Consider the following 57671-nt stretch of genomic DNA (forward strand, 5'->3'; position numbering starts at 1 on the left):
CCAGGATCGTCAGCCGACGCCTCGAAGTAACCGAAGAGTAGCGAAACCCCCGGCGGACTGTAGAAAGCATTAGCCCCGCGCAGCGCGTGCGGTTGTATTTCAAGCTGGCGCACAAATTTTGTCCGGTTGTCCGTTTGCCTTGCACGCCAGAGCACACGCCGGCCTAATGCCCGTTCAAAGTGCTCGATGGTTTTCATCGCTACGGCGTAAACCATCTGCTGATGGAATTGCGGATTGCCTTCTGCCGGCGGCCAACCATCCTGCGCCAGGAGTTTTGGTTCATTCAGGTCGACAGGATCATACGTCGTGCCGGATGCATCCGTATCGACGACCTTGACGTATTCTCCAGTCAGTCCGGGAGTCTTCGGGTCTTCCGATGAGTCAATGAACTCTTTGCTGTTTAGTTCTTCCCACCTGACTTTGAGCACCACTTCGTTAATCCCGGCAGTCTCAAGCTGAGTCGAGAAGCTTGGATCGACTGCATAACAACGCAATCGGCGGAACGTTGGGTTGACGAGCTTGACCCCTTTCTCGCTGACGGGCCGCGGCGGCGGCACGATTTCGACTGGAAAGCGTGGTGCTGGACCGCCAGGTGCTGAGCCGCCAACCACCGACGTATAGCGAGCGGCTAAATGCTTTCGCAGAGTGAGCGAAGCCTTCGGATTGGCGATGACGGCATCCATGAATTCCTTGAGCGCCTTATCGCCTGGCGGCGTTGCCGGATCATCAATAATTTCTTGCAACCTAACGCCCTGGACGTCATCGTTCGCCAAATAGAGCTGAGTCAACTCGAGGTTGAACATCTCTTCGCGCGGAGGCGCCTCGGAGATGCCCAATCCGGTCAACACACGCAAGAAGGCAAACGAATCCCTGTCAGGCGGCGTCTGCGGCCGATTGAGGTCCGGCTGTACATTGAGTGCAAAATGGGCTTGCAGGATGCCGTTGCCGAAGTGTTCCGGGTCAACGTTCTTATCTTTTGCCGAGCTGAACAAGGCATGACGAACCGCCTCCACGCGGCGCCAGTCGCGTGGCAGACGATCTTTGTACTTCTCGTACCAAATTGCCGCGGCGGCCGCGACCTGCGGAGTAGCCGAGGACGTGCCTTCGCCATTCTCGCGAATCTCAGGACTTTGCTTGAAGACCGGCCATGGAATATTGGGTGTGTACGCGGCGATCGCGGCCGTCATTGAACTGGCCGGCCCCCAACTACCCTGAAGTTGGCGCCCCGTAATTCCATCGTAAGGTTTTCCGTTGGCCATCACGCCGCACACGGCGATGGTGCGGTGATATCTTGCCGGATACACGACGTGACGCGATGGGAGCCCCATGACGTTGTTGCCCGCCGCCGCGCAAATGCAGATACCCACCTCGTAAGCTTTGTTGACCAGTTCGCCCCACGCCCTGGACGGCAGGCCGCCCATGCTCATCGTTACGACGTCGCAGCGATTATCGATCGCAAATTGCAAGGCCTGCGCCAACGCGCTGGTCCTGAACAGAATGACGGAATCCGCTATGCGAAGCGTGACTACGTCCGCCCCGGGCGCGCCGCCCAGAAAATCGCCGCCCAGGAAGTCGACACCCGCGCCGGCCAGAATTCCAATCGTGCCGGTGCCGTGATCGAGATTCTCCGGGAACAGGCCCAGCGCGGCCCGCGATTCTGCCTTATTCGGATCCGGATCGCCTTCGACAAAGCTACGCTCGAGCACGATGCGAGCGGGTTTAGCAACGTGACTTCGGTCGAATCCCGTGTCGATGTGAGCGATGCGCGTGCGCGGATCGCGGAAGTCGACGGCGGAACGTGCCCATTGGAGTTGTGTGTACTCGGGCCCGAGGTGCCAGCCAAATGAAGGCGGCCCACCGAACGGTCCGGTAACCTTGTTATTCTTGTCGTCCTGCGGCGTGTGGCCGCCGGCAGCCGGAGCCGCCGCCATCGCCGCGCCGCCGGGAACCAATTCACTGCCGTCGTCGAATGTTTGGTCCAAGTCGGGTTCAGCGAAGAGTACCGCCGAAGCGTCGACACCAAGCTGCTCGGCGACCTGAGCATGCGCCAAATCCCATGGATTTGGGCCGACGGTGTCCGGCAAGTCGGCGAGATACCATTCGGGAGTATCGCTCAGGCCGAACACGTTCAACTGCCGCGGCCGATCATGAAGTGGCCTCAGATTGACTTTTGAAGCAGCTGCGGCGAGCCCGAAGTTTGGTTTGAGCTTTACCAGCACGCGATTTGAACTGGACATCGTCCCCTCCTCAGTAGAGCAACTTGGATCTGCTGGACGCGAGACTAATGCACTTTGCGCTCGTGCACCCGCGTCGCCGTCGATGGATTATTCCGATCGGATCGCCAGGTCGGATGATTAAAATGGATCACAAAATCACCGTTGTAAGAAATTACCGCGTCGTCAAAAGTAATCCTGCCAATCCGACGCCAGTTGTTGAAACTGAACTTTTGCGCCACGCCCGGTCCCCGACGCGAACCCTCGTCCGTCGTTTCAATGTTGAAGACTAATTTACGTCTGGGCGCCGGATCCCCTCGGTCAAAGATCTGCGCCATGATTTCATCACGAAAATCCAGGTCGCGATCTTCGATTCTCGGCTGCTCAGGGGAAACCGTGAGTCGCATAAAGTTTGGACATCGCGTTTGCTCGCTGTCGGACTTATCCAGCTCGGCCAGTTGGTACAGTTGCCGTTGCGCCGGCTCGCGGTCAACGATCTGAAACACGAGCCCGGTAATAATCAGAATTGGTGTTCCCCAACCGCGCCGCCAGGCATGCACGTCAGGCGCGCTGCGCAATTCAGCATCATTTATGTAGTCGGTGTTTTCCCCCGCGATGTCCTGCTGCGTAAAAAAACTCGCGGTCCGCAGCGGTTGTTGATGTTCGGGGTCAGTAGTCGGAAACAATTTTCCCACCATTGCCAACGAACGAGTGTGTCCGCGCCGCGTTTCAGTGCAACAGGTTGAATAGCGCGCGATCAGGAGGCCGCGACTGTCTTTGCGAAAGTAACCTGAGTATTCGGTCGCCTCAGTTATCTCCCAAAGTCCCGTAAGGCAAACGCCGTTCGGATGCAATAGGCGACGAAAGCCCTTGCCATTCTCGCCCCAGCGCAAGTCCGCATGCGAATCAACCGTGCGCTCAATGGCTTTGCGGAAAACATATGACTTTCCGAAAGGGAGCACGCCTCGCAGGACACTCGCGAGGGTGACTTTATAGGTGGGCAAGGGCGGCGCCGCGGAGCTGCCCCAAACTTTTTGATATGGATTCTTGAAGACGGCCTCTCGTACTTCGGCAAAGCGCGATCCGTTGTAACTACGGTCCGCCTCGGTAATTTCGATCCCGGAATAGTCTGTCTTCATGAGGCCTCAATAGGGTTGGTTTCGATGCCTGGTCGTCTAGGTCGCCTTCGCGCGGCGCAGTCCCCAAAGCACGAGGACGCAGAAACTCACCATCGCGACTGACGATAAAACCAGGCCGCCGGTAACAATATTTTCTTTCCAGGCGGCAGCCAGCCGGCCCGAACCCGCCAAAGGCGTCAGCCGGTTCGTGCTGAAAGCCGCGGCCAAAAAACTCGTACAAAGATTCAAATATGAGCTGAACACCGCGAGCCTAGCGGCCGCCGTGCTCCACTTTCCCGGCAAGTTTTGCAGCGGCCAAATGGCGCCGATGGCCATCAAGAACAGGCCGCCGAGAAGCCCGACCAAATGTGCGCTCAATCCCATGCGCATGTTGGCGAGCCACGGCATGATCATCCCGGTCACCAACGCCAGGATAAAAAGCAAGACTCCGGCGCTCACTAGAAACCGGCGTTGATCCTCCATATTCAGCCTATTCGATTAGCCTCGCACCAGGCGCGGGCGGCGCTCACGCCTTCTTCCACTGCCTCGGGAAAGCGCCGCGGCTTGAAGTTGAAGAGATAGTGTAAGCCGACCTCCGCCTTCAATTCGTAGACTTTGATCGGTCGTCCAAACTCACCTGGTAATCCACGTTCGATCGCCGCGTTGTTCGCGTCAATCCGCGTCAGTACCCGCCGGTAACTGTAATTCGCCGTGGCTTCAAAAATTCCAAAGAAGTTACCGAGAAAGCCTTTGCCCCACTTGCCGCGCTCACTCGTGTTCCAGATTATCCAGACCTCATCAGCACCGCGACGAATGGCTTCTTCAAGATTAGTAGCCGTGTTAAGGACCGCATCGATGTACGTATCACCTTCGATCTTCACCGGCGGAAAGAACATCGGCAACGACGCGGTTGCGATCAGAAAGTCTTCTGTGAGCTCCGGGGTCGTGACGGGACGCAGCTGGTGTTTCGAGAAGTTGTAGACATTAAATGTGCCATCGCGCGGACTGGCGCGAATCTTGTTTAGATCAATTCCCCACCTGGGAAAGATCTTTTTTCGGAAGGCGTCCAACTCGAAAAACGATTCGGCGAAGAAGAGTAGCGGCAACTGCGACCAGTTGACGTTAACCGCGGTGAAGGGTTTGAAGTTACGCCAATTGTCGGCGATCTGTGTGCCACTCATCCCCTGCACCCACATCGCCAGGTTGAAACACGCCGCACTCACGCCGTCACCGTGATCGAATTCGATGCCCGCTTCGTCGAGCCACACTTGAAGCACACCTGCCTGAAACGGGATCTTGAGTCCGGCTCCGGCGAGCATCAGCGATCGCTTTGGCATTTCCCCTCGATTCGGATCTCATTCCCCATCGTCGAGAATGGCGTTGGCCGCCTTTTCCGCAATCATGTAGATGGGCATCACTACAAAGAATCCCGGGATGCGAGGAAATACCGAGGCATCCACGACGCGCAGTCCTTTGACTCCACGCACGCGAAACTTTGAATCAAGAACTGCATCCGGATCGTCGTCGGCGCCGATCTTGCACGTGCACGATGCGTGATGGCCCCAGGAGCGATCCTGTACGAACTTGTCGATTCCTTCCTGCGAGCTCAGATCCACTCCCTTCATACACTCGGGATCGACGGGCAATCGGTTCTTGGTTCCTTTCAAAAGGCTCTTGACGATGGCGACGCCCTCACGCATCGCCTGCAGATCCTTCTCAGAGTCGGGCGTTAGTTTGCCGCTTTCGTCGCGCTCAAAGTAATTGAAATTAACGTGAGGCGGATCGAGTGGATCGCTGGAGTTAAGGGTCACTTTGCCGCGAAAGCGCGCGTGTCCTTTCAGCAACAGCCATGTCCATTTGTTGTGCGGCGGTGTGGTGGATTCCTTGGCCCAGCCGGTGTAATAGCCGACAAAAGCTCCGGGCACGCCGAAGATAAATAAATCGGGTTCGTTGTTCTCAGCGACGCTGGACTTAGCCAGAAATCCGACTACCGCGCCGTTCGTGGCGTACAAGCCGGTGTATTTGTCCTTCCATTGGGTGAAGAACTCGTCTCCCTCCTCACCTTCGGCCGGCCCGGCAAACGTCGCCTTAGCAAGCAAGCTAAAGGGTTCCTTTGATTCCGCCACGATCCCCACTTCGTATCGATCCTGCAGGTTCTTGCCGACGCCGGGGAGATCGACACGCACCGGAATGTTTATCTCTGGCCGCTCCAACTCTTCGCGCGGACCGATGCCGGAGAGCATCAACAACTGCGGCGTAATGTATGCCCCGGCAGCCAGGATGACTTCATGTTTCGCGCGCACTTCCTGTGGGGGACCGTTTGGTTTTCCAAATCGTTCCGGGTTGCGGTCGGCGCGATAGAGTCCTTCGCCCTGGAGGTACCGCACGCCGACTACCTGCTTATCATCGGCGTCATCAAAGATGAGCTCCGTCACGTGACAGTTCGTCCGCACTTCCAGGTTGCCGGTTTTTGCGGCGGTCTTGATTCGTTCGCGCGTGCCCGCGCGACGGCCCTGGCTGTCGATGGCCATCGGCACCAGGATCACGCCTTCGCCGTGGCGCAAGCGCAGATCGTTCGGATCGACTCGCGCTCGCCAGCGCACGCTGAGCGGAAACCACGGCCGGTTCCAAAACCGAAACGGAAGAAGTTTTCGGTGTGACCAGAACGAGTGCTTGACGATCTCACCAATCGACGGGTCATGATGCATGATGGCCGCGCGGGCCAACGAGATGGTGTCGGCGTTACGTGTCGGCAACCAACCTTCCTTGCCATGGCCGGAAGAGCTTGCGCAACGATGACGCCAGCTCTCAACCTGCGCGAAATACTGGTCCATTTTCCGCGGCGCCCAACTGTTGTCGCCGGTGGCATCGACGATGGTCTGCCAATCACTATCGTGTGGGCGAATAATGATCATCGCGTAGTGCGCAGTGCAGCCACCCACGGTGCGCGCGCGCGGGTAATAGACGCCGTTTCGCCCGGCCTTCAGCTCCACCTGGTATTTCGGATCCTGTTTCTGCCGCTCTTCTTCTTCGTAGTGCCGCACGTAATGATCCAAACGCATGTCGGGATCTTCGGTGGCATTGCCGTGAAAGACGGGCACTTGATAGTTGTACGGCTGGTGATCGCCGCCGGCTTCGAGTAACAGGACTGACTTCCCTTTTTCGGCCAGGCGCGCCGCCAGCGGACCGCCACCGGCGCCTGATCCAACCACGATGTAATCAAACTGTGGTGCACTCATTTTATTTTTCTCTTAATCTGCGACAGGCGTCCTAAAAGGTTTTGAGAAATTCGATGAGATCGCGTTTGTCCTGCTCGCTCAAACGTGAGTCGTCGCCGAATTGGCCGGTGCCGAAGTAGTGTCCACGATTCACTACGTAGTCGGGACACTTACTCAACGCGATCAAACTGTTAGCGAGGGGCTCGAAGACGCGTTTTGCCTCTTCATCAGTTGCGTTCGGCGGCAACTCTTTGAGTTTCTGTTTGATTTCTTTAACCAGCCCGAGCAACTTCCAGTCATATTGAGCTCGCCCCCAAAAACCCAGACCCTCAGGACGAAGATCCAAACTCGCCAGCAGTCCCACCGGCGTATCAGGTGGAATTGGACCAAGTTGGATACCACCGTCTTCGGAGAAAAGGCTCGGGAAAAACAAGTCGCCAAAACCCTCGACGAGGTTCGGCACGTATCCCGGCGCCACCGTAATGAAACAGCGTTGCGTGGTGCGATCGATGAGGCCGGCCTTGACGCCCCGCGCCGCCAGCACCGGATCTGTCGCGCGCTCTTTTATCAACAACATCTGCTCGATTGAATCGTCGAACGACTTCATCCGATCATCGACGGATCCGCTCCAATAAAAAGTGCCGACGGCGTTGTTGAGCAGGAACGGCGCGGTGGACCAGAGACTGACGAGCGACGCCGGTCGTGTGTAACCACGACCACCACCCGGCATTTGGTATGCGCGCTCCTCACCCGTGATCGGATGAATCACTTTGATCGGCCCGACCGGGGGCAGATCTTTGTACGTGTCGGAAGAGAAGTTGTCCCAGATGTTGTCGCGAATCGCATTCGTGCCCAGCGGGCTGCATGCATTGGTTTGCAGTAGGGTGACCGGAACACGATGCTCCGCTGAAAGGTAATTGTTGTCGAGGAAGTCGGGCGCCATGACGATCGCCAGCATCTTCGTCTTGAACTCATCCGTCTTTGACCACGCCCAGTACTCTTCCCAACACTGCAAATAGTTCGGTCCCGCACAACCCTGCGTTTCCATGATCTTTTTGGGACTGTCTGGCGCCGGCAGTTTGCTTGAATGACAACGGGCGCAGTTTTCCGCAAAGACCTTCTTGCCGTTTTCGACCCTCTTCACGTACGCCGGTTCAGTCGGCTTGCCCTTATTGAAATACTGCGCACCACCCGGAGCCGCGCTTAGCTTGTGTGGCAATGCAGCCTTGAGGAAGAAGCGCGCCATGTTGACCGTTTGCGCTTCAGTTGCTTCCCAGTAGCTGGAGTTCTTGCGCGCAACTGCGATTTCAATCGGCGTAACAGTCTTGCCGCCGACGAGTGCGTTGAAGTGGAGCAACCATTCTTCACTGAAGAGACCGATGTTTAGATAGACCCGATTCAGCGCGCCGAGGGCGCCCACCGAGTCGGAACCATCTTTCAAAACACGCGGCGAGTAAACCGTGTTCGGCGGCGTAAAAAACTTCGTCAATGGATCGCCCGCCGGCACGTAATCGTTCAACTGCTTATTGTTGTCGCTGCCCGGACCAAGGGTCTCTTTTCCAAAGCGAGTTGCCTGATCAATCCGTGGCCCAAGGTTGTAGATCGCATTCATCGTCCGCGGGTTGTTGATGTTGTCAGTCGAGACCAACGACGTGTCGAGTGAGCCTGGCCGCGAAGTATGGAACATTTGATAGATGTAAGTTGACGGGTCTGACTTCCAGTCAAAGATGCGATCGATCCAGAAGTACTGCGCGCCGACGCTGTTATTCAGGTTTTCCCACTTGGGACGTTCGGGATCTGCCGGCGGCTTGGTGGGATCGGGACCGACGTGACAAAAGGCGCACGACATGCCGACGCGATACGGGCGAACAATATCTTTTGAGTAGTAGTACGTCGGATCGCTGTAGTAACGCTCCGGATCCCATTTCTCCGCCGCGGCGGCGTCAAAGGCCGGGTTCGGAAACAAACGTAGCCCGACGATTCCGGTCGCATAACCGTAGAAAGAACCTACCGGCATCTTTCGGTCTTTTGGCAGATACTGATTCTCCCGGCCCGCCGGCAGAGGCTTACCACGCGAACCAACTACAACGCCCGGATACTTCGCTTCATTTTCAAACGGATCGGGAGGACACTCAGGCGATACGATTCGTTTGTCGAGCCAGAGTCCGAACCGTTCCGGATCGGGGCCCGTCGCTTTCTCGAAGCACGGCTCGTTGACGAGTCCAAGGTAGTACCAGCGATTGTCGCGGCTAAACTTCAGTTTGTCATTCGGATCTTTGGAGATTGGATTCGGATACGAGGCAAGCGTTTTCAGCAGATCTAAAGCGCCGAAACTCCGCGCGCTTATCGTGTCCCAAAAACGATCGTTGCCGCCGGTCCAGACAACCCAAGTGTTGCGACCTTTTACTTCATCGGGCGTGAGCGGAATCGCGCCATCCATGTCGCGGAAGTAGTCTTCATCAGCGGCCGGAAAAGAACTGGCCGCCCGGTTTGCCTGTCGGGCTTCATCGAGGACCGTTCCGGGTTTGGGTCCTTTGTGAGAAACAAGCCGGTACACGATGAACCCGACCGGGATCAACAGCACGGCTATGATGATGCCCAGAATTTTGACTTTTCTTCCTGGCATGGATTTTCGCTCCTTTTATAGATATGTCGAAACTGGCAGCATCGTTTCGAGATTACCGGTGCACATGGAAGTTATTGAGATTAGGGTTGAGTTCGGCGGCCATCTGCAGGTAGCGGGCGCCCTTACCATTTGGACTGGCGGCCTGGTAGATCTTTCCGGCCGTTTTGAACAGTCGCGCGTCTTTTGCGCCTGAGGCGAGCGCCTCATCCATCAATTCTTTCGCTTCTGAAAACTGTCCCGCGCGATACAAAGCCCACGCAAGCGCCGCCAACGTTGAGAAGTTTCTGCGGAGGTCGAGATCCTTCCGCGCCCACTTAACCGCCTCCGGGCCGTCTTCGTCTACGTCTGCATAAAAGTCTGCGAGGTGGTGATAGTAGTGGACCTCGCCTAGGGCCGCCGACTCCAGAAAACCAGTCCGCGCTCTGTCTAACCACTTGGTAGCCTCAGGACTATTTCCCATCGAGATGTAGAGTTCGCCGAGTGCCTGTTGAAAATCCGGACGTGGCACTCGCTCAACCACGCTCCGATAAAATGCTTCCGCCTCCTCGTACTTTCCCTGCGCGCCTAATAGCTCCGCCATGTGTTCGTCAACCAGCCAATGGCCCGAGTACGCGCGTTCAGAGCGTTCATAATGCCGGCGCGCTTTGTCGTAGTCGCCCTGGCTCAGATCGACCACGCCCCTTTGCAGCTCGAGCCAAGAGTAATGTCGCATCTCTTTTGCGGTCAGCTCGTCGGCGGCTTCGTCATACAGACGATCGGCTTTTTCGAGATCGCCCATCTTGAAGTGGAGATGAGCGAGACGCGCGAGCGCGTCCCAGGTGCGTTCTTCCGCAATCAGTGCTTCGTATTCTTCTTGCGCGGCCTGGTAACGACCTTTCTGAAAATCGAAGTCCGCTTTCAAGGCCCGGCCGGGAGTGCTCAGCAATAGATCGCGACCGAGCTGGAGATCCTGTTCGACGTCGTTGAGGCGGTGAAGTTTGAAGTGAATATTCGCCTTGAGGAAATAAAAGTCGCCACTTGGACCAAGATGGCGGATCGCGTGATCGAGGGTGGCGTCGGCGTCGTTAAGCGCGTCCAGGTCGCCGGTGAGCGACGCGCGTTGATATTGCAGGTACGCCAGCCGCGATACTTTCGCGCTGTCGACCGGGAGGGCCAATGCGTTGCCGTTGATCTCGGCAAGTCCCTGATGGATTCGCTCGAGTTCGTTTTCGAAGTCAGTTCTTTTGGTAATCATCGGATCTCTGCGAACGCGCGACGGCGGAGTGAAGCCGCGAACCAGTCAGCGGATTACCAGGGCTCTGCTAAATAGGGAAAGTCGCTGAGAAACTCTTTGTCGTTCTTCATCGGATTCGGCACCGTCTTCGGCTCGATCGGCGCGCTGTTCCACAACGCGGGATCGTTGAGCAACTCGATGTGATACTTCTTCCCGTTCAATTCGGCTTCCATATCAAGAAACATCGAGAGAAAACGAGTCGCAACCTGATCTTCCAGCCGGCGTCCATAAGGCCAGGTGCCCGTGGTATCCATATCGATCGCGCAAACATTGGGCACGAAGATTTCCACGGGTCGGCGGAAGGGAATGTTCAGCCCTTTGGGATTCCAACTGTCGTCGGGCATGTTCAGGCTCTGAAACAGAGTTTTCTTCGCGCGCGGAAATGCCAGCGTCGCGAGGGAGTACGTTTTATGGACCGACACCGGTGAGTTGTCGTGATCGAAAGACGTCTGTAATCCCAGCGCGCTAATCGATGGTCCAAATCCCCAACCGAGATGGGCCAGCCGCTTGACGAAAGCCGGCCCGAGCCAGAAGTTGTTGGCTCCGAGTTGACGATTATCTTCCCGCTCGCTCAGCGCAGCGTCGGCAAAGGGCTGTCCGTCAGTATCGACCAGCTTGTACTTCTTCAACTCATCGTCGAGTTTGAGTTGACCGATGAGCGATATGGGATTCTCGAGCCAGAACGGATGATCGGGAATCGTCTCGATCTTGTCTGCAGCTTTTAACACCCAACTTTCGCCCCACGTGTTAACGATCCGGTTGTGATCGGGCGCACTCGTGATGAAGGCAAGCGGGATTTCGAGAATGATCGCATTGATGTTGATGCCTGCCTGGCAGTCTCGGCCACTGTAGACGAAGCGGAAGTTGCCGTTGGCATCTTTGAAAAACTTGTCGCCGTTCCAGGTGTGTGGGCCGGGCGGAAGTTCGCGTTTGTTATCGCCGTAGCCCCACTCGGGATCGTTTGGATCAAAGTTGAATAGATGATTGCCTTCGAGTTCGATCAGCGTCTTGGGAATCTTCAGTTCGCGCGAGCCGGCCATCGTGTGAGGGACGCGATAGAACTGGGGTGCGTAATTGATCGAGCGGAAGAAGCCGGTCAGATCGTTGAAGAAAGCATCGTCGCGGCCGCCGATGTACGCTTTAATCGCGTGACCGTTCGGCGTGTCGATAGTCGTAACCTTGTTGGTATCGATTACCGTCGAGAAACTGGCGCCGGGAAAGTCTATGAATTTGATTGAGGCGCGTTGACTCTGATCAACTGTGACGCGAATCTCGGAAGCCTTTGACGGTCCCAGAAATTTCTCTTTGATAGCGTCGAAATATTTAAGCAACCCTTTCAATGTGTGTTCATCTGAACCTGGACCAACCACTCTCGGATCCGGGGACACCAGGATTCGATAAAGCATGTCGGTGTCGAAAACACCGGCCGCCGGTATCGAGGCAAAGGTGAGCGCGATGACTACTTTTTCGCCGCCGTCGGTATCCGCGCTGGGAAAGCCGAACAAGTCATAGAGGTCAGCAGCGCTGATGTCGATATCAGAGAAGATCGAATTGACTGCGTTTGGATCGTTGTGGTCAGCCATGAGGGTGGCCCATCCTTCCGAGTATTAGAACGTGTCAGGCTAGTTGTAAGGGAAGCGGACTTTAGCGATCTCGGGATGAATCTACAGCGAGGAAGCTAAGCTAAAAAGCATTGATCGTTATGCCCGATTCCAAATCGCGGCGGAGTCTATCACGAGCGTTATAGGGCGTCAATAAAATGGTAAGCGGTGGTAGTAGTCAGTTTTGCGAGAAAAATTTTCGAGTGACAAAACCCAAGAACCAAAATTTTTCCGGGCAGTTCGTCGAATTCCGGTCTTCCCGTTCGTCGTTATACTGAAGGCTCGGCAACTAGCCTGGCTGAAAATCCGCGCGAACAGGAACTGCTGACGGAAAAGTCGAAGCAGAGTAAGAAGGCGCAATAGAAAAGCGGCCAAAGTGCGCTGGCCGCCGTAAAGTAACGGAGCGTTGGTAGCGGGGGGCGGGATCGAACCGCCGACCTTGGGGTTATGAATCCCACGCTCTAACCATCTGAGCTACCCCGCCAAAAACTCACAGCCAGTTTAAAGTTTCAGGTTTCAAGTCTCAAGTTCGCCCCCAAACTTGAAACCTGAAACCTGAAACTTGAAACTAGACATTCGGCCGGCCCAGCTCCATGGCTTTCAGAAGCTGATCGACTAATTCAATCTCTTCGTCGCCGGGCTCAAGCTCTTTGTATTTGTGCAGGGCATGGCGCGCGCCGACGACGTTCGCCAGACGGTGATAGACCAGCGCAAGGTTGTAGTAAACCAACGAAAAGTTCGGCTCGATTTGCGTCGCCGCTTCGTAGTGCAGGCGCGCGAGCGGAAAGTCGCCGGCGTCGTAATAGAGGTTCGCCAGGTTGTAGTGAGCTTCCACGTGACGCGGATCATGCTTCAGTGACTGCGTGAAGTTGTCGAGCGCGCCGACCATGTTGCCGCGATCGAGATCGATGATGCCGAGGTTGCAATAGGCCTCAGCGATGTTGTCCCCCGCCGCGATCGCTTCCCGGTAGAACTCAACAGCCTGCGTGTCGCCCTGTTCATGAAGCAGCAGCGCTTCTTCGAACGGCGTCAACAGACGCGAGACCTGCACGTTCCCGACTTCAGCACGAAACAAACTGAGTTGTCCCTGCAGCTCGGCCTCGATCTGCTTGATCGTCAAACCGTGCGTGCGCATGTCGCGGACGCGACGGAAGAGCGTCAGCGCCTGAAAGTCGTAGGTGACTTCTTCGACGTTTGCCGACGCCGCAGCCTGGATAATTCCGGTTTCGGTCCAACGACGAATCGTGCGCTCGCTCAAGCCAAACATCTGCTTGATTTCACGAATCGAGTAATTTGATTTGACGCGCTGGTAATCCGCCTTGGCGGGGACTGGTTGCGGAAATGAGAGGACCTTGCGACTCTTGTCGGCCATTCAGGGCCTAAGCGTACACGAAAATCCGCGAGTTTGGGTAAAGTTTTTCAATAAAACAACCGGCAGCAGTGGTCAGTTGTTCGTGGTCAGTTGTCGATTCCGTTATTCATGCGCCTTTTCGAAATTTGCAGGTCGACGGGCAAACAGACCGCGACTGACTACTGACAACGGACTACTGACCAGCCATCAACAGTTCACGTATCCCAGCAGCCAGAAAACGACGATGAAGATAAGAATCATTGAGAACAAACCGCCGCCAAATTTCCAGGCGGCCGCGCCAGCCAGACATCCTCGTAGTGGTCCTTCCATAGTTAAGCCGCCTTTGCTTTAGTTGAGTTGCGGTCGTTGAACTTTGAGAAACAGTTTCTCACCGCTTGAACAAGAGCAACCAACGTGCCCTCATTCGAAATTCCCGCTTACTAATAATGAATCGTGCAAAACCACCGCGAACGAGGTTCGTCACTTAGCTTTCAGCCAACGAACGTGTATGCGTCCGGTACATCGCGACTGTGATTCTGTTTAGTTTTCGCAACTGACATTCAGATGGCCTGGCGGATATGGTCGTCTCTTTTGCACGGCGAGCAATGTGCAAAGAAGGTGCAGTGGTTGCATGTCGTATCGACAAAAGGAGGGTGAGCTTATGCCCAGAGGAGACAAAAGCGCATACACCGACAAGCAGAAACGCAAAGCTGAACACATCGAAGAGAGTTATGAGGAGCGGGGCGTCTCGTCAAAGGAGGCCGCGAAGCGCGCTTGGGCAACCGTGAACAAAGAGTCGGGCGGAGGCAAGAAGAGCGGCTCAGGCCGGGGCAAGAAAGAAAACCGCTCGGCCTCGAAGAAAGGCGGCAAGAAGGGCGGTAAGAAAGCTGCCAAGAAGGCGGGAACAAAGAAAAGCGCAAAGAAAAAGGGCGGAAGGAAGAAGAGTTCGTAGTATCGAATCCGACAATAATCATGGCACGACAAACAAAGAGACGAACATCAGCGCGCCCGACCGCGCGTAAGGCATCAACAAAGAAATCCGAGAAGCGCCTTCCGCGTTCTGCATCTACGCCGACGCGACGCAGCGCGGAAATTCATCAACGGCCCGAACCGAAATCTCCAATGCCCAGGCAACATCAGGAGAAGCCGGGACTCGAATCAAAAGTTACTCCACGTCCGCGTTATGAAGCGCCGAATTACAAGGGGTCTGACAAGCTCGCCGGCAAAGTAGCCCTGATAACCGGCGGCGATTCCGGCATTGGCCGCGCGGTGGCGGTGCTCTTCGCGCGCGAAGGCGCCGATGTCGCGTTCACTTATCTCAAAGAAGAGGAAAGCGATGCGCGCGAAACGAAAGAAGCAATCGAACGCGAAGGCCGCCGCGGGTTGATGATGACGATGGAAGCCCGCGATTCGGATTCGTGCCGGAAGGCCGTCGAAAAGACGATCAATAACTTCGGCAAGCTCAGCATTCTCGTCAACAACGCGGCCTACCAGGAGAGTCAGGATTCGATTGATGAACTGACTGAAGAGCAATGGGACCGCACGTTCAAGACAAACATCTACGGCTACTTCTATCTGGTGAAAGCCGCGCTACCGCACATGAAAAAAGGCTCGGCAATTATCAACACCGGTTCCATCACCGGTCTCGAAGGCAGCAAGCATTTGCTGGATTACGCATCGACCAAAGGTGCGATTCACGCATTCACCAAATCGCTGGCGCAGAATCTGGTCGAGAAAGGGATCCGCGTGAACTGCGTTTCGCCGGGGCCCGTCTGGACGCCGCTAAATCCTTCCGACAAGCCAGCGGAAAAGGTCGCACAGTTTGGCGCCGACACTCCGATGAAACGTCCCGCGCAGCCGGAAGAGATCGCGCCGGCTTATGTTTACTTCGCGTCGGACGTTGATTCGAGTTATGTGACCGGCGAAGTTCTGACGCTGTTAGGCGGCGAGACCACAGCGGCTTAAGTCGGCTTGCGACCCGCTGAAGCGGCTTCCCTCTCCTGGCTCTTTGCCCTCGGTTCCTGGTTCTTCGCCGGCCCCTGCGCTGTTGTTCTACTTCCGTTGAGAATGCGTCATGAAGCTCCGGACTAGATTGGTGCTACTGGTTCTTATTTCCCTCCTTCTCTCGTCCGGGTTGTCGTGCAGACGTCGCCCACCCGCACTCGACGCCATCGATCAAATCGATCGCCGCTCGAATCTGCCTTTGGGCGATCCTATCAGTCGTGACCTGGCACAGATTCGCGAGCGCGGCGCGCTGGTGGTTCTTGCTCCTTACAACTCGACGACCTATTTCATCTATCAAGGCGAGCCACTCGGTTACGAATACGAACTGCTACGTGCTTTTGCGAAAGACCTCGGTGTTCCACTCAAGATGGTTGTGGTCACTGATCCGAAAAGCATTTTCCCTTTGCTTAACAGTGGCGACGGCGACATCGCAGCGGGGCGGCTTATTCCTCCCAAACAGCCGGATGTTCAATCGCACGTCGCCTTCACGCACGCGCTCTATCGTACCGAACCTGCGCTGGTGCAACAGGAGCAGGCTCCGTCGGAGGCCGGCGAAGGGACAGAGAAGGCGCTGGCTCCCGGGCCTTCACAGACGCTGCCGGAAGTAGACATCCAGGCGCGGCTGGTCACGAACCCGGCGCAACTGGCCGGGCGCACGGTGACGCTGCCTCAAGAGTCAGGCTATCGCCGCACGCTGATCGAATTGTCCGATGAGATCTCCGGCGACATTCACATCGTTGAGATGGGCGAAAAGATCCAGGACGAAACGCTGGCACAGAAGGTCGCCCGCGGCGAAATTCAATTCACGGTGATGCAAAGAAATCTTGCTGAGCTTAAAGAAGTTGAATTCAAGAACCTGAAAATACGTCCGGTTCTGGGGGCATCACACAGCGTGGCGTGGGCGATGAGAAAGAATTCGCCTGAGTTGACAAACGAGCTGAATCGCTGGATTGACGAGAAGCAAAATGGGCCGCTCTTCGATCAGCTTTATCAAAAGTATTTCATCGATCGCCGTCGCTATCTGGAACGCGTCACCAGTGAATATCTCACTTCGAAGACCGGCAAGCTCAGCGAATTTGATGCTTTGATCAAGCAATACGCGGGCGAGCTGAATTGGGACTGGCGACTATTGGCCTCGCAGGCATACCAGGAATCACGATTCCGCCCGGCGGCGCGTTCGTGGGCGGGCGCGACCGGACTTTTGCAACTGATGCCCAAAACGGCAAAGGAGTTTGGGGTTACCAACGCGCTCGATCCGGCTGACAACGTTTCCGGGGCGGTGAAGTTTTTGAAATGGCTCCAGCGTTACTGGGAGCGGCGTATTCCGGACGAGAACGAGCGGCTCAAGTTTGTGCTGGCTTCGTACAACACGGGCGCCGGTCACGTAGAAGACGCACAACGGCTGACGGAAAAGTATGGAGGGGACCCGAAGAAATGGGACGACGTGTCCTATTGGCTGTTGCAGAAGTCCACGCAGCAGTACTCAGCGGATGCAGTAGTAAAGTTCGGTTTTTGTCGCGGTCTTGAACCGGTTAATTACGTCAACAATATTCTCGAGCGCTTCGATCACTATAAACAGTTTGTAGTTACTTAAGTCAGCGAGGCTTCAGCCGGCGGTGAATCGGCCCTTCGCCGCGCTCAGACGTATCCTTAGTAAGAATAGGTGGGCTAGCTTTTGAGGCAGGAGGACGTGGCTCGCGCCTCCTGCCTCGGGTGCAAGCGTCAAACTTCGAGTTCGCCTGCAGGACAGCAGCGATGCTGTTGATCTTTATCCATAAGCTCAATCTGTCGCTTTAGTTTCTCGTTCTCGAGCCGCTTCCGTTCGAGATCCAACTCAATCTCTTTCTTCCGGGCATCTTCGCAAATGTCGCATTCGTCCAAACACCCTCGCACCAGAACGCCGGCGGTCGGCAAATGAAAGGTACGCTCGAAGGATATCTCGGTGACCTTAGACTTGCTGACTTCGCCACCCACCTTGTCCAGCAAGCCCGCCTTAACTAGATCCTGATCGGCGGCTTTCAAGGCTTCGGCCCGCACTTCGGGCGGGAACGGTTTGACGTCGCTGACAAACGGCGCGAAAGCCGGCGCGGCGTTGAATGTCGCAGTTCGGAGGCCGGCCTGCCGATCGACAAGCACGCTCTGGCGCGCAACGTTCTGGATCTCAATTCTTTTTGGATCAGTGGCCAGAACGGCGGCGGGAATGACGCTGACTTGTCCCCGTGAGAGCGGCGGATTGTTCACGACGCGAGTGTTGGCCGCCGGATCGATCACGCGTCGATTGATAGCCACCAGCTTAAATCTCACGGTCTGGGTCTTGTTGATGCGATAGAAGAAGAAGGTTATCGCGTGGCATTTGTTTGGATTTGTAAACTCGCGCGAACTTGATTCGAAGTGATCCTGAGACTCACCCTCGCTGTGCGCGCGCGTCTCCACTTCGCCTATCGAGACTGAGCTCGCCGTGCGCGTGCCTTCTTCCGACCGGTGATCGGAAGCTTCCGCGTGTTGACGCAATTCGCGCAGAAATTCGCTGGTTGACGAAGAGTTGTGATTGCCGCTCATGTTGACCGAGGGCCCGTTGAATAGGTTCTCCAGAAAATTTCCGGTGCCCGCGTGGCCGTCACTGTGACTTTGACTGCTGCTGGTCGATGAGCGCCGGTCACTACTCTCCAGGTCGGACATGAAATCGTGCATGCTCGACATGTAGAACTGTTCTTCGTGGGTCTGCTCAGTCCGATAACTGAGCTTCGTTGAACTGTCGAAGGTAAACCGCGAGCGGCGATCGGTGGTGAACAGGCGCACCTTCTCGCCTGGGAAAAGGGTCGTGCTATAGACCAGGTCCCCCAGCGTTAAGGGACCGGTGCAGCGTTCGAGGCGGGCATGGATTGTCACTTCCACCGACACCGGTTTGTCTCTCACGATCACGGGATAGACCTGCCGATAGTGAAAATCGAGCACGTCGCAGTTATCGCTTGGTTTGAGATCGGGACAACAAGGCGGAAATACTTTGTGATCTCCGTTAGACATAGCTTTTTCCTTTCTGTTGGCGGTTTGGAGTTGATCCCAAAACGGTGCGCGCAAGACGCGCGGGGGGATGGTGGTTCGCGGGCTGAGCGGTGGGATCGACTGGTCTGCCGGCGAAAGTGCGGCCACGTATGCACGTGACGGGGCTAGATCAATAGGGCTGAATTAAATCGTGGGTGGGCTGACGTGCCGTTAGCCGCGCGCGGCGCCCAATCTCGGGGCACCGCGAATTGTTCGTGCCAGCGTTACTAACCCGCCGGCGTTGTCGATACGGAGTTGCTCGCAAAGTTCGGCACCCACACTCTCATGCCGTCAAACGCGACTGCGAACGGGCCTCGACCGGTTGAATAAGTCGCGAGCACGGTACCGCTTGCGCTTACTTTCATGAGTGTGTTGTCGCCATTATTCACGACCCACAGATTGGCGCCATCGAAGATAATGCCCGCTGCGCCATCTCCGACGGTCACTGTTCCCATCTGAAATCCGTCAACAGCCCTCAGCCGTGTCAAAGACTTTCCGAAATAGTTGGTCACCCAAATATTCTGTCCGTCAAAGGCGATGCCAAAGGGGCCTCTACCGACTGTGTAAGTTCCGAGGACGGCACCGCTTGAATTCAAACGAGTGACCGAGTTGCTGAAGTTATTTGTCACCCAGATGCTACTGCCGTCGGCAACCAGGCTGATGGGACGCTTGCCCACAGCATACGTGCCGAGCCTCGCGCCATCTTTCGCGCGCAGTTTCATGACGTTGTTGCTCGTGCGGTTCGCGACCCAAATATTCGTACCGTCGTAAGCCAGGCCACCCGGTCCGTCGCCGGCGGCGAAAGTCCCGACAATCGCGCCCGTGGCCGGGTTGATCTTCATCACGTTGTTGCTGAGAAGATTCGCGACCCAAATGTGTGAACCGGCGTATAGCAACGCCACCGGACGTTTGCCGACTGAGAAAGTCCCCGCAACTGATCGATCACTCACGCGGATCCGCGTCAGCCGATTGTCGAATTGGGTGGCAATCCAAACGTAAGTGCCGTCGAACGCCACCGCCTCAGGGCCGGTCGCCGAAGCCGGGCTCGTAGTCGTTTCTCCGCCTGTTCCATCGAGCATGGTTTCGGCACTCGACATAGAACTTAGGGAAGAAGCGGTGCCGCCGCCCAGCTGAATCTCGTCCATGGTTTGAACTTGTTGCGACATTGCCGTCACCGGTAGTAGGAGAAACAGTGCCGCGCTCAGAACCGCTGTGGAAACCTTTCTCATTTGGCGCCTCCGTTCTTCATGTCTTTCGGCCAATCAACCCAGCTTAGTGTCTTTACGATCCAGGTCGGTTTAGACATTGCCGGGCAGCCGCCCCAGCGTTCGAAGGGCTCGTTGCCGTACTTGATCACGCCGATGTGATTCGATTTCACCTTGTCTACTTCGGGATCGGGATCAACGTATCCCAATTTGCGTCGCAGCAGCTCCAGATCTTCTGGCTTGCCCGTCAGAAACTTCCAGCCCGGGCCGATCTTGTGCATGTGGACGTAGTGGGCCAGTTTCATCGGCGAGTCTTCTTCCGGTTTGAGCGTCAGCGAGTACATATGAATGTCGCGGCCGACGCGATCACCGAGCAACTTCTGCACCTTCACCAGGTTGTTCGTAATTGGCATGCAGATGCCTTCACACTTCGCGTACATGAAGTTGAAGATGACGATCTTGTTCCTGACCAGGTCGTCATAGAATTTAACTTTCTTCCCCTCGTGAGTCGTCAGCAGCACGTTTGGAAAATACCGCTGCGCGATCCGGTCACGGGACGAGATCGTCTTGAATTGCCGGGCGACACTTGGGGTTTGGGCCTGAGCGATCAACGCGCCGGCCGGGGCCATGGCCAGTGACGCCAGCACGCCTCTTCTATTCATAGTCATAGTTAGTTCCTTCTTCGTCCATCACGGCAGTTCGCCGTGCTGAGTGGTGCGCCATTTACGGCTGCGTTTTGTTGTCACCGTCGAGGTTAATCTGGCCCAGCACCATCATGGCGTGATCTTCGTGAACCACGTTATGACAATGCAAAGGAAACTTGCCGACGAAGTCGCGGAAGCGGAAGTAGACCTTCGCCTCCATGTTGTGTTCCAGGCGGAAGACGTCTTTCCGACCTTTCGTGATCAAGCCGGACCCTGACGGCGCATTGCCGTTAATCGTCAGCGTCTGAAACTCTTCAAAGTGCATATGGATTGGGTGTTGCCAACCTCCGGAGTTGTTTTGGAAGACCCACTTCTCCACGCTGTTTTTCTTAATTGCGAAGCGGATGTCGTTCGGGTCCTCACAATCGCCGACCAGTTGGCCGTTGATCTGCCACTGACCGTTACCCCTCTCAAACCGGAACGTGCGGGTGATCCGCGCCGCGTCGTTCGTGTTCGGGAAGCCATAGAAGTAAATCGGTTGATTCGCCGGAATGGTGGCCGGGTCGATGCTGTGGTCAGCCACCTGCGGACCATCGACGACAATCTTCAGAATCTTGTCGCCCTGGCCGGCCCCGACAACGTCGCCGTCGGGACCGCGACCATCGTCCTGCGCAAGACGATTCTCCAGATAAAACGTCTTGCCGGCCTGGCCCGTAAAGTCGACGATTACATCCACGCGTTCGGCGACTGAGAAGCGCGCGCTGTTAACCTGCACCGGCTTCTCTATGAAATTGCCGTCCGTTGAGATTTGCCAGAAAGACTTCGTCGAATTGTTTGGGCCGAGCACAAACATCTGGTAGAAGCGCGAAGGCCCCGTGTTCAACCAGCGGAACCGGTACCGGCGCGGGCTAACGTGGAACACCGGTTGGATCTTGCCGTTGACGAGGAACCTGTCGCCGAGAATGCCGTCGGTATTGAACGTATCAAACCTCAGCAAACCTGTCTGGTTATCAAAGACTTTGTCGTTGAATACCATGTAGACGTCGAAGTTGGTAAGCGGGTTTTGACCGTCGCCAAAGCTGGGGAGACGAAAACCGGTTGTTTCGTCGCCCGTGTCATGTTCATTGAAAAGAATGTACGTGCCGGCAAGTCCTTTGTACGTGTTCTCGGCGGTGTGGTCGATGCGATGGTCGTGATACCAGAGCGTGTGCATGGCCTCCTGAATGTCGCCGCCCTGTGGAATGTGCGTTGACTTAACTCCCGCAAGCACGTTCGGGTAATGGTGATCGTAGAACTCGCCGCTCTCCTTAAAGAAGCAGGGAAAGCCGTCGCTCTCCAACGGCGTGTGGCCATTGTGCAAGTGGGTGGTTGTTGAAGGCAGTCCGAAGCCACCGTTGTTCTGCGGCAGCTCGTTCTTGATTCGCACCAGCACCGAGCCGTTTTGCGGTTGGCCCTGCAGGCCGTACCGCTCGACGATCATCGGACCCGGCGTAATGCCGTTGAATCCCCAAATCGGTTGTGGCGGAAGTTGTGTCACGTCGGGAGTCATCATGACGTTCGCCGCCTGTTCCCTGAGCAGGTAATACCTGAGCGGCGGGAAGTCATCCCAAGCCTGATGGGGAACTGTGCGTGCCTCGCCGGGTTGAGGGTTTTTCCCCGGCAGCGGAGCGCCGAGGGCTGCGACCGGGACCGGTTGCAGCACCGTCAACCTCGGCATGTCCTGCGAGAACGGTATCGTGGTGTCCGGGCTGTTTGGTTCGTCGTCGTCCATTGGGAAACCGGATCTGGTCATTGGGTGCGCGCTTAGGCCTTTCTTCGGAATGAGCATGCCGGCACTCGTCAGCAAGCCCATCTTCAAAAGGTCACGCCGCTTGAATCCGGCGGCAATCAGCTCGCTCCGATTGTCTGCGGCTGTCTGTCTCTCGCGCTCTTTTCGTTTGTTGCGTTTTGAAATGTAGGCCACGCGGGGACTCCTCCTTTTAGTTGAGAACCTTCTCGCTTTCAAACGCGGTGTTTGGAACGAGTTTCCGGAATTAGGGCTGAGGGAGGGACAAAAAACTGAGACTAAACCATTAATACCTGAACGCTTAACAATGACAGCGACGAACCGCTCTTAATGCGGCGCACTCTATATCGGCGTCAATTCGCTGTCAAGACTTTTGTGAGGTTTTTGGCAGGAGGATTTCTCTGGCTTTTTTTTCAACAACTTAATTAGTTGCAGCCCGGGATATGAGCTTCAAGTCGGCTTGCGCGGAAGGCGAAATGTCAGCTTTCAAGACTCGCTCCATGAACTTGAGCGCACGTTGGTTTTCCGTCTCGTCCTGCGATGCCACGCAGTCGGCCGGAATCACCAAACGATAATCACGCATGTATGCGTCGTTCGCGGTAAACAGAATGCAGATGTCGGCGGTGAAGCCCGCCAGAATAACAGTCTCGACCCCCAGGTGTTTCAGAAGCAGATCGAGCGTGGTGGAATAGAAGCCTGAATGTCTTGGCTTGAGCACGAAGTAGTCGTCGGGGGCTGGTTTGAGCAACTCCACTATCGCCCGGCCGCGTGTGTTGTCGTCCAGGCAATGTGAAACCAGCTTCTTAAAATCCGAGCGCCACTTTCCGAAGTTGTCGTTGACGTAGATTGCGGGAATGCCGGCGCCCCCACAGCGCTGCTTAAGATCAGCGATTCGTCTTGCGGTGGGCAGAGCGTGACGCAACAACTTCTCGCCACCCTCGAATTCCAGATCATTGATAACGTCGATCAGCAGCAACGCTACCGACGCGCTGTCGGGTGCATTGCCGTGGAGATCGGAGTTCCGTTTCATTGAGTGACGCTAGTCGCTAGTGTCTTAACGAGAACGAGCGGCTTCACAGCCGCTCGTTCGTCGTCAGTTAACTTGAATTCAGAAAACTTGCCCGCGGTTAACCGCCGGCGATCTTATCGCCGAGATCTTCGACAGCTTCGCCGATCTTGCGCTTTGCTTTGCCAAATTTCTCCTGCACATTTCCTTCCGCGCGTTCAGCCGAGCCTTCATTCTCCAGGTTGGGGCTGTCGGTTAACTGACCAAGTTTCTCTTTAGCCGTGCCCTTGATCTGTTTACCTTTGCCTTTAAGTTCGTCTTCGTATCGCATAGCTACTCCTGTAGTTTAGAGGCGGGCTACCGCCCGCCTGCTTCGAAGGGCGTTTTACCCTCCGCTAAACTTAAATTAACGCAGCGTCAAACGGCAGCGCGTCTTCCGGTAATCAACTGCAGTATCAAAATCACCAAAGCCACGGCCAGAAGCAGGTGTATCAAGCCTCCGCCAATGCCGCCGATAAAGCCCAGCAGCCACAAAACCAAAAGCACCATTAATATTGTCCACAACATGAGTTTTTACCCAGTCCTTTCTTCAAACGCTGAGACTCCTTGCGTAAGTGAACTGGGCAAAGGCCATGCCAACTCAAACTGCTGTGTTTACTGAAAGAGTACGCTGGTCTTTGAACCAAAAGAGAACGACGGATGCATCGTTCTGAAACTGCGGAGGAGATGGAGGACTGAGAGCGACACAGATAGGAAAACCCTAAGGGGCGAGATCTCAGTCCTCAGTCCTTTTCTTTCAGTGTTTATTTCACGAGGGTAAACGTGCGGCGCCAGCGCGTATTTGAGAAGAAGTCGATCGGGCTTGAGAATTGTTGCGTTTCGTCGTAGGACCAGTAAACAAACATGGCGCGACCGAGGATCAGCTCGCGCGGGACAAATCCCCATGCGCGGCTGTCGAGACTATTGTCACGGTCGTCGCCCATGACAAAGTAGGAATTGTCGGGAACCTTCACCGGTTTGCCATCCACCGCGAAATGAAAATCGGGACTGACTCCGGCGCGATCTCCGGAACGTGCGGCCTCGACAGTGCGGTCGAAATAATAAACGTTATAGAGTTCATTTCCCTGGCGCGGCTCTTCCTCAACGATCCGCAAAGGCGCTTTCTGATTGCCATCGGCAAAATCGCCGTCGACCACAATGACATGTTCGGGTAAGGGCTGACCATTCACGTATACCTTAAGCCCGCGCACTTCCACTTCTTCACCCGGCAGCGCGATGACGCGTTTCACGTAATTTACTTTGAAAGGTATGTTGTCGTCCTGGCGGTCTCGTTCCGGATTGAATGGATTGCCAGGGTATTTGAAAACGATGATGTCGCCCCGACGAATCTCGCGTTGCGGCAGTACCGGAAGACCCGGGCCGGGAGCAAAGATGAATTTGTTAACCAGCAGATGATCGCCGACGACAATCGTGTTCTGCATCGATCCCGTCGGAACTTTGACGGCCTGGACGATGAACGTCATACCGAACAAAGCCATGATTACAGTCACCACCGCCGATTCGAAGTACTCGCGGATGATTGTCTTCCGCGGGCCGACCTGCTCGGCCTCCTTCTTTTCGGTTGCCCGCTCGCGCCCGTTCGGATTCACTTCACGAGGAGAGTAGGTTTCCTTCTTCTTTTCAGTGGTAACTGGTGTTTCAGTCATGCGAAAACATCGTAGAGGTTGCTAACTTGTTGCGCAAGCTGACCCCGGCCGTGCCCGTTACTTTGCTTCCATCTGCTGCAAGGCTAGTTGCGCAGCAGCAGCTTCGGCGGCTTTTATAGTTCGCCCTTCACCGCGGGCCGAGCCCCCGTCCCATTTCAACTCCACATGAAACGTCCGGTGATGCGGCGGCCCGAGCGTTTCGATCACCGTGTATTGCGGCGCCGGTTCGTGGTTCGCTTGCAGGCGCTCCTGCAACATAGTCTTCGGATCCGCGGCCGCAGCAGCCACCGGGTCGGCGCGCCGCAACTCTTCACCGAGCGTGCGAGTCACAAAATCATTAGCCGCCGACAACCCGCCGTCTACAAAAATCGCGCCGATGACAGCCTCGAGCACGTCCGCGAGCAGGGCCGACTTACGCCGGCCGCCACTCTTTTCTTCGCCACGCCCGAACCGCAGAAATTCGCCGAGCCCCAGATCCTTTGAGGCTTTGGCGAGCGTCGGCGCGCTCACCAAACGGTGCTTCATCCGCGACAACTCGCCTTCGGTCGCATGCGGGTATGCGCGAAACAAGTAGTCTGCGACCAGCAGACCCAACACCGAGTCGCCGAGAAATTCGAGCGCTTCGTTGTGCAAGCGACGCGCCTGCGTTGCGGCGCGCGGCGACACCTGCTCGTGAGCCCACGAACGATGCGTCATCCCCTGGATGAGCAAATCACGATCTCGAAAGTGATAGCCGATGATGTCTTCGAGGTGGTCGAGGTTTTCCAAGCAGCGTGATTCTAGCAAAACGCCGAACGCAGCGTCGAAGTGACGGTGCGTTCGGCGTGAATAATTCGGAAGCTTAGGTTCAGCTTAGTGACCGGATTCTAACGACGCTGTTTTGGCTTCGGCGTGGCTGTCGGTTTGGCCGGCGCCGTACCCGTACCCGTGCCGGTCGGCGCAGGCTTGGTCGTTGACGAAGGGTTGGTCGACGGAACGCCACCATTCATTCCCGCGCCGGCTGTAGAAGGCGCGGTACCTGTCGTCGACGTCCCGCTGGTTCCTGTCGGAGCAGGACCGGACGTCGTCGGGACGGTGGTTATTGCCGTCGGAGCATCCGGAATCGGCTTTGTTATGGAGGAAGCAACCATGGTGTCCAATTCGCCCACGGCTGCGTCCTTCTTGTGCCGATCCTTGTAAACCGCTGCGAGCAGATCCATGAACGCCTTCTTGTCCGCGCCACTGCTCACCGCTGCCGCACGAGCGAACGCGTCAATTTGCCGATCGAACGCCTGGTTCAAGTTCGCGACCGCCAGCTTAATCTCAGGACTCTCAACCGTTTTTCCGGCATCGGCGTGCATCTTGTATTCCTTTGCGTACTTATCGACCGGTCCCTCGCCATAGGCGGTACCGAGCTCGTTGTACACGATCGGGCTCTTTTTGAGTTCGCTCTCATATCGCAAAGCTTTAACGAAGTAGGGGATGGCATCCGTCGCCGAGGTCTTCGCCGTCGATTTCGCGATCAAATAATTCATCGCAGCCAGCGCCTGATCCTTCGTTTGATAAGCTGGTGTAACCGGTTTGCCCGCTTCGATCAGCTCAATCGCTTTCTTCGCAGCTTGAGCAGACTCTGACATCAAGTTCGCATCGCCTAATCCTGCGCCCGCCATGAGTATATAAATCACGGCATTGTCAGCATGAGAAGGCATGGCCACCAACTGCTTTCCGAGTCGAACCTGATCGGCGTAATTCTTCGCCTTTACCGCCGCGTCAAAGTCCGTGACAAGTTTGTTGTTCGAGTTAATCTTGTCGTAATCCGCAACGAACTTCTTCAGCGCCGCCGAGTACTGATCGTCGGTAGTGCAAACCGACAAGTACTCTTTGGCAGCTTCGTACGCTACGTCCTGTTTGTCCTTGCGGTTGTCATACCACTTGGAATACGTGGCCGTCTTAAAATCGTCAGTGCATTCTTTTGCCTGCGCCCACGCGGAAACCGCAGACAGCGTGAGTACCACTGCGAGTGCCGTTGCTCTATTGATGAATTTCATTGAAGTATCTAAAGCCTCCGATCGATCCTTTTCAATCCGTTTTGAACCTGTCGAAACTTATCCGCGCAAGTGTCGGCCAATAAGATGCGCCTTTCAACTTGCTCGTTGTAACGAAGAGCAACTGCGGTGCCACGCAGCGCGATGAATCAGGGAAGATTCATTGGAACGAGCGGCAATAATCCTGCAACAAGCGAGCGGTGTCAAGCGGGAAAACGCCCATAGTGGCGTTGCCTTTGAACTGCATGAAAAATGCCGAACTCTCGCAAAAAACGTGAGTTCGGCATCGTCTTGTCGACTTGTGGTGATGTTTAAGGTTTCGGCTGCGGCTGAGGTTCAGTACGGCGCGAGCGGCCGTCCATAGCGTCTTTTGGGGTTGCCTTAACCGGAGTACCCGTTTTCGGTTTGTTCTCAACCGGCATGGTCGTGACCTTCACCTTAATGCTGGCGCCTGTCGGATTCGGCTCGTCCGTCTTCGGGCTGCCGTTAGCGTCGAGCTCCTCGCCCGCTTCCTCAGCTTCGGTCGCCGCTTTTGTCTCGGCAGCTTCCTCGTTCAAGGCGGCCTTCCCGTTTGTGTCCGTGGTTTCGTCGTCAGCTTCGGCGACCTGGAAATCGATCTGAGTGCCGAACCGGGGACTTAAAGCGCGATAGATGTTGCCGGCGATGGCTGCGGCGTGTTTGCTGCGACCCGCGGAACCGCGTGTGATTACCACCACAGCCAGCTTCGGATTAACCACCGGCGCGTACGAGGTAAACAGCCCGACCCAGGCGCGCTGCTGCTGGTCAATACAAGTTCCCGTCTTGCCGGCAACCGTTTGCTCCGGACGATAAGAGCGGCGAGCTGTGCCGTAGTTCACCGCACCGATCATTCCGGGCAGCAGCCGGTTGTATGTTTCTTTGTCCAGTACATCGACCTTGCGACGAACTTCAGTTTTGAAGTGCGAATTTTCTTCAACCGTGCGCGGCAGGTGCGGCATGAGCAATTTCCCGCCGTTCGCGATTGCCGACACCATTGTTCCCAACTGAATCGCGGTAACTTCGAAATCATCGCCGTGTGAACTCATGCGATTTAGCGCCCAGCCAGACTTGAACAACGGCACCTTACCTGCTGACTCGTTTGTGTAATTGATGCCCGTCTTTTCTCCCAAGCCCATTTCCCGGGCGTAAGAGATCATTTTGTCGAATCCGACCTGGCCGCCGACGTGCTGGAAATACGTGTTGTTCGAATACGCCAGGGCATCGGTCAGATCCAGGCGGTGACGGCCACCGTCGTTAACCGGTTCTGTCGACGCGATGACTTTCTCACTAATGCCGGCTACACCCGTGACGAGTTTGATGGTCGAGCACGGCTTGAATCCCCGGCGCAGGCCCCACTCTTGATTAACCACGGTGTAGACGCGACCCGTCTTCGGATCCATTACGACTACCGTTCCCGCCGTATTACCAAGCGCTGAGACAGCCGCGGCGCGTACCTCGGGATCCTCGCCTACTGATGAGTCGTTCGCGATGTTTGCCTGCGTTTCGCGACGGAAGCCTTCATCGATCGCGCGCTGGCGAGCGATGGCGGCCTGGCGAGCAGCTTCCGCACGGCGCCGCGCTTCTTCAAGCGCGCGACGGCGGCTGCCACCAAAGCGCCGCGACTCAGCGGCCAGCTCACGCCGGGTCAGTTTGCGGCCCAGTCGCCGCTGCAACTTGGCGATATGCGCGGCTTGCTCACGCGCAGCTCGTGCTCGTTCCGCGCGCACTTCCCGCCGCGACAGCTTTACGCGCCCGCGCCGGCGATCCGAACGCGCCACCTGGACGCGACCGCGCCGATTTCGCGATGTCCGCGCACTGGTGCGCGCGCGTGTGCTCTTGGACGAGCGCGCGGCTTTCCCTTTACTGCGTTTACTTTTGGCGGATGTTTCTACTGAAACGGAAAGAATGAAGGCGAAAAAAATGAAGAAGATGAAAGATACCCGTGCGACCCGGGGGAAACCCAATTGATTCATCAGCAACTCCTCGTGAAAACTTACAAAGTCCAGTTCCGCTCGAGGCGAACCCAGTAAAACTTCGTTGCTTGATTGCACGCCGAGGGGCGACGTGCGCGTCTTCTTTATGAACTGGAAACTCTGAAGGGCGATTAAGTTCCCGTCCACGGCTGTCAAACTCTACTCGATCGCGCCAACCTGAGGTATTGGCTCCACTTGCGACCCCGAGTGGAGAGTTTGCCTTGAGGTCGGGCCAACTATAACATCAGCCCACAACAAACGGCAACACAAAAAGGACATGAATATTGGCGTACTTTTGCGACGCCCTTGGCGTGCATGTTGCTAGAAAGCGATGGCTCTGTCGAGATTACTTAATAGTTTCCGCGTTCGGCTGCTTTTGCTGCTGGCTCTGTTGCTGGTTGTAACCGTAAGCGTGCAGTACTACGTCAATTTGCGCGCTGTCCGGGCCAACAAGCAGTTCATCGTGCAACAACAACAGGCGATCATGGCGGGCGTCGCGCTCGGTGTGAACAGCATTTCGAGCGGCGAGTACCTCGTCGATATGCGCCGGGAAGCTAACTCACCGCTGTTTGGCGACCGCGCCGATCGGGTGCAAAACGTACTAATCGTAGATGAACACGGCTATGTGAAGGACAGCCTGGATTTAAATCAAACGCCCCAGGAGAATCCTGACAAGTCGATTCGACACGTCAATGTGAAGGACATTGGCCTTCCGCCATTGAAAAGCGCCGTGGATCTGCGTGAATCCCATACGCCGCTTCCGGAAGGTTTGAAACGCGCGACTCCGGGCGCAGGCATGGATCAGCCGGCCTTCTACTTCTCGGTCGGAACAACCAGTGGGACACGCTACGTTATTGTGGTGCTTGGGTCGGCGAACAATATGGCGACCGCCCTGCAGCAACAGTCACGACGTTCGCTACTCTGGACAGTCGCCGTGCTGCTTGTCATGACGGCGTTGACGGCCATCGTCGTCTGGCAGTTCACGCGACCGGTGAAGTCTCTTTCTACCGCGGCGCGTCGTGTTGCCGGCGGTGATCTCTCTTTTCGTGTGCCTTCGAGTGGTCGCCGGGACGAGATGGGCGAGCTGACGGAGCTGTTCAATGACATGACGGTACAATTGGGTCGCACACGCGAACTCGAGGCGCAACTTTACAGCGCAGAGAAAGCGGTCGTTGTTAGCCGTCTGGCGTCAGCCATCGCGCACGAGATCAGGAACCCTTTGAATTACATCAACCTGACGCTCGATCATTTGCGCACCAGCTTCGCGCCGGCCGATCCGCAGAAGCAGGAAAAGTTCGATAGCCTGACGAGCCAGCTAAAGACTGAAGTCGCTCGCATCAACCAGCGCATCACAGAGTTTCTGAACTACTCGCGGCCGCCGAAGCTTGAGCCGCGGCAACTGGACCTCGGCGATCTCGCGCACGATGCGTTGCGCACCGTCGAAGTACAGGCCTCCGAGAACAACGTCGAACTGGTAGTGGAAGAGGTGGGCGGAAAGCACTCCGTCATGGCCGACGCCCAGTCGCTGCGATCAGCACTAACGAACCTGGTCATCAATAGTCTTCAGGCCATGGATGGAGATGGGGGCAGGATTTCGATTGTCATCTCGCGCGAAGTTGGCGACCACACGGTGCGGATTGACGTCGCTGACACCGGCCGCGGCATCACCGCCGACGAGATCTCGAAAATTTTCGAGCCGTACTATTCAACTAAGGAAACGGGAACCGGGTTGGGGCTCGCGATTGTCCGCAAGGCCATCGACGATCACGGTGGATCGATTTCCGTGAAATCCAAGGAAGACGAAGGAACGACGTTCACGATCTTGTTGCCGGGTCAGAACCACTTGCGGTAAAGGGTAGTTGAACGCGCCGAAAGGCAGATAACGACGGGAGATTAACCGCCCGCTCCGCAGGCGGTTCTGACAATTCACCATGCCACGCAAATCAATCCTGGTCGTCGATGACGACAAACCGCAACGCGACATCCTCCACGACATTTTGACTGAGGCCGGCTACGACGTTACGTCCGCGGCTTCCGGCGAAGCGGCGCTGAAGTTTGCTAAAGAGCGCGAATTTGACCTCGCCTTGACCGATCTGAAGATGACCGGCATGGACGGCATCGAGCTGTTGCAGCATCTGCTGACCATGGACAAGTCGATCATCGTCATTCTGCTGACGGCGCATGGCACGATCGAATCGGCCAAGGAAGCTCTGCGGCGCGGCGCCTTTGATTACCTGCAGAAGCCTTTTGATCGCGATGCGCTGCTCGCCACGATTAAGCGCGCGCTCGGAACACTGGATCAAATCGACGTCGAAATTCTTTCCGCTGACCCGAAGATGGAAGCGGTCAAGAAGATGATTCTGAAAGTCGCGCGGTCCAGCTCGACCGTTTTAATCCGCGGCGAATCCGGCACCGGTAAAGAACTGATCGCCCGCGCGATTCACAATCAATCTCCGCGCGCGTCGGAAATGTTTCAGGCAGTGAACTGTGCCGCCATCAACGAAAATTTGCTTGAGTCAGAATTGTTCGGCCACGAAAAAGGCTCGTTCACCGGCGCGCACGCCGACAAGAAAGGCTTGTTCGAAGTCGCCGATCAGGGAACGTTGTTCCTCGACGAGATCGCCGAACTCGACATCAGCATGCAGGCGAAACTATTACGCGCTTTGCAGGAACGCCGGATTCGCCGCGTCGGAGCCACGTTTGAAATCCCGGTTGACGTGCGCGTTGTCGCCGCCACCAACCGCGATTTGCGCGCGATGGTTGGCGACGGACGCTTCCGCGACGACCTGTACTATCGCATCAACGTGCTTTCGATTGATGTGCCACCTTTGCGCGAACGGCGCGAAGACATTCCGGTTTTGCTGGACTATTTCATCAAGAAGCATACGAAGAACACCTCGCGTCTGGTGCGCGGCTTGACGCCGGAAACCAGGCGGATGCTTCTCGATTACGGATGGCCCGGCAACGTGCGCCAGCTCGAATCGGCAATCGAACGGGCGATCCTCTTGTGCGAAGGCGACATGATTACGCCGGACGATCTGCCATCGGAACTGCGCCAGGAATCACAAACTGCGGCAACCGGCGGCTTCAAGTTGCCGCCCGAAGGCATCAGCTTCGAAGACGTCGAAAAGAACCTGATTCTGCAGGCGATGGATCAGACCGATTACAACATCACGAAGGCCGCGAAGCTTCTCGGCCTGACATTCCGGACCTTGCAGTATCGTTTAGAGAAGTTTGGAATCAAGAAACCTGAAGGCAAAGACGGCGGCAAAGAGGAAGACGAGGAATAACGGATGGGAAAAGTTTCGATTTCGGTAATCGGTTTTGTTGCCCTCGGTCTGGCGTTCGTCAACGCCTGCTCGAAACCTGCGACGAATCCGGGACCGGCTGTCTCTCAGAGCAGTCAACGCGAGGTCCGATCATCGGCCGACGTTGTGACGCTCGGCGGCACAGGCACTGCCATCTCCGGCGGCAATGATGGCGAAGCGCTCGTGATGCTGAATATCGAAGCGGGTTATCACGTCAATGCAAATCCGGCCACGTATCCTTACCTAATCGCAACGGAAGTTACTGCCGGCAAGGTGGAGGGACTGGATGTCGGAAAACCCATCTACCCGCCCGCGAAGAAACAGAAATTTCAATTCGCGGACGAGCCGCTGGCCGTCTATGAAGGCCAGATTGAGGTAAGGCTTCCGCTAAAAGTCGCCGGCAAAGGAACGCGCTCGCTGCCTTTGAACATACGTGTCCAAGCCTGCGATCATGAGAAGTGTTTTCCGCCGGCAACTCTCAACACGAACGTATCGGTTGAAATGAAGTGATGACGGCAGAGCGAGCGTTCACAATTCTGTCCGGCTTATTTCTGCTCTCTGCCGCAGTGCTGCTGTGGTGGAACAATCTAACGGCGGCTTTCGTTACTGCGACTTTGGGGATCGTGGCGTGGTTTATCAGCTTCCGGGCGCAGGCGCGCGCCAGGGTGGCAGCGGAATCACCGATCGAAGAAGATGAAGATATTGAAGACTAACCCAGCGTTCGTTGCTCTGCTTCTGGCATTCGTCGTCCTTTGGGTGATGTGTCAACCAGCCGCGGCCGTCGTGACGGATGAGAGTGACGCGCGCGCGACAATTCAGAGCGTGTTCGATCAGTTGAAATCAGGCAATTACGCCGCGCTCTATGACGCGCTGCCGTCTTCCTCGCGCTCACGCATTACTAAGGACCGCTTCGTCAGCGGCCTGCAACGAACCAGCGACCTCTATCAACTACAGCGAATCGAAATCGGCGCCGTTCGCGTGTCCGGAAACCTGGCCGTGGCCGACACCACGATGTACGCACGCGTGAACAAGCCACTCAACGCCGACGGCAAACTTGTCGTCCAGCAGTACCTGATTCGCGAGGATGGTCAATGGCGCGTGGCGACCGGCGACAATGCGACGATCAATCGCTTCCTGAAAGCGAACCCCTCGTTTGCGCGCAGGTTCCCCATCCGCAGCCCGAAGGCCTACATCAATCAGAACGGAAAATGGGTTGAGATTCCGATGGGCCGGCGGTGAGAATCCGACCCGATTTACGAGTCGAATTCACAGACTGAAGTCTGTGCCACTTAGTTCGACATTAAATCTTCAAACGACAACTGCGCGTCGTCGGTTTTGCCGCTCGGCCGCGACACCCGCGGCACGTCCAACGCCTCACGAACAGCATCGAGATGAAAACGAATGATGCGCGGCGTTAGGCGCACGGAAGGAATACGCCGCTTCTGTGCCATGCGACGCACGGTGGTCTCGCTGACTTGAAGAATCTCAGCGAGCTGCTTGGCAGTCAGAAACTCTTCGCGATCGGACATCGACGTAAGTTTCAGGTTTCAAGTTTAAAGTTTCAAGTTGGCCATATGGACAAGCCTGAAACTTGAAACCTGAAACTTGAAACTTGAAACTTGAAACTAACTTTACGGTTTCGGCTTGTAAATAAGCGCCACCCGATACACGAGGGCCGCATCAACATCCACATCTTTTGACGCCGGCTCAGCGCCGTCTGCTTTAAGTGTTAGCCGATACTTAGCTGAGTCCGGCGGGACGCGAAAAACGAATTCACCGGTCTCACCGGTGTTCCGCGCATCAAGCCTCTCAACTGAAGACTCTGAGTTTACGCGCGAGAGTTCCACACGAGCGTTGGGAACACTGCGCCCACCCTCCGTGAAGACACTGCCGCGCAGGAAGGCAATCGAACCTTCATCGACCGACAGAACCAGACGATCGCCAAGCGATCGCACCTTGCCGGCCTTCACTTCAACTTTTTCAATCGATCCGACGGCCAGGCCTGGCTTGCGAAACGTGAGTCCGTAGACCCCGGGCGGAACCCCGGCAATCGTAAACTCGCCCTTACGATCAGTTTCGACGCGTCGCACTTCCTCATCGCCTCGCCGCAGAACCACCGCGACGCCAACCGGTGAACCTCTCTCGACGCGCACTTTGCCTTTTAAAGCGCCGGTGGTCTTGTCCTTTTCCTGCGCTGCCCCGACCAGCGCAAAAAGCGCAAGCAACGCTATGGTCGTAACTGAGCGAGCAATTTTCATCTTTGATAGGCCCTCAACTTATCACGTAGGTGCTGCGGCAAACCAGTCCAGCACATACGAAGCGAAAATCGCAACTTAACGTTGCCTCGACTTTGCGGTGCACGCCTCTGGCGTGCAAGAGCATGCCGTGATCTCCGGTCCGCACGCCTCTGACGTGCCATAGCATGCCGGAGGCATGCGTACCGATGGCGGCCTCACCGGCGCGAGCGTATAATCCGAAAACGCTAATGTTATTCGGCAAGCCGTTCCAGCTTTTCAGTCTCCCGCCATTGATGCTCGGCCTCGCGTTCGCGTTAGCCGCGCCTCACAGCACCTTCGCGCAGAACCCTCCTCCACAAGAGCGTCCGCGCCGCGTAATGCCCACGGAAGACGACCCGCAAGACGTGATCAAGATTGACACGGATCTCGTCCCGGTTAACGTGGTCGTGACTGATGCGAAAGGACGCCTCGTTCGGAATCTAAAAAAGGAAGACTTCAAATTATTCGAAGACGGGACTGAACGAAAGATTGAGTCATTCAATCTCGAGAAGGTCGCGGGCGAACCGCGGCCACTGGCAGTCGTGTTCGCGCTCGACGTTTCCGGCAGCATGACCGCGGAAGAAGTTCAACGTGTCGCGGCGGCCATGCGAGAATTTTCTCGACGCTTGTCCGGTCACCCCGCAGTCTTTGGCGTGATGACTTTTGGCATGCGCGTCAAAACTCTCCAAACGCTGACGGCTGATCCGGAAAAGCTTGAGCGCGCCTACCAACGTCTGGGCCACGACCCCGATGGCATGTCCACGCACGCTTACGACGCGATCGATGACGCCGTTCGCATGCTCACGCGCCACGCACCGCTGATGCGCCAGAATCAATTGGTCAAACGCGCCGTGATCGTAATCACTGACGGCTTCCCGGTCGGCGACACCGTCTCTCCTGAAACCGTAATTGAGCGCGCGAACGCCGCCGACACGAGCGTCTATGTCGTGACGATGCCGTCTTACTCACAAATGCTCGCCGCGGTGAAAGTCACACCGTTGCCCACTCCCCTGGATGTCAGCGGTATTGTCGAACTGACCGGCGGTCGCAGCATCTACGCAAACGAACCCGACCTCGGCCCGCTCTTCCGCGCCGTCGCCGAAGAAGTTTCGTCAGCTTACGTTTTAGGTTTTTACCCGCCCCTGCAGAATCGCGGTGACGGCAAGTTTCACACGATAAGAATTGAAGGACCGCAAGGATTAACTGTGCGTCAGAGCCGGCCCGGATACCAGGCCAGGAAACAGTGACGAGTAAGTGATGAGTAATGAGTACTGAGTGATGAGTGAAAGCGCGGAGCGCCCTCATTACTCATCACTCATAACTCATCACTTAGTATTCATCATCTTCATCATCATCGTCGTCAACTTCTTCTTCAACGATGTCCAGTTCGACTGGATCCAGTCCTACGATCTCGAGCTGGAGTCCACAGTCGTCGCAATCCACAATCTCGCCTTTGTCCGCATCTGTCTCGACATGAACTTCGGCTTCACATTCAGGGCACGTTCCGGTCGGCACTTAATTACCTCCAGTTGTCAGCGGCGTTGGCCGCTTGCGTCTATAAACGTCAAACCGCAAATCTAACCGCCCGCATTCGGTTTTGCAACACCCTTGTGGCGTTAAATTCTATCGCTTCAATCTTGCCATTGAAAAGCAAAGCTTTAAGAACATGTCAGCCCTGAGGTCGTCTCTTCCGCCGGAAAACGATGACGACGCCGAACAGTCCCAGGGCCACGCTCACCGCAACCGAAACCGTGGACGTAGTAGCGCCACTCAATCGCCGGGGTTCAGTGGCCGGCTCATCGCTCACGGAAAAGTATTCGCCCTTGCCGCCATTCGTTCGCAGCATCCTTTGCACCTCGTCCGCCGTAAACGGCCGCGCGCCGCGGCGACCGAAGACAGCCACCTGGTTACCGCTTTCGTCGACCGCGCGGTCGCGATCCAAACCCTTCGAAACAGCGAGCGCCTCACCTTTTGTCTTAAACGTCGCAATCAACTGTGGCTGCGGACGCGGACTGAAGCCGGCGTAAGTCGGCATCGTTTCAGGCGAGGTCAGTTGCAGGATGCGCAGTCCGTTCTTTCCGTCGGCCACGTAAGCAAACAGACTCGCATTCGTCATCGCGACCTTCACCTGGTGCGTGTCGTTGAGCTTCCCTTCGGCGTTATACATCTGATCCAGGCGCGGCTGCTCCGGATTTTTTACGTCGATGATGGCGACGCCGTTTTTGCCGTTGGCGACGTACGCGTAAGTGCGCGCGACGTAAACATCGTGCGCGTCCGCGAGCGGCACTTCGGCTCCGCGGAACACGATCTCCTCTGGCGACGTGACATCGATTACCTTCAATCCCTCGTCATCTACTACGAAGCCATACCGGAACTGGATCGCAATCGCGCGTGGGTGTTTGAACTGAACACGGTTGATTAACACGGGATTCAGCGGGTCATCGATCCTGACGACCACCAACTCTCGATCGGTGGTGATGTAGGCATTCGTCCCGGCAATCGTAATGTTGTTAGCCCCGGTCAACCTGCCGTCGGGATTGTAGGCGCCGTTTGGATATTTCGATTCGTCGAGTTGACGCTTCAGATAGTTGTTCAGCGGATCGCCATCGAGCAACGTCGCCGCGTTCACGACGATCAATCCTTCGTGCTTGTCCGCAACGTAGAGATAACCATACAACGGATGAATCGGCTGCTCTTCGTTCAAGAGTTGCTCGGGCGGCAGTCGTCGCGCTTCATCGGGCGAAACCATTCGACCATCCGTCGTCATACGCCAGCGGGCCGGATCTACCGCGAGTGTGGAAGGCGCGGCGACAGCGGTTGCGTACTTCGTCTTTACCCAAAACTTCTGACCGAAGCGGGACACGGGCGCAGTGACAATACGCTCCGAAAATCCTTTCTGATCGATCTGCGCAACATCATAAACGCGCAAGCCGCCTTCGCCGGCGGCGACGTACGCATACTCGCCGCGCAACTGCACCTGTAGCACGCGAGGATTGCCCTTGTGCTCGTAAAACTCCTTAAGTTCGCGTCCGCGATTTACAAAATTTTCATAGTTCTTCGGGAACGCGACCTTATGAAGCGTGCTGCCCAATACCGCCTGCGGCTCATTACGCTCAGTGGCCACCACTGCTTCCAGCGAATGATCCGCCGCTACGTAGACGAACCGCCCCATGAAGTTGACGAAGTTCGTGCCCTGCAAAAGCACCTGTGCCATCCAGGCGTTGTTATCGTTCGTCTTCGCCACGTGACAGTCGCTGCAAGCCTTCGTCTCTTTTCCGCGCACGGTGTGCGGCACATGCGTATTGAAAGTTTGCCCCGAGTATCCTTCCGCCGAAACCGTCTGTTGCTGCGAATAAATCCACTCGCGGTTTTGATTTTGCGAGCTAACCAGCACCGCGCTGGATGAGCGCACCGGCGCAATGCGGTTACCCGTCACCGTTCCGTCGCGGCCGAGCATGAAAATGTCGTCGCGCAGGACTTGATAGTTGTAGGTCGTGAAGTTGCGCGAGTTGCCGCCTTCGTTGTGACGGTTCGGCATCTTGCGATTCGCGGTCATCGAAAGGTGACAGCCGAAACAACTCGTCACCCAGGAAGAATGACACGCGAAGCAGGTCATGTTTTCGTCGCGATGCGCCAGCAGGTTGTTCTCGGCCGGGACGTCTCCCCACGTTGAGTTGTCGGTGCGCATCGTCTTCGCGTAACGCGACTTCAGATTGTAGTCCTCAGGGTGCGGCGCGCTTGGGTTGATCGTGTCCGTGGTCTGCGACACACGCCACCAACGGCCGGGCACCACCATCGAGTTCTGCACGATGTCGCCCGCCTTTAACTGAATTTCATTGCCCTTCTCGTCTTTGCGTTTCGTGTCATTACGTATGCGCTGGAATAGGAATGTTCGTCCGCCTTCGGCGTCACGAAACCGAAGCGTGGCGAGATTTCGTCCGCGGCCTTCTTCGAACTTGCCATCTTTGACAGTCGCGCCGGCGGCGAATCCCGACGTCACCAGCGTCGCCCGCTCGCGGATCGTGCCGTGACAATCGATGCAGCTAATCTCAATCGCCGCGCGCGGTTCGTTGTACAGAATGCCGTTGCCGTGCGAGTCCTGCCGAAAGTGACAATCGATGCAATGCATCCCTTTTTCGAGATGGATGTCGTTCAAATGAACCGACTTCTTGAATCGATCAGGATCCTCAGGCGCCACGATCGCGTTGTTCGCGTCTAGCAAGTTCCCCTCACGATCGCGCTTGAACACTTGCCGAAACATCCAGCCGTGACCATGAAAATCCGCAAAGCGAGTGTTCTTTAGTTGTGAATTGAATTCCGGCGTGCCGGTCTTCTGCAGAAACTCGGGGTCGGACCAAAGACCGCGCAGGCTCGCCGCCTCGGGATTGCGATCAAGTTTTCGATCCTCTTCTGATTGCGACGGGTCGTGTTGCGCGGCCGGATACATCTTGTCACCGTCGGTTTCGTTGTCCCACCAGGTCAAACCGAGATAAGACGCGACCATGTTCTCGCCCGGATGCATGTGACAGATCATGCACTGCGAAGTGGGAATGCGGCTGGTGAACTGATGTTTGATGGCGTGACCCGACTCGTCCTTTGGAATGTTCACGTCAGCAGATTGCGACTTGCCCTGATTGCCGGCTGAACTGTAAAACGCTGAGTGCTTCGGATCGCGATCGTTCGCATAGATGACGTGACAGGCCGTGCAGCCCGACGAACGGTAATCACCCGGATGATCATTCGTGCCGAGATAATTCAACGTCGGATCCAGCAAGCGCGTTTTTTGCAGTCCGAGATAAACCGGATCAGTTCGCTGCGCTGTTCCGAATCCACGCGCGCTCAAACCCTTGTCAGGCTTGCCCGGCTCTTCTTCTTTGTCCGGCAAAGCAGTTTCCAGACGGCGCCGCCCGCCACGCTCGAACACACGCAGAACGTTGCCGGGTTGCGATATTTCCCAACGCGGCAACGGATCGAGGAACGAGAGAATACCTTTCTGTCTCCGCTGTTCGGCATTCGGCTGTGGGACTTGAATCAAACGTTGCGGCGCGCCGTTCGCGCTGTAGCTTTCGCCGAATTGCGAGTCCTTAATTGGATAACCGCCGTTGTTGTAGAGCGCTGCGCCCCAGAGCATCGCGCCGTGCGTCATCATGCTTTTGCTGACGGCGTTCGTTTGCACGCTGTGACACTCCGAGCTGCCACAGGTTTTCGCCGCCACGCGCAGATCACCGGGATTCAGGAAGCGCACAAACTCCAAACTCTCACGCGCGAGCAGCGGCCCGGATCTTTCCGGAATGCGAAACTTGCCGTTCTTAATCCACTCATTCGGGTACCGCGGCCGCACGTGCGCTTCTTCTTTCGTCGTCGCCGCGGGATTGCCGCCATGACAGCCAGTGCACGTCAGGCCGAGCGCGTCTTTGCCGTTATCGAGTTTGTCGAGCGTCGCGGTGGGACCGAACCGATGCATCGGCTCAATCTTGTCATGGCATTTGAGGCAGCCTTCGAGTGGGGCGGTCGCTTGCGGGTTTTGATAAGCAGCCGGTGAGCTGTATGCCGCCTCATGCCCTTCAGTGGGCCGGGCGACATTAACCACCAAGACACAAAGACACAAAGCGATTGCCGCAACGAGAACAAGCCCTGCGTTTTTCTGCCTCGTCTTTGTGTCTTCGTGTCTTCGTGGTGACATAACGATCAAAAAACAAACTTCACCTGCGCGAACAAATTGAACAAGGGCTTCTTCGGATCAATGATTACATCATCCGGCGTGCAGAAATCGATCAAGTTCGGCGGACAGTTTCGCGACGCATCAGTGTAGATGTCGCGAAAACCACTCCCTGGTTGCAAGGTCGCCGCGCCGAACGTCATGGTGAGATTGTTGATAAGCAGCGGCCGGTATGCGACCCCAAGGCTCAGGTCCCAACCGATATCGTGACGAATCCGGTTTTGAAACAGCACGTATTCCAGCGGCTCAGTTCGATGAAATCGCAGGTAGTTCGCATTGAATACGGCCTTGATTCGCTGCGTTACTTCCACATCGACACCCGCGTTGTAAATAAAAATTCCCGGATTTACAAAGTTGGCCTGCCCCTCGATCTTGCTGCTGCGAAGGGACGGCAAAAGGCTGTTCGGCTGAACCAGGCCGACACCTGTTTGCGTCAGCCGGATTCCGTTGCGGTTCCAAAACGAAAACTGACCGCCGACGAAGTTCGGATCGTCAAGAATCGCGTCGAATCCGTTTCCTTGATCATCGGTGGGATCCTTGTCGCCTTGCGCCCAGAAGACCGAGCCGCGAAAACGCAGGTAGTCGAAATCGATCGAAGTTTCAACCGCCGCCATGTGCGAACTGACATGCACGGGCCGTCCGGCAATTGGGTTCCGATCGTCACGGCCGAATGCGTAGTAGTAACTGTTCGTCAGATTCAACCGGCCAAGATGCCCATCACCATTCACGCCGATGTAGCCGACTTTGATCGAGTGCGGCCGCACGTCACCGATCAACGCCGGGCGCACCAGAAAACCATTCCGGTCGTACTGGATGCTGCGGCGATCATCGTTAAAAAGCGCGCTGCCCTGAATCGTGTAGCCCTTGCGGATAAAGTCCTGCCGAAAAATATTCGCAAGGTAAACATTCTGCTGCCGCCGGTCGAAACGATTCAGGCCGCTATTCGTGTCCTTCTCGAGTTGGGCGAAATAGGCCGCATTGAATTGGAAACGATTATTATCAAAGGACCCAAACACTCTTGCGCCCAGATTGTTATCAGAAAAGATGAAGCCGCGAAAATCGGAAACGAACGGTTGAATACCTACGCGGGCCGACACGAAATCAAAGTTTTCGTTGACGTCCGTCAGCTTCACTTCCGCGAACGCTTCTTCGAGCGAGAAGTGCGTGTCCGTGCGATTCGTGCCGCGACGCACGTCGATATTTACGACGCCCGTTTCACGCGCATTAAGATAGTTCGGCAGGCTAAACGTCGGCGAAATCTTGATTGCCCAGTCGCGCGGCCGGAACGTCGAGTCGCCGCGAAACATCTCAAAGCTGAATTGAAAAACTTGATTCACCGCGAACTGCTCCGGCTTGCCGAAAAATTCAGCACTACCTGGTCGCGCACTGCTCGCATCGGAAGGTTTCGGCGTGCGGCTTAACTCAACGAAGCTCGAACTGACCGCCGACAGAATCATGAAGACCTTGTTACCGATGACCGGATAGTCACCTTTCATCCAGTTCAAGTTGTAAGGGTCATACCAGCGTCCTTTCTTGAACGGAATATCGCGCCCGCGCGCGCCCTTGTCGCCATAGCGATCGTATTCGGGAAAGCCAATGCGCCAGCGATCGCGCACCTCGCGACGGTCGGCTTCGCTCTGCGGATCAGAATCGACGCTGGGGTCACCGGCCGCGCCCGTCGGCTCTCGTGCGGGAACGTTTACCAGCGGCTTCTCTTCTCGCTTCTCGACAGCGAAGTCTATTTTCGTCTCCTGACCTTCGCGCACGATGACATTCTCGAGCGAATCGTCGCGAATCAACGCATGCTCGCCATAAGTCTTCGTATTGTCGAATTTTGCGATGTGAGGAGGAGCCACACTCAAACGGTACGCGCCCGGACGTACGCTGATTGAGTATTGACCATCTGACCCGGCGCGCGTGCGCGTAACTCTGCTGGTTACCTGATTCGTCGCGAAGACGATTACGTCAGCCGCGGGCGTGACTTTGCCTGTTATCGTGCCGCGTTTTTGCGCAGACACTTCAGTCACCGCGATCAGCAAACAACCGGCGACCATTACAAGTCGCAAGCCGCTGTGCAGGTGACCGGTCATGATTTTTTGAGCTTGCTTGGGGGACACGGACTTGTAGCACACGCCCGCGTTGCGTATCAATAGAATTCGCTTGCGCGTACGATTCGAGAAAAGGCTTCGCGGTAATTGCGATTGGTGGTAGATTCACCAAGCTTCCCCAAACCCATTGTTGCAGCGGCGCATGGCAGTTCGGATAACAAAAAGGTTATTCACCAAACGCTGGCGCGGCGTGATTACGGCTCTGGTTTGTGCGCTGCTCGCCGCGACGCAATTGCCGCTGTTCACCCAATCCGAAGCGCAAGTAACCCGTCCCACTTTAGTCAGCGAAGAGACTTCAACGCGGGCGATCGCAGTCGAATCGATCACGCGCAAGCGCGAACCGTTTTCCCCGACGACTGAAGTTCGTTGGGGCAACGACAATCGCACCCGCATCATGCTGTTCGCGATGGGAATCGATCCGAGCATCTCGATCGCGGAAATAACCGCCGCCGCTGAAGATGGATCACATCAGTACTACTGGCTTCCGGTTGAACACGTCGGGCGTGTGCCACAACAGGAATGGATCACCTTAATCATTGTTCGCTTACCAGAGGGTGTCGCGGATCTCGGTGACGTGCTGGTTGGGATCACTTATCGTGGCACCGCGAGCAATCGAGTGCGCGTGGCCATCGGACACGTGGGCGGCGGGCCGCCTGATGACCCGGGCTCAGTACCAACTCCGGCGACCATCACACAACCTCCACCGGCGGCGGCGACTGCAGGCTCACTCACTACCAGCGAAGTGCAAACCGTGATCGCGCAAGCAGTGTCAGCGGCTTCCGCACTGAACCGCGCTGTCACCGTTGCGGTGACTGACAAAGAGGGCAACGTTCTTGGCGTCTTCACGATGACGGGGGCGCCGGCGACGACGCAGTTTCGGGGTGGCGGCCCGGGACCGACGTTGACGCCGAATCCGATGACCGGGTTTGTCGCGACTGGTTTGGACGGGACCGTTGTGCCCGCGCGGCTCGCCGCAATTTCGAAAGCCGGCACGGCCGCGCTGTTCAGCACACGGGGCAACGCGTTCACCACGCGCACCGCGAGCTTCATCATCCAGGAACATTTTCCTCCCGGCGTCGACAATCGCCCCGGCGGGCCCTTGTTCGGCGTTCAGTTCTCTTCACTGCCATGTTCAGACATCAAACTGCCGGGACTGCCGCTTGGTCTCAGCGGCGATTCGGGCAGCGCACCCATTTACAAAAACGGCGAAGCCGTCGGCGGAGTCGGGATCGAAGGCGACAGCGTTTACACAATCGATCGGGACCCTGCAGATTTTGATCAGCCGTTTGAAGAAGTCATTGCGGTTTCAGCTACGCGCGGATTCGAAGCACCTTCCACCGTTCGCGGCGATAACATCCTGGTTGACGGAATTCGGCTAACCTATTTGAACGTTACGAACGCGCCGAGTCCGGCGACAATTCCCTTCGGCAGCTTGCCGGGTGCGGTTACTTCTCCGATTCTCGGCGCGCAAACATCGCAATTCACCGCAGCCGTAGTGGGTGGAATCGCCGGCGAGGTTGATACGCGCTTCTTTCCTTTCATCGGCAGTCCGACCGTCACCGCGAATTCTTTGACGGCTGCCGAGGTAAACACAATCATTTCGCGCGGAGCGCAGCAGGCAAATATCACCCGGGCAGCAATTCGTCAGCCGCTGGGCAGCAACGCGCGCGTCACTATCGCGGTGACCGATGCGAGCGGCGTCGTGCTCGGCGTGTTCCGTCAACAGGACGCGCCCGGGTTTGGATTTGATGTGTCAGTACAGAAAGCGCGCAGCGCGGCGTTCTTCTCGCGTGCGAACACTGGGGCATTGCTGACGGGCGCAGGTTTCGGTTCGTACGTTAGTCGCGCCGGCGCCGATGGCCTTCAGCTGAACGGATCGATTGCGTTCAGCGACCGGGCCATCGGATTTCTGCATCGCCCGCTTTTTCCTGACGGAATCAACGACACCACCGCCGGGCCATTCAGCCGCGAATTAAACGAATGGAGCGTATTTAACGTCGGGCTACAATTGGATCTAATTAAGTCGAATTTGCAGGCGGTGCTCGGCGGCGCGGCGTTGCCCTGCACGTCGATTCCGGATCTGCCCAATGGCATGCAGATTTTCGCGGGCAGCATTCCGCTCTACAAAAATGGTGAGCTGGTTGGCGCGATTGGCATCAGCGGGGATGGGATTGATCAAGACGATCTAATTGCGGCCGCCGGCGCCGCCGGTTTCGCGCCGCCGGTCGGCATACGTTCCGATCAAATCTTTGTGCGCGAGGTGCGGCTGCCGTTTGTGAAGTTTCCGCGCAGTCCGAACCTGTAGTGACGGCGGGCGGTAGCCCGCCTCTAAACCAAAATAATGTCCCTGTCGTTTAGAGGCGGGCTATTGCCCGCCACCAACTGGAGAGTTCGGCCCGCGATACGGTGCGCGGGTGCGCTCGCTGTTCTTATTTTCGCCTTTTGCCTTTCTCCTTTTGCCTCCTCGTTCGTCGCAAATACGCAAGCACCGGCAGCCAACCGCGGCGTTGTCCGCCTGAAAGTCCGCTACAAATCTGCGGAAGGCACCAAAGACTTACCGCGCAAACGTTTCTTTCTGATCAAAGGCTCACTCGAGGAGAACAAATCGCTGATCGAAAAGGCGAAGCAGACGGAAGTCATGTCGCGTGATTGTTATTACCGCGCGAAAGGCGCGAGTGCGGCGCTGATTAAATGGCTGAAAGATAACGATTGCGAATCACCGTATTGCCGTGAGGTTGAGGACAAATATCTCAGCGGGGCTGACGCAGTTCCGGAATTTCAGGCGGCGTTTGAACAGGCCCTTCGTGAATTGAAAGATCGTGAAATCGCGCGTCGCTGGCTGGCGAACTACCTGAGTCCGGAACTGCGTTTCGGATTTTACGAACAGAAGCAGAAGGCGCTTCGGGCCCTGATGGCCGAAGCCGAAGCGCCTACTAAACCGCCGGTGATGTCGATCATGACCGATCGCAAAGGCACGGCTTATCTGACCAACATCGACCCCGGCACTTACACGATTTCAAACCTGATCGGAAGCGAGACTGAAAAGACGAGCATCCTTTGGATCTGCGAACGCGAAGTTAAAGCAACGGATTTGGGAGTTGCCATGAAGCGTCCCTTCATGTTGTCGAACGAAAAGGATCCGAAGGTGAAGTGCGAGATCGTCGAGCGGCCTTTGCCGGTTTGTCCATGAATATGGAGTGCGGCGGCAGACTGGAGCGCAACCGTCTCGGTTGCAGCTTCTGAAAGGACGGCAAGCGAGGACGCTTGCGCTCCAGTCGGCGTCATCTCGCTCTGCCGGCGCACTCCAAATCGAAGCGCTCAATGAGACTACGAATCATCATCTTGCTTGTGTTTGGCGTCACCGCCGCCGCCATCGTCGCGGCGCAAACGCGCCGTCGCCCGCCCGCACGAAGACCGCCGGCCCAAGCGCAAGCGCCGCGAGGCTCAGCGGCAAAGTACTCCGCCTTTTTACACTCGTCGGACAAACACAAGAGTCTCGAATGCAATGCCTGTCACAAGATTCCGACGACGTGGACTGCCGGTCGTGCATTTCCGGACGCCGCTGACTTTCCCGATCACGACGCGTGCGTGCGTTGTCATCGGCCGCAGTTCTTCACGCGTCAGGCGACGATCGGCACTGGCCCGGCGATCTGTACGGTCTGTCACCTGCGCGCCGCGCCGCGCGAGGATCGCCGCTTCGCTTTCGGAAGACCGAATAGCGCGAATCAAACTGCGAAGCCAAAAGACGAGCGCCAGTTCAAGATCGAATTCCCGCACGACAAACATCAGAACGTGATTGCCAGGCTCATCTCCCCTCCCCGTACGCGGGGAGGGGTTGGGGGTGGGGTTCCAATGCGCGGCAACCTCTCCCCTAATCCCTCTCCGCATGCGGAGAGGGGAATCATGTCCTACCGCGGATATTCCTCGCTTCGACTTGCATCGCTTTCGTTACGGTCTCATCACCGGCCAGGGTCGGCGCCCCAGGACAACAAGAAACCTGACTACAACAACTGTTCGCTTTGCCACGTGACGGACAAGTCACTCGTCATCGCGGCGGTGTCGCCTTTCAATGCTGATCCGTCTCTTCTAAATCCGTTCAAGTCGATGCCGCGCACGCACGACGCGTGTTTCGAATGCCATTGGAAAGCGCAGGAACCGATCGGTGCGAATTGTGCCGGATGTCATAAGCCCGCCGAGACGTTTGTGGCGTCCCTCGCCGTGAAGCGCATCTCGGCAAAGTTTGCGCACGAGGGCGGCAAAGGTGAACACATCCTGGAATGCACGACTTGCCACATCAACATCACGCGCGCCGGCACGTTGCGCGGCCTGACGCCGGACGTCCCGATAGATGCCTGCGCGGCATGCCATCGCGACAGCAAACGCACTACTTATCCAAAAGCCGTGACTATCGAAACTGAGCTGGAGCAATTTAAGAAGACGAGCAATTGCACCTATTGCCATACTGAGGATGTCGGTAAGAAGAAGCCGCCGCCGAGCCACGAATCATCCGTTCAATAAGAATGCTAAGCGATAAGGGCAAAGAGCAAAGCAGAGAGGGTCGCCCTCTCTTTGTGTGTCTTTGTGGTTCTCAGTGTCTTTGTGGTGATGGGTTTTTCGCGACAAAGTTCACCACGGAGACACCGAGATTTCACAGAGTCACACGGAGTCTTGGTCGCGCTCCCGCGATCCTCACACGCTTTCTGCTTTTTTCCTTATTCCTTTTTGCCTTCGCTTCAGTCGCTTCCGCTCAGGACTATTCCAGGTTCTTACACAACAGTTCCAAGCACGCATCGCTGAGTTGTAACGACTGCCATCGACGCGCGGACAACTCTGCCCGCCCCAGCTTTCCGGGTCACAAAGCCTGCACCGGATGTCATCTCGGCCAATTCACCACGCCGAACATTCCGATGTGCTCGATCTGTCATCAGAACGTCAACGGCAGCGATCCGCCGCGCAAGGCTTTCCCGGATCGCTTCAACGAGAGCTTCAACGTCAAATTTGATCACGCGCAGCACATGACCGGCGCGGCGCGGCCGCGAAATGGTTGCGTCTCATGCCACAGCGGGACATTGCGGCGAGGCGCGGCGCTGTCCATTCCAGTCGGCTTGTCGGCGCACAACGGTTGTTACAGTTGTCACACGCCGAACTCGCAAGCCAACGGACGCGACCTGGCGGGATGCGGCGTCTGCCACGATCAGAAGCCCTACTCACGGACCTCCACCAACTCAATCGCGTTCAGCTACTCGTTTCGTCACAATAATCACTCGACGCGCCAGCGCTTGAACTGTTCGGACTGTCACAGCTACACGCGCGGGTTGCCGCAGAAACGACAAGTCAGCTCGACGCGCGCGCAAGAACACTTTCCAACCGGCAACAACACCTGCGCGACCTGCCACAACGGCCGAAGATCTTTCGGCGGCGATTTGGATTTCAAAGGGTGCCGGCGATGTCACACGGGAACAAGTTTTCGGCTGGGATGAAGGAAGATCAGAACCGCCTGCGTAAGCGGGCGGGCAAGGCTCGTAACAACTACTCACCCGTTTACGCAGGTGGTTCTGACCTCAGCTCGCTTCGCAATTGACACGACGGCGCGCGTCTACCTAACATGCCCGCAGCTTTCGGCGAACCGGGAGGGAATTCGATGAAGCGATTGTTAACCGTAATTGTGATGCTGAGCGCCACGGCGCTTTTCGTCTTCGCCGGTACGGCGGGGACCTCAAATTACATCTCGCAAGACATCCCCAAAGAAAGCAAAGAGCAGCCGAAGAAAGTTAAGCTTTCGGCGGACAGTCTCGACGATAAATGGGGCGAGGTCGCCTTCGATCACGAGACGCACTCGCTGAAGAACTACAATCCTGACGGCAAGAGCGTCACCTCATGCGTCTATTGCCACCACACCGATCAGCCGAAAGAGAGCCTCAAGCCACCACTAGTCACGTCCGAACGCACTGTCGTGCTCACCGCTGATGTCCTGAAGGACGCCGCCGCCGCGCCGGTGAAATCGTGCCGGTCATGTCACCTGCAAGCGGGCGACGACAGCAAGCCGCTACCCGTGGTCACGAAAAACGAAAAGCAGCTGAAGCTCGACAACGAAAACGCTTACCACATCAACTGCTTCGAATGTCATGACGCGGCTATTAAGAACAAGCCGGAATTAGCAGCGAAGATTTCAGGATCGGATCCGAAGGGCTGTGTGAAGTGTCACGTCGCTAAGTAGTGGGCAAGTGGCACAGACTTCAGTCTGTGATTCGACCCTTGAAATCACAGACTGAAGTCTGTGCCACTTGCCTCACCGCCCACTGCTCACTGAACTCAGCAACTGCGGATTCCAATGCCGCTTGTCCTTCATGTGCTGCACGTGACAGGAAGTGCAGTTAGGCTTGTCTGAAGCAATCACCTGCCGCTGGGCGCGCGGATCGAGATCGCCGTTGTGACAGTTCGCACATCGCGTGCGCGGTGTCTCACGATCCGGCGGATTCTGCGTCGCGTGACAGCTCGAACAGCTCAACTCGCCTTCTTTATTCCCACCCAGTCCGCGCGTTGCTTTCACCCGATACACGTGCACCGCATGGAATTGTTTGTTGCGCCACTGGTCTTCAGTTTCCGTCGGTAGGCGTTCGAGCTGCAAAGTATCCTTCCGCTGCGCCAGCGCGTCCGGATCCAGCCCCGCCCAAACCCACTTGCCGTCGCGCACCGGATACCCGAACGTGCCGCCGTGCGGCGTTCGCACCGTCTTGCCATTGTAAGTTTTCTGGTTCTGATCGTTGTGACATTCAAAGCATGACAGGAGCGCGCCATCCAGCGCGTCGAAGGCCGCTCCGCGATGTTCGGCATGGCAATCGACGCATCCGATGCCCGCGTTCGTGTGTGGCGAGATGACCGTGGCAACGAACGCGTCGGTCGTGTGACAAGACGTGCACTTCTGATCGATTGACGTGCGCAGCGCGTGACACGAAGTGCATGACCCGGCGTTTGCCTGCGTAGCGACGGGTGGCGTCATGCGCATCGTCGTCAGGGTATGCGCTTCCGAAATCGGCGCCGGCGCGAAAGCGGCCGCATAGAAGATTGCGCCGCCACCGGCGACTAAGGCCGCGATGATTCCAATGATTACCACAAGGGGAATGGGCCAACGTCGTTTCAAGTCAGTCGTCGGCGCCCAAACCGATTGCGCCTTTCCGCTGGGCCGGCCGGTGACGGGAAAGAGGGGCGAAGGCTTCACGGTCTTGGTCGCCGCGGTGATCCGCTTGTCCCAAAAAACGTCGAGGGCTTTCGAACCTGAGGCCGCGGGCGGTGGCTTCCGCGGCGTAGGCTTTTTGTGCGCGGCGGCTTTCTCAACATCGAGCGGAGCGCTCGGCAGCCGGATCGTGGCCGGTAGATCCCAAACGCCGGTGCCTTCCTTGCGCACAATAGCGTCGCCAGGCGTCGCGCCGATTTGAATCGACACCTTGATGATCAGCACGCCTTCGATCAAATCGATGTTCAGCACAAACGGACCGACGCCCAGCACATCGCTGTCGGTCAGGGCCTGGTACTCTTCAACCTTCTCGCCGTTAAGAGTAATTGGATTGGTCGAACGGAAGTTGCGGATGTAGTAATCGCCTTCGACGTTCGTGATGCCGGCTTGCAGGCGCGACACCGAAGGATGGTTCAAAAGGAGTTCGCACGTCGGCAGACGGCCAACGAGGACGCCTTCGGCCACGATCGTGACCGGATCGACCTGAAGGTCTTCACGAATGATGACGAAGGTTGCGTCCATTTGGATTGGTCAGTGGCCAGTTGTCCGTTGTCAGTTGCTTCGCTTAGTAACGTGACTGGTTACGTCGCTTGCTGCCACTGACCACGGACCACTGACGACTGACAACTGACAACTGACTACTGACAGCTTTTAGCGAACATTGAAAAACACCGCCTGCACAATGTGCGCAATCATCAGCACCAGCATTACTGAAGTCGAAACAACGTGCGGTGCGACCCAAATCTTCAAGAGGCGGTGCAGGTAAATCAACGTGTCCACTCGGCGCAGCGTCGCCATCCGCTCAAGCGCTTTCAAAGCCGCCGTGCGCTGGGCTTTATCTTCGATGGCCGCCAGTTCATTACGGAATTTCAGACGGCCCTGGGCCAATGATGCAGTCAGCGCCTCGCGTCGCGTGTACTGCCTCAACAGATAACCGAGCGAAAAGAAATGCCCGCGCATCTTTCGCTCAATCAACTCGCGCGCATTGCCCTCGGCTTTGCCGGTGATGTCGGTAATTTCCTGACTCAATTCCGCGCGGCGCGCTTCCAGATCTTCGATCAGCAGCGGCTCGCCTTCGATACTTGTCAGAATTCGCGGCGCGATGAAGTAAGCCGCCAGGCCGAACAAGCCGGTGAGAATCACTACGTCGAACGCGATCATCAACGTCATCGTCAGTATTCCGCCGCCGTGACTGCCCCCGTGCATCAGCAGCACGATGCCGGCCAGCGCGCCGAAGTAGAGATGCGCCAGCAACCAATATCGCAAGGCGCCGGCGCGGCGGCGATAGATCGTTTTGCGCAGCGGATATGTCATTACGATGGCGATGCCACCCAGGCCGACCAGACCCGTCAGCCAGCGCATCGTCAACCATCCCCCGCGCAAAGACTCGTTAAAGCCATAACGCCACGCCATCCAACCCATCAACGCCGACAAAGCGAGCACTAACAATCCACCGATCACGTGCCAGGCTTTAGCCTTGGGATCGCTCTTGTGAATATTGCGACCGATGGCATGTGTCTGATCGCGAAATACCAGGCCGAGGGTCTTCTCAACTTCGTCGAAGTACTCTTGCGGATTCACCCGGACAAGCGCGCCGGTCGGACAATTCTCTTCGCATGAATACGCGGGTCTCTTGGCGCCTTCGGGATTCAGTGGCGTGTGCTCGCACAGATTGCACTTGATCGCCACCATGTCGTCTTCCGGTTTGGCCGCCGGTTTGGGTGCGGCTTGGGGCGCGGTCGCGGCTCCGACCGCAGGCACGGTTCCGGATTCGGGTTTTGCTTCAACTTCGAGGACTGCTACTGGCGGCGCGCTCGATCCGAACAACATCCGGAGACGTGTCATCAGTCCGCCCGCGACTACCGGCTCACCGTCGCGCGGCACCATCGAGATCGCGTTGTAAGGGCACTGTGTCGCGCAGTCGAAGCAGCCGATACAAGTGACCGGATTGATGTCCACCTGGCCGCCGAGGTCGCGAAAGATCGCACCGGTCGGACAACCCGTCAGGCATTCCGGATCTTTGCAGTGCATGCACACGGACGGAACCAGCACGTGCTGTTCACGGTTGCTCTTCAAATCAACGGGCCGCTGAATGTGAATGCCGCGCCGTAGCAGCCGCGACTGTCCGTGGACTTTGTGACAAGCGAGCGAGCAATTACCGCAGCGCACGCAGAGATCCATGTCCATCACCAGCAGGTTCACGCCATCGACGATCCCCGTAGCGATCTCCTTCTCGGCTGCCGCCAGTTGTCGCCCGTTCTGCTGTGCTGTCAGTCCCGTGTCGTCGTCCGCCTGAGACAACGCGCCGAACGCTTTGCCCAGGCGCTGACATAACTCAGGCTCAGCCTGCAAACTCGCGAGGGGAATCTCTAACAATTCCGTGCGCTGCATTAGCGCCGCGGAATACGCCCAGGTCTTTTGTCCCTGCAGCGCTTCGAGACCGAGGCAATTTCCGGAACCAAGAAAATCTTCCGGCACCAGACTTCCCGGTGCGGTGCTCTCCGTAATGTCCGCGTAAATCGGCACGCCGCGCACGCGTCGCACCCAGCCGCTGCGAATCAGAAAGATGCGATCTATCGGCATGCCTTCCTGCACGAGCAGGTGATGTTTGCCGTACGCCATGAATTGGCTGATGTTGCCGAGCGAAACCAGATCCAAAGGCGTCAGCGCGCTGCCGGTCTCTTCCTGAAGCTTGCCGATGGCATTCGCCAGACCGTGATTGCGATAGCTGTCATCGACCTTTTCCGCAAACTTCTTGAGCGAACGAAGCAGCCTCAGCGCCGGACGAACCATTTCGAGGACGGTTGCGGCCCCGCCGTCCTGAGGAACCTTGATGGTCGCGTTGCGTGGGATGCCGGCGAGCACGGAACGCTCGCCTAAGCACGCGCCAGGTGGAATGCGCGCAACTTTCTTGTGCGCGCCCGATTCGTCTTTGACAAAGACGTCGAGATCGCCGGTGACGGAGAGATAGAAAGTGTTTCCGCCCCACTCGCCTTCCGCCATGATCACCTCGCCCGCGTCGTAAGTGAGCAGGCGCGCGTAGGGGCCAATCTGTTTGCCGCCGGACACCTTGCCCTCGACAATCATCTTCAGATTGTTCTTGTTTTTTTCGTCGAGCAGCTCGGAAACGATGTCGATCTTCTTTACCGCTTCGAGAATCGCTTCAGGGGTAGTGTCGACTTTCGGCATGAAATTTAACGACGGTTGTCGCGCAGCTTAACATGCGCCGACACACTGAGGGTAACCACACTTTCGCGCGCCGTACCCAACCGAAGCGAGATAGTGGTTGACCTGAACGATCCGTGATAGCATCCGGCTGCAAATGGAATCAAGTCCCGCGTCATAGTAGGCGGCAATGTTAGTCCCCAGGAAATTGCGCAGCCTTTCAAGACGGACCGTGATGACGGCGAGCGTCCTCGTTATCCTGCTCGCGACCTTCATTTGGATTTTCAGCAAGTCTTCAGACACCCGACCGCGGGGTCCCCAAGCGGGCATCCCGGTTGAGGTCGGGCGGACAGGAAACGCCTCCGCTTCGGAAATCCGGCCGGCCGGGGGACCTGAATCAACCTTAGATTCGAACGCCACTACAGAGACCGCCGATTCCGACAACGATGGAATTCCGGATTTTGCCGAGCTGCGCACGTTCGAAGACCGGGAAAGCTTTCGCCGCTGGTTTACCGCGATTGCTGAAGTTCAGTTCTATCAACTGAGCGAACAATGGAAGCGCGAGCAACGGGACTGTGCCGGTCTGGTGCGGTTCGCGATGCGTGAAGCCCTGCGCAAGCACGACCGCGCGTGGTTTCAGCGTATGGGCCCGGCGTACGAACCGGTGGCGCGCGACGTGCGCGGCTTCAATCTCGATGCAAATCAGCTTGGCGAAAAGATTTTTCGGGCTGACTTTGGCGCCTATCGCGATGACGATCAGCGCACCGGCAAGTTTTCGGAATTTGCCGATGCGCGCACTCTAAAAAACTTCAACGTCGAATTCGTCAGCCGTGACCGCCGCGAAGCGCAACCCGGCGACCTGCTGTTTTATTACCAACCCTGGGTCCAGAAATTTCCCTATCACGTGATGGTCTTTCTCGGCTCGCCGCGCACGGCGCCAAATGGCCAGAGCGACTGGGTCGTGTATCACACCGGTTCGACCGCAACTGATGACGGGACTGTGAAGAAGGTCCAGCTTTCAGTGCTGGATCAGCATCCAGATCCGCGCTGGCGGCCGATTGAGCGCAACAAGAATTTTTTGGGCTTCTTTCGCTTGAAGACCTTGCAATGAACTCTCTCGATTTCATAATCCGTCCGTTTGCCGTGGAGGCAATCCATGTCTGACACAAGTTCCAAAACTCGACGCTACGTCGCGACTGGCATCATCTACTTAGCGCTGGTCGCTTCAGTGCTCGGCTTCAACGTGATTCGCGCGCGCACTGCGCCGCCGGCTGAACCGAACGCGGCGCCTGAGACGCCAACCGTTTCCAGCACCAAGCCTTACTTTTCGCTGACGACGAACCGTACCTATTCGCCGAACGAACCGGCGCGGATGTGGGCGAGCTATCAGAACGTTGATCATCTCGATTTCCGAATCTATCGCGTGAAAGATCCGAACAAGTTTTTCAAGCAGCTCGACAATCCACACCAGATGGGTGACGAGGAAAAGGAAGAGCTGGCGAAGGGTTACGGCGCGCGGATTTCGCTGCTCGAGCGCACGCGGCGTCTGAAGCTTTCGTTTTTTTCGGCGATGAAGAATTACGTCCGCCACCATCTGCGAAAAGAGCATCGCGCGACCTTTAACGAAAAGTTTCGCACCGACAAAGAGCCGACGCGCACACCTTTGAACGTGGCTGATTACGCGCGCGTGCCGCTGTTGAATCCGGACCAGAAGGTAAAGGATTGGCGCGAGAAGCTGCCCGCGCTGGAAAACGAATACGACAGCCGCACGATCCCGATCGGCAAGATGGATCCCGGCGTTTACCTCATCGAAGCCGTCAATAATGATCTGCGCGCGTACTCAATCGCGATCGTTACGAACCTGACAATGGTGCAAAAAACGACCAGCGATGGCCAGGTAGTCGTCTTCGTAGTCGATCGCAAGACGGGCGCGCCGCGGGCCGGCGCCAACGTCGAAATCACGAACGCGAAAAAGACGCTCGCGACCGGCACGACCGACAAAACCGGCGTCTTCAAGACTGAAATCAAACCACCCGAGACCACCGACGAGGAGACGCCGGCCGAGGATGTCGATCCGGAAGAATCTCAGTCAAACGCGTATCTGATCATGGCGCGTGATCGGGACAACTTTGTCATCTCGGACGTCGACTCTTTCTATTTCAGTGGTGAAGGCGGCGACATGGACTTGCTTTCGAGCGAGGACCTGACGAGCTACATCTACACTGACCGGCCCATCTATCGACCGGCGCAGAAGGTTTACTTCAAAGGCATCCTGCGACAGTGGGGCCGCGAAGGTTACAAGCTGCTCGACGAGAAAACTGTCAGTGTCACGATCGAAGATCCGAACAGCGGAAAGATTTTCGAGAAGGAGTTGCCGCTGTCTACACGCGGCACCTTCAGCGGCGAAGTTGATATCGCTGATGAGGCGCCGCTGGGCGGCTACAACATCACCGCGAAGATCGGTGAAGCAACGTCGAGCGGTTACTTCGAAGTCCAGGAGTACAAAAAGCCCGAGTACAAAGTGACGGTCAAAGGGCCGAAAGAATTTGCGGCGATTGGCGAGAAGGTTCGCTTCACCGTTAGCGCAAATTACTTTTTTGGCGCGCCGGTAACGAATGCCGACGTGCAGTACTACGTCTACAAACAACGCTATTACCACTGGTGGTGGGACGCCGATGAGAGCGATGAGTTCGACGACGAAGCCGGCCCCGATAACGAAGGCGGCGACGAAGAGGACTACGGTTATTACGGCACCGATCTGGTGACCCAAGGCGAAGGCACGCTGAATTCGCGCGGCGAAATGGTGGTTGATTTCGAAGTGCCCGCGGGCGAGAAAGAAGACTGGGATTATTCTTATCGGCTGGAAGCGCAGGTCACCGACGCGTCGCGTCGCGAGATGTCGGGCGCGGCTTCTTTCATCGGCACGCGCGGCAAGGCCGTCGCCGACGCTTTCCCTGAACGCTATCTCTATTACCAGGGAGACGCCGCGAAGATTCGCGTGAAGACCGCGACCTATTCGGGCCAACCTGTCTCGGAAAAAGTGACGCTTCAGTTCATCGAACAGAAGTGGGAAAAGATCGAGAAGCAGGAAGAGTACAACGGCTACAAGTACACGACCTATGATTACAAACTGCATGAACGTCAACTGGGGTCGGCGGATGTGAACACCGACAGCCAGGGCAACGCGACCTATGACTTTACGGTGCCCTCGCCGGGCAGCGTTTACGTCAAAGCCATCATTTACGAAAACGGCAAGCCGATTGTGAATCGCGGCGGATCGTTCTGGGCGCCCGATAAGCAGGGGCAATGGTCTGACTTTCAGTATCGCGACTACGAAGAGAACGCGATCAAGCTTGTGCCCGATAAGAAGTCATATCGCCCGGGCGAGACGGCACACGTCCTGGCAATGTTGCCAAAGGACAACGCGCACCTGCTGGTGACAACTGAATTGTCGGAAGTTTTGACCGTCCGGCAGATCGACTCACCCGGTCGCAGCATCGTTATCGATGTGCCGATCGAGAAGCGCTATGCGCCCAACGTTTATCTCAGCGTTTCGTTTGTGCAGGACAGCGACATGTTCGAGCAAAGCCAAATCCTGGCCGTGCCCGCGCGCGACCGCATGCTGAAGCTCGACATCGTGCCGAACAAGAAAGAGTTCAAGCCGCGCGATGTCGCGTCCTACACGATCATGGCGCGCAACGAAGACGGCTCACCCGCGGCGAATGCCGAAGTAAGCCTGGGCATCGTCGACGAAGCCATCTACAGCATTGCGTCCGAAACCGCCGGCAACATCAAACGCGACTTCTACGGACGTCGCTATAACGAAGTGCAGACAAGTCTCGCTGTGCACTACACGTTCACCGGTTATGCCGGAGACAACCCCGCGGATTTAGCTAAGAACAAATCGGCTTATCAACTCGCGGATTTCAAAAACGAGAGCTCATTTGCCGAGCCGACGGTCCGCAAGGAGTTCAAAGACACTGCGTTCTGGCAACCCGACGTCGTCACAGGTGGCGACGGCAAAGCGACCGTCGAATTCAAACTGCCGGACAATCTGACAACGTGGCGCGCCACCGCGCGTGCCGTCACCTCCGACACGCGGGTCGGTTCAGCGGTGCAGAAAACGATCGCGCGCAAAGACGTCATTATGCGGCTCGAGATGCCGCGCTTCCTGACGGAAGGCGACACGGTCACGATTTCCGGCGTCGTGCACAATTTCCTGAAGACCGACAAGTCCACAAAGATTTCCCTGGATCTGACCGGCGCGCAGTTGCTGGATGCGCCTTCACAGACGGTCACGATTCGGCCGAACGGCGAACATCGCGTCGATTGGCGCGTGCAGGCGCACACCGTCGGCAAACTGACGTTGCTGGCGAAAGCCTTGACGGACAAAGAATCCGACGCGGTCGAAATGTCGATGGAGATCGTGCCGCACGGATTGAAGCAGACGCTCGGCAACACCACGACGCTGATGCAGAACGAGGCCGACCAAACCTTCAATCTCGATCTGCCCGTCCGAGCTGACGAGCAGGCGCGGACGCTGCGCATTGAAGCGTCACCTTCGATCGCGGGTGCTCTGTTCGGCGCACTCGACTACTTAACCAGCTATCCGTATGGCTGCACCGAACAAACGATGTCGAGCTTCCTGCCCAACGTCGTCGTGGCGCAGGCTCTAAAGGACATCCCGTCGGCGAAGATTCGCGCGACGAACGATCTGGATAAAAAAGTTCAGCGCGGACTGGATCGCCTGTACGCGTACCAGCACGGCGATGGCGGCTGGGGTTGGTGGAAAGACGACAAGTCTGATCCGTTTATGACCGCATACGTCGTGGACGGTCTGACGATGGCGAGTCGCGCGGGTTATCAGGTTGATGGATGGCGGCTCGCGCAAGGCCGGCAGAAACTTGAAGCTCTGCTGACGGCCGGCAAGAACGATAACGGTAATCCGATCGACGAAGAAACCCGCGCCTATATGATTTACGCTCACACCGAAAGCGGCGAAGGCGACACGCGCTTCCTCGAAGAGCTTTATGGAAAGCGCGGCAGTCTCGGG

At 56.7% G+C, this 57671-nt stretch carries 44 protein-coding genes and 1 tRNA gene (2 of these 45 only partly in view); 16 read left to right on the top strand and 29 right to left on the bottom strand.

Features of this window, described 5'->3' with window-relative positions; all coding sequences use genetic code 11:
- From VFX97_07745 to VFX97_07795, 11 genes are all read right to left on the bottom strand, one after another.
- Positions 1-2237 carry the 5' portion of a S8 family serine peptidase gene (locus VFX97_07745; GenBank protein ID HEX5703075.1) on the bottom strand. 1375 nt of this gene lie to the left of the window's left edge, so 2237 of the gene's 3612 nt are visible here — the first part of the coding sequence; the start codon lies at positions 2235-2237; its stop codon lies beyond the left edge, outside the window.
- Positions 2238-2281: 44 nt separating this feature from the next.
- Positions 2282-3352 carry a hypothetical protein gene (locus tag VFX97_07750; GenBank protein ID HEX5703076.1) on the bottom strand — a complete coding sequence of 357 codons (1071 nt, stop codon included), beginning with the start codon at positions 3350-3352 and terminating at the stop codon, positions 2282-2284.
- A gap of 36 nt (positions 3353-3388) precedes the next feature.
- Positions 3389-3814: a hypothetical protein gene (locus VFX97_07755; protein ID HEX5703077.1), complete on the bottom strand. Its 426-nt coding sequence runs from the start codon at positions 3812-3814 to the stop codon at positions 3389-3391.
- A gap of 2 nt (positions 3815-3816) precedes the next feature.
- Entirely contained in the window at positions 3817-4668 is an 852-nt protein-coding gene (locus tag VFX97_07760) for a patatin-like phospholipase family protein (GenBank protein ID HEX5703078.1), read from the bottom strand.
- 18 nt (positions 4669-4686) lie between these two features.
- A complete protein-coding gene (locus VFX97_07765) occupies positions 4687-6570 on the bottom strand; it encodes a GMC family oxidoreductase (protein HEX5703079.1) in 1884 nt (627 codons plus the stop codon).
- A gap of 31 nt (positions 6571-6601) precedes the next feature.
- Positions 6602-9175 carry a hypothetical protein gene (locus VFX97_07770; protein HEX5703080.1) on the bottom strand — a complete coding sequence of 858 codons (2574 nt, stop codon included), beginning with the start codon at positions 9173-9175 and terminating at the stop codon, positions 6602-6604.
- A gap of 52 nt (positions 9176-9227) precedes the next feature.
- Positions 9228-10409 (bottom strand): tetratricopeptide repeat protein, encoded by a 1182-nt coding sequence (locus VFX97_07775; protein ID HEX5703081.1) that lies wholly within the window; start codon positions 10407-10409, stop codon positions 9228-9230.
- 53 nt (positions 10410-10462) lie between these two features.
- Positions 10463-12031 (bottom strand): hypothetical protein, encoded by a 1569-nt coding sequence (locus VFX97_07780; protein HEX5703082.1) that lies wholly within the window; start codon positions 12029-12031, stop codon positions 10463-10465.
- Positions 12032-12456: 425 nt separating this feature from the next.
- A tRNA-Met gene (locus tag VFX97_07785) sits at positions 12457-12533 on the bottom strand.
- 84 nt (positions 12534-12617) lie between these two features.
- Positions 12618-13421, bottom strand: coding sequence for a tetratricopeptide repeat protein (locus VFX97_07790; protein ID HEX5703083.1), 804 nt, complete (start codon positions 13419-13421; stop codon positions 12618-12620).
- A gap of 186 nt (positions 13422-13607) precedes the next feature.
- Positions 13608-13730, bottom strand: coding sequence for a hypothetical protein (locus VFX97_07795; protein HEX5703084.1), 123 nt, complete (start codon positions 13728-13730; stop codon positions 13608-13610).
- A 331-nt stretch (positions 13731-14061) separates the two neighbouring features.
- On the opposite strand from VFX97_07795, the gene VFX97_07800 reads away from it, so the two are divergent.
- The 3 genes from VFX97_07800 (at position 14062) to VFX97_07810 (ending at position 16998) form a co-directional block, all read left to right on the top strand.
- On the top strand, positions 14062-14352 hold the full coding sequence (locus VFX97_07800) for a hypothetical protein (GenBank protein ID HEX5703085.1): 291 nt from the start codon (positions 14062-14064) through the stop codon (positions 14350-14352).
- A gap of 20 nt (positions 14353-14372) precedes the next feature.
- Positions 14373-15365 carry an SDR family oxidoreductase gene (locus tag VFX97_07805; GenBank protein ID HEX5703086.1) on the top strand — a complete coding sequence of 331 codons (993 nt, stop codon included), beginning with the start codon at positions 14373-14375 and terminating at the stop codon, positions 15363-15365.
- A 109-nt stretch (positions 15366-15474) separates the two neighbouring features.
- The gene (locus tag VFX97_07810) at positions 15475-16998 is read left to right on the top strand and encodes a transporter substrate-binding domain-containing protein (protein HEX5703087.1); all 1524 of its coding nucleotides are present in this window, start codon (positions 15475-15477) and stop codon (positions 16996-16998) included.
- Between the two features lie 128 nt (positions 16999-17126).
- Here VFX97_07810 and VFX97_07815 read toward each other — a convergent pair whose 3' ends face one another.
- The 11 genes from VFX97_07815 to VFX97_07865 form a co-directional block, all read right to left on the bottom strand.
- The gene (locus VFX97_07815) at positions 17127-18428 is read right to left on the bottom strand and encodes a hypothetical protein (GenBank protein ID HEX5703088.1); all 1302 of its coding nucleotides are present in this window, start codon (positions 18426-18428) and stop codon (positions 17127-17129) included.
- 245 nt (positions 18429-18673) lie between these two features.
- A complete protein-coding gene (locus VFX97_07820; protein ID HEX5703089.1) occupies positions 18674-19675 on the bottom strand; it encodes a hypothetical protein in 1002 nt (333 codons plus the stop codon).
- Positions 19672-20319 (bottom strand): SCO family protein, encoded by a 648-nt coding sequence (locus VFX97_07825; GenBank protein ID HEX5703090.1) that lies wholly within the window; start codon positions 20317-20319, stop codon positions 19672-19674. The genes VFX97_07820 and VFX97_07825 overlap by 4 nt, the downstream gene beginning before the upstream one ends.
- Before the next feature lie 55 nt (positions 20320-20374).
- Positions 20375-22258 carry a multicopper oxidase domain-containing protein gene (locus tag VFX97_07830; protein ID HEX5703091.1) on the bottom strand — a complete coding sequence of 628 codons (1884 nt, stop codon included), beginning with the start codon at positions 22256-22258 and terminating at the stop codon, positions 20375-20377.
- Positions 22259-22502: 244 nt separating this feature from the next.
- The gene (locus VFX97_07835) at positions 22503-23111 is read right to left on the bottom strand and encodes an isochorismatase family cysteine hydrolase (protein HEX5703092.1); all 609 of its coding nucleotides are present in this window, start codon (positions 23109-23111) and stop codon (positions 22503-22505) included.
- Positions 23112-23208: 97 nt separating this feature from the next.
- A complete protein-coding gene (locus tag VFX97_07840; GenBank protein HEX5703093.1) occupies positions 23209-23418 on the bottom strand; it encodes a CsbD family protein in 210 nt (69 codons plus the stop codon).
- Positions 23419-23504: 86 nt separating this feature from the next.
- Positions 23505-23654, bottom strand: a complete 150-nt coding sequence (locus VFX97_07845) for a lmo0937 family membrane protein (GenBank protein HEX5703094.1) — start codon at positions 23652-23654, stop codon at positions 23505-23507.
- A 236-nt stretch (positions 23655-23890) separates the two neighbouring features.
- Positions 23891-24793 (bottom strand): signal peptidase I, encoded by a 903-nt coding sequence (gene lepB / locus VFX97_07850; protein ID HEX5703095.1) that lies wholly within the window; start codon positions 24791-24793, stop codon positions 23891-23893.
- Between the two features lie 57 nt (positions 24794-24850).
- Positions 24851-25561 (bottom strand): ribonuclease III, encoded by a 711-nt coding sequence (gene rnc / locus VFX97_07855; GenBank protein HEX5703096.1) that lies wholly within the window; start codon positions 25559-25561, stop codon positions 24851-24853.
- Positions 25562-25659: 98 nt separating this feature from the next.
- A complete protein-coding gene (locus VFX97_07860; GenBank protein ID HEX5703097.1) occupies positions 25660-26820 on the bottom strand; it encodes a hypothetical protein in 1161 nt (386 codons plus the stop codon).
- 308 nt (positions 26821-27128) lie between these two features.
- Positions 27129-28955 carry a penicillin-binding transpeptidase domain-containing protein gene (locus VFX97_07865; GenBank protein HEX5703098.1) on the bottom strand — a complete coding sequence of 609 codons (1827 nt, stop codon included), beginning with the start codon at positions 28953-28955 and terminating at the stop codon, positions 27129-27131.
- Positions 28956-29139: 184 nt separating this feature from the next.
- Between VFX97_07865 and VFX97_07870 the strand changes: the two genes are divergently transcribed.
- The 5 genes from VFX97_07870 (at position 29140) to VFX97_07890 (ending at position 33355) form a co-directional block, all read left to right on the top strand.
- A complete protein-coding gene (locus VFX97_07870) occupies positions 29140-30660 on the top strand; it encodes a HAMP domain-containing sensor histidine kinase (GenBank protein HEX5703099.1) in 1521 nt (506 codons plus the stop codon).
- Positions 30661-30739: 79 nt separating this feature from the next.
- A complete protein-coding gene (locus tag VFX97_07875) occupies positions 30740-32098 on the top strand; it encodes a sigma-54 dependent transcriptional regulator (GenBank protein ID HEX5703100.1) in 1359 nt (452 codons plus the stop codon).
- A gap of 3 nt (positions 32099-32101) precedes the next feature.
- Positions 32102-32626 carry a protein-disulfide reductase DsbD domain-containing protein gene (locus tag VFX97_07880; protein HEX5703101.1) on the top strand — a complete coding sequence of 175 codons (525 nt, stop codon included), beginning with the start codon at positions 32102-32104 and terminating at the stop codon, positions 32624-32626.
- Complete coding sequence (locus VFX97_07885) at positions 32626-32829, top strand: hypothetical protein (protein HEX5703102.1); 204 nt, start codon at positions 32626-32628, stop codon at positions 32827-32829. The genes VFX97_07880 and VFX97_07885 overlap by 1 nt, the downstream gene beginning before the upstream one ends.
- Positions 32819-33355 (top strand): hypothetical protein, encoded by a 537-nt coding sequence (locus VFX97_07890; GenBank protein HEX5703103.1) that lies wholly within the window; start codon positions 32819-32821, stop codon positions 33353-33355. The genes VFX97_07885 and VFX97_07890 overlap by 11 nt, the downstream gene beginning before the upstream one ends.
- Before the next feature lie 50 nt (positions 33356-33405).
- On the opposite strand, the gene VFX97_07895 is transcribed toward VFX97_07890, so the two are convergent.
- Both VFX97_07895 and VFX97_07900 read right to left on the bottom strand, forming a co-directional pair.
- On the bottom strand, positions 33406-33645 hold the full coding sequence (locus VFX97_07895; GenBank protein ID HEX5703104.1) for a helix-turn-helix domain-containing protein: 240 nt from the start codon (positions 33643-33645) through the stop codon (positions 33406-33408).
- Between the two features lie 102 nt (positions 33646-33747).
- The gene (locus tag VFX97_07900; protein ID HEX5703105.1) at positions 33748-34374 is read right to left on the bottom strand and encodes a carboxypeptidase-like regulatory domain-containing protein; all 627 of its coding nucleotides are present in this window, start codon (positions 34372-34374) and stop codon (positions 33748-33750) included.
- Between the two features lie 227 nt (positions 34375-34601).
- Here VFX97_07900 and VFX97_07905 point away from each other — a divergent pair, with 227 nt between their 5' ends.
- Positions 34602-35639: a VWA domain-containing protein gene (locus VFX97_07905; GenBank protein ID HEX5703106.1), complete on the top strand. Its 1038-nt coding sequence runs from the start codon at positions 34602-34604 to the stop codon at positions 35637-35639.
- Between the two features lie 82 nt (positions 35640-35721).
- Here VFX97_07905 and VFX97_07910 read toward each other — a convergent pair whose 3' ends face one another.
- From VFX97_07910 to VFX97_07920, 3 genes are all read right to left on the bottom strand, one after another.
- Positions 35722-35907, bottom strand: a complete 186-nt coding sequence (locus VFX97_07910) for a hypothetical protein (GenBank protein ID HEX5703107.1) — start codon at positions 35905-35907, stop codon at positions 35722-35724.
- Between the two features lie 154 nt (positions 35908-36061).
- The gene (locus tag VFX97_07915) at positions 36062-40075 is read right to left on the bottom strand and encodes a hypothetical protein (protein HEX5703108.1); all 4014 of its coding nucleotides are present in this window, start codon (positions 40073-40075) and stop codon (positions 36062-36064) included.
- A 5-nt stretch (positions 40076-40080) separates the two neighbouring features.
- Positions 40081-42201, bottom strand: coding sequence for a carboxypeptidase-like regulatory domain-containing protein (locus tag VFX97_07920; GenBank protein HEX5703109.1), 2121 nt, complete (start codon positions 42199-42201; stop codon positions 40081-40083).
- Positions 42202-42361: 160 nt separating this feature from the next.
- On the opposite strand from VFX97_07920, the gene VFX97_07925 reads away from it, so the two are divergent.
- From VFX97_07925 to VFX97_07945, 5 genes are all read left to right on the top strand, one after another.
- A complete protein-coding gene (locus VFX97_07925; GenBank protein ID HEX5703110.1) occupies positions 42362-44524 on the top strand; it encodes a heme-binding protein in 2163 nt (720 codons plus the stop codon).
- A 36-nt stretch (positions 44525-44560) separates the two neighbouring features.
- Complete coding sequence (locus VFX97_07930; protein HEX5703111.1) at positions 44561-45409, top strand: hypothetical protein; 849 nt, start codon at positions 44561-44563, stop codon at positions 45407-45409.
- A 131-nt stretch (positions 45410-45540) separates the two neighbouring features.
- Positions 45541-46737, top strand: a complete 1197-nt coding sequence (locus tag VFX97_07935; protein HEX5703112.1) for a hypothetical protein — start codon at positions 45541-45543, stop codon at positions 46735-46737.
- A gap of 389 nt (positions 46738-47126) precedes the next feature.
- Entirely contained in the window at positions 47127-47699 is a 573-nt protein-coding gene (locus VFX97_07940) for a cytochrome c3 family protein (GenBank protein ID HEX5703113.1), read from the top strand.
- 161 nt (positions 47700-47860) lie between these two features.
- The gene (locus VFX97_07945) at positions 47861-48436 is read left to right on the top strand and encodes a cytochrome c3 family protein (protein HEX5703114.1); all 576 of its coding nucleotides are present in this window, start codon (positions 47861-47863) and stop codon (positions 48434-48436) included.
- A gap of 72 nt (positions 48437-48508) precedes the next feature.
- Here the strand turns inward: VFX97_07945 and VFX97_07950 are convergent, their stop codons facing one another.
- Positions 48509-49975 carry an FHA domain-containing protein gene (locus tag VFX97_07950; GenBank protein ID HEX5703115.1) on the bottom strand — a complete coding sequence of 489 codons (1467 nt, stop codon included), beginning with the start codon at positions 49973-49975 and terminating at the stop codon, positions 48509-48511.
- 129 nt (positions 49976-50104) lie between these two features.
- Positions 50105-52642 carry a cyclic nucleotide-binding domain-containing protein gene (locus VFX97_07955; protein HEX5703116.1) on the bottom strand — a complete coding sequence of 846 codons (2538 nt, stop codon included), beginning with the start codon at positions 52640-52642 and terminating at the stop codon, positions 50105-50107.
- A gap of 166 nt (positions 52643-52808) precedes the next feature.
- Here VFX97_07955 and VFX97_07960 point away from each other — a divergent pair, with 166 nt between their 5' ends.
- Complete coding sequence (locus VFX97_07960) at positions 52809-53729, top strand: DUF1175 family protein (GenBank protein ID HEX5703117.1); 921 nt, start codon at positions 52809-52811, stop codon at positions 53727-53729.
- A gap of 45 nt (positions 53730-53774) precedes the next feature.
- Positions 53775-57671, top strand: the 5' portion of a protein-coding gene (locus VFX97_07965) for an MG2 domain-containing protein (protein ID HEX5703118.1). The gene runs 1023 nt beyond the window's last position; only the first 3897 of its 4920 coding nucleotides appear in the window; the start codon lies at positions 53775-53777; its stop codon lies beyond the right edge, outside the window.

This window comes from Pyrinomonadaceae bacterium (assembly GCA_036277115.1).
Taxonomy (GTDB): Bacteria; Acidobacteriota; Blastocatellia; order Pyrinomonadales; family Pyrinomonadaceae; genus UBA11740.

Excerpts from the sequence above, each read along its gene's own strand:
- lepB (HEX5703095.1), bottom strand. The coding sequence starts at position 24,793 with ATGACTGAAACACCAGTTACCACTGAAAAGAAGAAGGAAACCTACTCT.
- VFX97_07755 (HEX5703077.1), bottom strand. The coding sequence starts at position 3,814 with ATGGAGGATCAACGCCGGTTTCTAGTGAGCGCCGGAGTCTTGCTTTTT.
- VFX97_07800 (HEX5703085.1), top strand. The coding sequence starts at position 14,062 with ATGCCCAGAGGAGACAAAAGCGCATACACCGACAAGCAGAAACGCAAA.
- VFX97_07935 (HEX5703112.1), top strand. The coding sequence starts at position 45,541 with ATGAGACTACGAATCATCATCTTGCTTGTGTTTGGCGTCACCGCCGCC.
- VFX97_07760 (HEX5703078.1), bottom strand. The coding sequence starts at position 4,668 with ATGCCAAAGCGATCGCTGATGCTCGCCGGAGCCGGACTCAAGATCCCG.
- VFX97_07770 (HEX5703080.1), bottom strand. The coding sequence starts at position 9,175 with ATGCCAGGAAGAAAAGTCAAAATTCTGGGCATCATCATAGCCGTGCTG.
- VFX97_07835 (HEX5703092.1), bottom strand. The coding sequence starts at position 23,111 with ATGAAACGGAACTCCGATCTCCACGGCAATGCACCCGACAGCGCGTCG.
- VFX97_07875 (HEX5703100.1), top strand. The coding sequence starts at position 30,740 with ATGCCACGCAAATCAATCCTGGTCGTCGATGACGACAAACCGCAACGC.
- VFX97_07750 (HEX5703076.1), bottom strand. The coding sequence starts at position 3,352 with ATGAAGACAGACTATTCCGGGATCGAAATTACCGAGGCGGACCGTAGT.
- VFX97_07820 (HEX5703089.1), bottom strand. The coding sequence starts at position 19,675 with ATGAGAAAGGTTTCCACAGCGGTTCTGAGCGCGGCACTGTTTCTCCTA.
- VFX97_07870 (HEX5703099.1), top strand. The coding sequence starts at position 29,140 with ATGGCTCTGTCGAGATTACTTAATAGTTTCCGCGTTCGGCTGCTTTTG.
- VFX97_07805 (HEX5703086.1), top strand. The coding sequence starts at position 14,373 with ATGGCACGACAAACAAAGAGACGAACATCAGCGCGCCCGACCGCGCGT.
- VFX97_07930 (HEX5703111.1), top strand. The coding sequence starts at position 44,561 with ATGTCCCTGTCGTTTAGAGGCGGGCTATTGCCCGCCACCAACTGGAGA.
- VFX97_07880 (HEX5703101.1), top strand. The coding sequence starts at position 32,102 with ATGGGAAAAGTTTCGATTTCGGTAATCGGTTTTGTTGCCCTCGGTCTG.
- VFX97_07885 (HEX5703102.1), top strand. The coding sequence starts at position 32,626 with ATGACGGCAGAGCGAGCGTTCACAATTCTGTCCGGCTTATTTCTGCTC.
- VFX97_07825 (HEX5703090.1), bottom strand. The coding sequence starts at position 20,319 with ATGACTATGAATAGAAGAGGCGTGCTGGCGTCACTGGCCATGGCCCCG.
- VFX97_07815 (HEX5703088.1), bottom strand. The coding sequence starts at position 18,428 with ATGTCTAACGGAGATCACAAAGTATTTCCGCCTTGTTGTCCCGATCTC.
- VFX97_07795 (HEX5703084.1), bottom strand. The coding sequence starts at position 13,730 with ATGGAAGGACCACTACGAGGATGTCTGGCTGGCGCGGCCGCCTGGAAA.
- VFX97_07810 (HEX5703087.1), top strand. The coding sequence starts at position 15,475 with ATGAAGCTCCGGACTAGATTGGTGCTACTGGTTCTTATTTCCCTCCTT.
- VFX97_07920 (HEX5703109.1), bottom strand. The coding sequence starts at position 42,201 with ATGACCGGTCACCTGCACAGCGGCTTGCGACTTGTAATGGTCGCCGGT.
- VFX97_07895 (HEX5703104.1), bottom strand. The coding sequence starts at position 33,645 with ATGTCCGATCGCGAAGAGTTTCTGACTGCCAAGCAGCTCGCTGAGATT.
- VFX97_07860 (HEX5703097.1), bottom strand. The coding sequence starts at position 26,820 with ATGAAATTCATCAATAGAGCAACGGCACTCGCAGTGGTACTCACGCTG.
- VFX97_07925 (HEX5703110.1), top strand. The coding sequence starts at position 42,362 with ATGGCAGTTCGGATAACAAAAAGGTTATTCACCAAACGCTGGCGCGGC.
- VFX97_07900 (HEX5703105.1), bottom strand. The coding sequence starts at position 34,374 with ATGAAAATTGCTCGCTCAGTTACGACCATAGCGTTGCTTGCGCTTTTT.
- VFX97_07945 (HEX5703114.1), top strand. The coding sequence starts at position 47,861 with ATGAAGCGATTGTTAACCGTAATTGTGATGCTGAGCGCCACGGCGCTT.
- VFX97_07840 (HEX5703093.1), bottom strand. The coding sequence starts at position 23,418 with ATGCGATACGAAGACGAACTTAAAGGCAAAGGTAAACAGATCAAGGGC.
- VFX97_07940 (HEX5703113.1), top strand. The coding sequence starts at position 47,127 with ATGTGCTCGATCTGTCATCAGAACGTCAACGGCAGCGATCCGCCGCGC.
- VFX97_07765 (HEX5703079.1), bottom strand. The coding sequence starts at position 6,570 with ATGAGTGCACCACAGTTTGATTACATCGTGGTTGGATCAGGCGCCGGT.
- VFX97_07775 (HEX5703081.1), bottom strand. The coding sequence starts at position 10,409 with ATGATTACCAAAAGAACTGACTTCGAAAACGAACTCGAGCGAATCCAT.
- VFX97_07845 (HEX5703094.1), bottom strand. The coding sequence starts at position 23,654 with ATGTTGTGGACAATATTAATGGTGCTTTTGGTTTTGTGGCTGCTGGGC.
- VFX97_07780 (HEX5703082.1), bottom strand. The coding sequence starts at position 12,031 with ATGGCTGACCACAACGATCCAAACGCAGTCAATTCGATCTTCTCTGAT.
- VFX97_07960 (HEX5703117.1), top strand. The coding sequence starts at position 52,809 with ATGTTAGTCCCCAGGAAATTGCGCAGCCTTTCAAGACGGACCGTGATG.
- VFX97_07915 (HEX5703108.1), bottom strand. The coding sequence starts at position 40,075 with ATGTCACCACGAAGACACGAAGACACAAAGACGAGGCAGAAAAACGCA.
- VFX97_07955 (HEX5703116.1), bottom strand. The coding sequence starts at position 52,642 with ATGCCGAAAGTCGACACTACCCCTGAAGCGATTCTCGAAGCGGTAAAG.
- VFX97_07950 (HEX5703115.1), bottom strand. The coding sequence starts at position 49,975 with ATGGACGCAACCTTCGTCATCATTCGTGAAGACCTTCAGGTCGATCCG.
- VFX97_07790 (HEX5703083.1), bottom strand. The coding sequence starts at position 13,421 with ATGGCCGACAAGAGTCGCAAGGTCCTCTCATTTCCGCAACCAGTCCCC.
- VFX97_07905 (HEX5703106.1), top strand. The coding sequence starts at position 34,602 with ATGTTATTCGGCAAGCCGTTCCAGCTTTTCAGTCTCCCGCCATTGATG.